Raw genomic sequence first — 57,671 nt, forward strand, 5'->3', positions numbered from 1 at the left:
CTCCGGGTCGGCATCCGGCTGGTGGAGGGCGGCGCGTTCTCCGTCCACGCCGTCAAGGAGCTGTCCGCCGGGGACACGGTCGACGTGATGCCCCCGACGGGCCGCTTCACCCTGCGTCCCCGCCCCGGCCGCTTCGCGGCTGTCGTCGGCGGCAGCGGTATCACGCCGGTGCTGTCCATCGCCGCCACGCTGCTGGCCGAGGAGCCGGACGCCCGGTTCTGCCTGATCCGCACCGACCGCACCGCGGCGTCGGCGATGTTCCTGGACGAGGTCGCCGAGCTGAAGGACCGCCACCCGGACCGCTTCCATCTGGTGCACACGCTCTCCCGCGAGGAGCGCCAGGCGGGCCTGCCCACCGGGCGGCTCGACGCCGAGCGCCTCGCCGACCTGCTGCCCGCCCTGCTGCCGGTGCCCGACGTGGACGGCTGGTTCCTGTGCGGGCCACACGGGCTGGTACGGGAGTCCGAGCGCGCGCTGACCGCGCTCGGGGTGCCCGCCGCCGCGGTCCACCAGGAGATCTTCCATGTGGACGACGCCTCCCCGGCCGCGGAGCAGCGGACTGCCGCCCGTACCGCGCCGGGCGGTTCCAAGCTCACCGCCACGCTCGACGGCCGGATGGGCGTCTGGCCCGCCGCCGAGGGCGAGACGCTGCTGGAGACGGTGCTGCGCAACCGCTCCGACGCGCCCTACGCCTGCAAGGGCGGGGTGTGCGGCACCTGCCGTGTGCGGCTGGTGTCCGGCGAGGTGAGCATGGACCGCAACTTCGCCCTGGAGCCGGAGGAGGTCTCGGCGGGGTATGTGCTGGCCTGCCAGTCACGGCCGGTCACCGAGGCCGTCGAGGTGGACTTCGACGCCTGAGGAGCCCCCTGTTCCCCGGTGCCCCTCAGAGCGCCTCAGGGCGTCTCAGAGCACCTCAGGGCCCCTCAGAGCACCTCAGGGCTTCTCAGGCGGTACGGCCCACGGCCCTTCCGTACGGCCGGCTTTCGCACAGCCGGCGGGCCCGGCGCACTCCGACCCCGCGCCGGGCCCCTCTCGCTCACACCTCACGCCACGTGGGCGGGCCCCTGCCCGTCGTTCACCAGCGGCTTCCCGGCCGCCTCCCAGGCCAGCATGCCGCCGTCGACGTTCACCGCGTCGATGCCCTGCCCCAGCAGGTACCGCGTGACCTGCGCCGACCGGCCGCCGACCCGGCAGACCACGTACACCCGCCGATCCGCGGCCTTCTCGGTCACCTCGCCGAACCGCTCCACGAACTCGCTCATCGGCACGTGCAGGGCCGCCTCGGCGTGCCCGGCCGCCCACTCGTCGTCCTCCCGGACGTCCAGCAGCAGGCCCTCCGACGGCACCGCCGTGGCCTCCACCGAAGGAATCCGGCCGTACTGCATCAGGTCACGCCCCTCTCACCCGGCCCCGGTCCTCCGGCGCCGTCTCGCACACTCGCACACTCGCACGCTCCGGCCGGACGCCCCGCCCGGCCACCGGCCGGGAACCTAACCCGTCGGCCCCGGCCGCTCCGCCTGGTGGCCGGTCCACCCCGCCTGCCCCATCCGGCCGTTCAGCTCGGCCAGACGCGCCTCCTTCTCGGCGATCCGCTCGCGCAGCCGCCCGGCGATCTCCTCCAGCAGGCCGTCCGGATCGTCGGGCGCGAGCCTGAGCATGGAGCCGATCGCGCCCTCCTCCAGTTCCGCCACGGCCGCGGCCAGCGTCTCCTTGCGCCGCGCCAGCCACTCCAGGCGCGCGTACAGCTCCTCGCCGCGGGCGGCCGCCCGCTCCGCTACGGTCGGCGGCCCCGCGGTCCACTCCTCGGCCAGCGCGGCGAGCGTCTCCTCGTCACCGTCGGAGTACGCCTTGTTCACCCGGGTCATGAACTCCTCGCGCCGCCCGCGCTCCGCCTCGTCCTGCACCAGGTCCGGATGCGCGGAGCGCACCAGCTCCCGGTACAGACGCCTGGCCCGCTCGCTGGGCCGCACCCGCTCCGGAGGCCGCACCCGCTGCCCGGTGAGCATCGCGACGGCCTCCGGCGGCAGCCCGGCGGAGTCCATCCAGCCCTGGTACAGCTCCTCCACGGCCGGCATCGGCAGGAAGGACGCACGGGCCTCGCGCGCCCTGCGCACGTCCTCGGGGTCGCCGGTGCACGCGGCCAGCGCCTCGGCGATCAGGACGTCCAGTTCCTCGATCCGGCCGTACAGCGGGCCGAGCCGCTGCTCGTGCAGCCGGGAGAAGTTCTCCACCTCGACCCGGAAGGTCTCCACGGCGATCTCGTACTCGATCAGCGCCGTCTCGGCCGCGCGCACGGCCCGCTCCAGACGCTCGACGGCCTCCCCGTCGGCGCTCGGGGCGGCCTCCGGCGCGTCCTGCGGTTCGTGCGGCTCGTGCGGTTCGTGCCCGGCCTGCCGGGCTTCCTGCTGGGCTTCCGGATCCACGGGCTTCCTCGCGACGGCGTTCCACTGCGCCCCGGCCCTGACCGTGACCCTGACCGGGATTCGCGCCGCGGCCACCGGGAAGGTCCCCGGCCGGACGGCGGCACCACCCGGCCAGCCTACGGCTCCCCCTGCCCGGGCCCCACATCCCGCCCTCACAACCCGCCTGCACTCCCGCCTCCGCGCAGGCTCCCGCAGGCCCCCGCGGGCCCCCGCGGCCCCTCAAGCGCGGCCCCGCGTCCCGTCCTCACACCTCCCGCTCGGCCGGCAGCCGCCCGGCGCGCACCGCGGCCGCCAGCTCCGCGTGGTCCCTCTCGGTACGGTCGGCGTAGGCGACCGCGAAGGCGGCCACCGCCTCGTCCAGTTCCTCCGACTTGCCGCAGTACCCCGCCAGCAGCAGCGGATCGGCGCTGTGGGAGTGCGCACGGGCCAGCAGGGCCCCGGTCATCCGCGCGTAGTCGTCGATCTCGTCGGCGCCCAGCGCCGCGGGGTCCACGCTGCCCTTGCGGTTGCGGAACTGCCTCACCTGGTACGGCCGCCCCTCCACCGTCGTCCACCCCAGCAGCGTGTCGGAGACCACCTGCATGCGCTGCTGCCCCAGCACCACCCGGCGCCCCTCGTGTCCCTCGTGCCCCGCACCCGACTCCGGCCCCGGCTCCGCCTCCGGCCCGGTGATGCCCGTCAGGGCCGTGTACGGCCGCAGCACCGACGGCCGCGCCTCCTTCACCTGGAGCACCAGCGGCTTGCCCCGGTGGTCCAGGAGCAGCACCACGTACGAGCGCGTGCCCACGCTGCCGGTGCCCACGACCCGGAACGCCACGTCGTGGATCGCGTACCGCGCCAGCAGCGGCAGCCGGTCCTCGGGCAGCGTTCCCAGGTACTCCTCCAGCGAGGCGGCCACGGCCGCCGCCTCCTCGTCCGACGCCCTGCGCAGCACCGGCGGGGCGTCCACGAAGACCCGGCCGCCGTCGCCGGTCTCCCGGGTGGACTTGGCGGCGAAGCGCGCACTGGTGTTGCGCCGGGCCTTCTCCGAGACCCGCCGGAGGGTGCCCAGCAGGTCGTGGGCGTCGGCGTGCGAGACGAGTTCCTCGTCGGCGACGGCGTTCCAGGCGTCGGCCGCCGGCATCCTCGCCAGCAGCCGCAGGGTGTGCCGGTAGGCGCCGGCCGCGTCGCAGGCCGCCGTCCGGCACACGTCCTCGTCCGCACCCGCCTCCCGCCCGGCCAGCACCAGGGAGGCGGCCAGCCGCTTGAGGTCCCACTCCCAGGGGCCGCGCACGGTCTCGTCGAAGTCGTTCAGGTCGATGGTCAGTCCGCCGCGGGCGTCGCCGTAGAGGCCGAAGTTCGCGGCGTGCGCGTCACCGCAGATCTGCGCGCCGACACCGGTGGCGGGTGTGCCGTGCGCCAGGTCGTACGCCATCAGCCCGGCGGAGCCGCGCAGGAACGCGAAGGGGGAGGCGACCATCCGGCCGACCCGGATCGGCACCAGTTCCCCGATCCGGCCCCGGTTGGACTCCTCCACGGCCGTCACCGCGTCCGGCCGCCCCGGAGCCTCGAAGAACCCGGCGTGCGCCCGCCTGGGCACCGCCTCCCGCAGCGCCCTGCCCTCCCGCTTCGGTGCCCGCGGGCTCCTCCGGTCCGCGAAGCCCGGCACATACGGCAGCCGCTCGTCCACGGCCCCCACCCCCTGCTCCTTACCAGCGGTCGGCGGCGGGCCAGCGCACCGACCGGGGCGGACCCGCGCCGACCGCGACGATCAGCGGACTCGAAGGTACCCCTCGGCCCGGCGCCGGGCAGCCCCGGACCGCCCCGGAACCGCGACCGGTCCGGAACCGCGACCGCCCGGAAAACGAAGCGAGCCTCTCACGGTGACTTTCGTCACCGTGAGAGGCTCGTCTCTCTGTGCGCGAGGGGGGAGTTGAACCCCCACGCCCTTTCGGGCACTGGAACCTGAATCCAGCGCGTCTGCCTATTCCGCCACCCGCGCATGGGTGTTGCCGCTCTGATTCTCCCACACCCTCCGGACTGCTCTCGTCCGGTCCGGCGGGATCGCCTGGCGACACACAGAACATTAGCACGCTGTCCGGGGTGGTCTCACACCCATATCGACCGCCCACGGTTTGGGACACTGGTCCCGTGCCACCTCTACGATCCGTGTGAGGGTTGACACCCGCGCGCCGGGCCCCGGTGGGGAACCAGCCGTTCACCCCGCGCGTGGATACGATCAGTAAGCAGTATCGGAAGGCAACGCGTCGTGCGCGACCGCGACCGGCGCACTGAAGCCGTGGGCATCGGGGAAGGAGGTGCACCGTGGGAGTTCTGAAGCGCTTCGAGCAGCGTCTCGAGGGTCTCGTCAACGGCACCTTCGCCAAGGTGTTCAAATCCGAGGTGCAGCCCGTCGAGATCGCGGGCGCCCTCCAGCGCGAGTGCGACAACAACGCCACCATCTGGAACCGGGAGCGGACGGTCGTCCCCAACGACTTCGTCGTCCAGCTCAGCGCACCGGACTTCGAGCGCCTCAGCCCCTACTCCGGGCAGCTCGGCGACGAGCTGGCCGGCATGGTGCGCGAGTACGCCAAGCAGCAGCGCTACACGTTCATGGGCTCGGTCAAGGTCGGCCTGGAGCGGGCCGACGACCTCGACACCGGCCTGTACCGGGTGCGCAGCCGCACCCTCGCCTCCAGCACCTCCCAGCACCAGTCCCCGCACGGCGCGCCGCCTCCCGCACACGCCCCCGGAGCCCCCGGAGCCCCCGGCGGCTACGGGTACCCGCCACAGCGCCCGGCCGGTCCGCCTCCCATGCCCGCCGGACCGCCCCCCGGGCACGCCCCCGGCGCTCCGGTGCCGCCCGGCCGGACCCGCCGCTGGATCGAGATCAACGGCACCCGCCACCAGATCTCCCGCCCCACCCTGGTGCTGGGCCGCTCCACCGAGACCGACGTGCGGATCGACGATCCCGGTGTCTCGCGGCGCCACTGCGAGATCAGGGCCGGAAATCCGGCGACGGTCCAGGATCTGGGCTCCACCAACGGCATCGTGGTGGACGGACAGCACACCACGCACGCTACGCTCCGCGACGGCTCACGCATCGTCGTGGGCAGCACCACGATCATTTACCGGCAAGCCGAAGGGTGAAGCGGGGGCAATGTCAGAGCTGACCCTGACGGTCATGCGGTTGGGTTTTCTCGCCGTACTGTGGCTGTTCGTCATCGTGACCGTGCAGGTCATCAGGAGCGACCTCTTCGGCACCCGCGTGACCCAGCGCACGGCCCGCCGCGCCGAGGCCCAGCGCCCTCCCCAGCCGCGCCAGGCCCCGCAGCAGGCGGCCCGCGGCGGGCGGCAGCGCCGCGGCGCCCCGACCAAGCTGGTGGTCACCGAGGGGTCGCTCACCGGCACCACCGTGGCCCTCCAGGGCCAGACCATCACGCTCGGCCGGGCCCACGACTCGACGATCGTGCTGGACGACGACTACGCCTCCAGCCGCCACGCCAGGATCTACCCGGACCGCGACGGCCAGTGGATCGTCGAGGACCTGGGCTCCACCAACGGCACGTACCTGGACCGGACCCGGCTCACCACACCGACACCGATCCCGCCCGGTGCGCCGATCCGCATCGGCAAGACGGTCATCGAGCTGCGGAAGTAGTGAACGCGACCATGACGACCGGAGGGTGGGCACCGTGCGGATGTACCCGGAGCCGACGGGCGAGGTGCGCATGAGTCTGTCACTGCGCTTCGCCGCCGGATCGCACAGAGGCATGATCCGCGAGGGCAACGAGGACTCCGGCTACGCCGGTCCCCGGCTGCTCGCGATCGCCGACGGGATGGGCGGCCAGGCCGCCGGCGAGGTCGCCAGCTCGGAGGTGATCTCGATCCTCGTGCAGCTGGACGACGACGTCCCCGGCTCCGACCTGCTCACCTCGCTGGGAACGGCGGTGCAGCGCGCCAACGAGCAGCTGCGCGTCATGGTCGAGGAGGACCCGCAGCTGGAGGGCATGGGCACCACGCTCACCGCCCTGCTGTGGACGGGCCGGCGGCTCGGCCTGGTGCACGTCGGCGACTCCCGCGCGTATCTGCTGCGCGACGGCCGGCTCACCCAGATCACCCAGGACCACACCTGGGTCCAGCGCCTGGTGGACGAGGGCCGGATCACCGAGGAGGAGGCCACCACCCACCCGCAGCGCTCCCTGCTGATGCGCGCGCTGGGCAGCGGCGACCACGTGGAGCCGGACCTGTCCATCCGCGAGGTGCGGGCCGGGGACCGCTATCTGCTGTGCTCCGACGGCCTGTCCGGCGTCGTCAGCCACCAGACGATGGAGGAGACCCTCGCCGCCCACCAGGAGCCGCACGAGACCGTGCAGGAGCTGATCCAGCTCGCCCTGCGCGGCGGCGGTCCCGACAACATCACCTGCATCGTCGCGGACGTCCTGGACGTCGGCGACGACACCCTCGCCGGCCGGCTCAACGACACCCCGGTCATCGTCGGCGCCGTCGCCGAGAACCAGCAGCAGCTCGGCGACCCCGGCGCCCTCCGGACCCCCGCCGCCCGCGCCGCCGAACTCGGCCGCGGCGGAGTGCCCCAGCAGCAGTCGGCCGAAGGCCCGCAGGGAAGCTTCGGCCCGCCCGGCAGCGGTGGCACCACCCCGCCCGCCGGAGCGTTCGGCGCCTACGCCGAGGGCGACTTCGCCAAGCCGCGCAAGCGGTTCAGGTGGCTGAAGCGGATCTTCCTCGCCCTGCTCGTCCTCGGCCTGCTCGGCGGCGGCCTGTACGGCGCCCACAGATGGACCCAGACCCAGTTCTACGTCGGGGCCGACGGCGACCGCGTCGCGATCTACCGCGGCATCAGCCAGAAGCTGGCCTGGATCCAGCTCAGCGAGGTCGAGCGGAGTTCGCCGGTCGAACTCAAGTACCTTCCGACCTACCAGCGCAACGAGGTCGAGGCCGGAATCTCCATGGACAGCCTCACCCAGGCGGAGAACCGGCTGGAGAAGCTGGCGGAGCAGGCCGAGGTCTGCGAGATCGTCGCCGCCCAGCGCAGGGCGAAGGAGCGCGCGGAGGCGGAGGCCGGGAAGGCCGACGAGAGCGGCTCCGCCCGCGAGGGCGCCGGGGCCGGCGAGCGCTCCGAGCCGTCCGCCTCCCCCGACCCGGCCGCGTCCTCTCCCGACTCCCTCAACTCCGCCGCCACCGCCAGCGTCAAGAGCCCGACCGCTCCCACTCCCGGCCCCACCCTCCCGGAGGAGCAGCAGAGGCTCGCCAAGCAGTGCACCACGTGATAGGGGGCCGCACGCCATGAGCACCAGTCAAGCCACCGGGACCACCGGCAGCAACACGACGATCTCCCCCGGAGGCCTGCCCAGCCGCCGCAACACCGAGCTGGCGATGCTCGTCTTCGCCGTGCTGATCCCGGTTTTCGCCTACGCCAACGTGGGCCTGGCCATCAACGGCGAGATGCCCGCGGGCATGCTCGGCTACGGCCTCGGCCTCGGTCTGATGGCCGGCGTGGCCCACCTCGTGGTGCGCAGATTCGCTCCGTACGCCGACCCGCTGATGCTGCCGATCGCCACGCTCCTCAACGGGCTGGGGCTGGTGCTGATCTGGCGGCTCGACCAGTCGGAGAGACTCGCCCTGCGCGGGGACGGGATCGCCGCGCCCAACCAGCTGATGTGGTCCGCGCTGGGGATAGCGCTCTTCCTCGGGGTGCTGGTCTTCCTCAAGGACCACCGCATTCTGCAGCGCTACACCTACATCTCCATGGTCGTCGCGCTGATCCTGCTGATCCTGCCGATGTTCTTCCCGGCGGTCTACGGCGCGAAGATCTGGATCACCATCGGCGGAATGTCCATCCAGCCCGGTGAGTTCGCCAAGATCATCATCGCGGTCTTCTTCGCCGGCTACCTGATGGTCAAGCGGGACGCCCTGGCACTGGCCAGCCGCCGTTTCCTGGGCCTGTACCTGCCGCGCGGCCGCGACCTGGGCCCGATTCTGGCGATCTGGGCCCTGAGCGTGCTCATCCTGGTCTTCGAGACCGACCTGGGCACCTCGCTGCTCTTCTTCGGCCTCTTCGTGGTGATGCTCTACGTGGCCACCGAGCGCACCAGCTGGATCCTCTTCGGCCTCACCCTGGCCGTCGTCGGCGCGGTGGCCGTGGCCAGCTTCGAGCCCCATGTGCAGGGCCGTGTCCAGGACTGGCTCGACCCGTTCCACACCGTCCGCGAGACCGGCCAGGTCAACCAGCCCGCGGCCGCCATGTGGGCCTTCGGCTCCGGAGGGATGCTCGGTGCCGGTCTGGGGCAGGGCCACTCGGACCTGATCGGCTTCGCCGCCAAGAGCGACTACATCTTCGCCACCGTCGGCGAGGAGCTGGGGCTGACCGGCGTCATGGCGATACTGCTGCTGTACGGCCTGCTGGTCGAGCGCGGCATCCGCACCGCCCTGGCCGCCCGCGACCCGTTCGGCAAGCTGCTGGCCGTCGGGCTGTCCTCGGCCTTCGCCATCCAGGTCTTCGTGGTGGCCGGCGGTGTGATGGCCCTGATCCCGCTGACCGGTATGACCATGCCCTTCCTCGCGCAGGGCGGTTCGTCCGTCATCTCCAACTGGGCACTGGTCGCGATCCTGCTGAAGATCAGCGACACCGCACGGCGACCCGCCCCCGCCCCCGCGCCCTCACCCGATGCCGAGATGACCCAGGTGGTCCGATCGTGAACAAGCCCCTGCGCCGTGTCGCCATCTTCTGCGGTCTGCTCATGGTCGCCCTGATGGTCCGCAGCAACTGGATCCAGTTCGCCCAGGGCGACGAGCTGAGGAACGACCCGAAGAACCGCCGTGTCGCCATCGAGCGGTACGCCCAGCCGCGCGGCAACATCATCGTCGACGGCAAGGCCGTCACCGGCTCGAAGGCGACCGAGGGCACCGACTTCAAGTACAAGCGGACGTACAAGAACGGCGAGATCTGGGCCCCGGTGACCGGCTACGCCTCCCAGGCCTTCGGTGCCACCCAGCTCGAGGCCATCTACGACGGCATCCTCACCGGCGACGACGACCGGCTGTTCTTCAACCAGACCATCGACATGTTCACCGGCGAGGACCAGAAGGGCGGCAACGTCGTCACGACGCTGGACGCCGACGTCCAGAAGGCCGGCTTCGAGACGATGGGCGACAAGAAGGGCGCGGCCGTCGCGATCAACCCCGAGACGGGCGCGATCCTGGGTCTGGTCAGCACCCCCTCCTACGACCCGTCCTCCTTCGCGGGGAACTCCTCCAAGGACGCGGAGAAGTGGAACTCCCTGCTGAAGGACGAGGACGAGCCGATGCTCAACCGGGCGCTGCGGCAGACCTATCCGCCCGGCTCGACGTTCAAGGTCGTCACGGCCGCCGCGGCGCTGGAGAGCGGCATGTACGACATCGACGAGAAGACCGACACCCCGGACCCGTACCGGCTGCCGCAGAGCACCACCGACCTGGGCAACGACGGCAACCACCCCTGTGAGGACGCCTCGCTGCGGGTGGCCATGCAGTGGTCGTGCAACACCGTCTTCGCCAAGATCAGCGACGAGCTCGGCAACGAGAAGATGATCGAGTACTCCGAGCGGTTCGGCTTCAACCAGGAGCACTTCGTCCCGGTCCGCGCCGCCGAGTCCGTCTACCCCGAGGACAACCGGCCGCAGAACGCCATGGCCGGCATCGGCCAGGCGTCCAACCGCGCCACCCCGCTCCAGATGGCCATGGTGGCCGCCGCCGTCGCCAACGACGGCAAGATGATGGAGCCGTACATGATGGACCAGCTCATCGCCCCGGGCCTCAACGTCGTCGAGGAGCACAAGCCCAGGGAGATGGGCGAGGTCGCCTCGGCGGAGAACGCCCAGAAGCTCCAGCAGATGATGGAGACGGTCGTCGAGAAGGGCACGGGAGTCCCCGCGCAGATCGACGGCGTCACGGTGGGCGGCAAGACCGGTACCGCGCAGCACGGTGAGAACAACGAGAAGAACCCGTACGCGTGGTTCATCTCGTACGCCAAGACCTCCGACGGCTCGACCCCGATCGCCGTCGCGGTCGTCGTCGAGAGCGCCGATGTCCTCCGCGACGACATCGCGGGCAGCAAGCTGGCCGCCCCGGTGGCCAAGGCCATGATGGAGGCGGCTCTCGACGGCAGGAGGTGACCGGGAGGCCCGGTCACCTCGGCGGTCACGCCGACGGTCACATCAGCGGTCACATCAGCGGTCGTATCCCGGCCCATCACACGGTCCGGGTACCGTATGCCGAGCAGCACCGCCGGACCGCGCAGGGAGACGGTCAGGACGCACGGAGAGGGCTGGAGACTATGGAAGAGCCGCGTCGCCTCGGCGGCCGGTACGAGCTGGGCTCGGTGCTCGGCCGGGGTGGTATGGCCGAGGTCTACCTCGCCCACGACACCCGCCTGGGCCGCACCGTCGCGGTGAAGACCCTCCGGGTGGACCTCGCGCGCGACCCCACGTTCCAGGCTCGTTTCCGCCGTGAGGCCCAGTCCGCCGCCTCGCTCAACCACCCGGCGATCGTCGCCGTCTACGACACCGGCGAGGACTACGTCGACGGGATCTCCATCCCGTACATCGTCATGGAGTACGTGGACGGCTCGACCCTGCGGGAGCTGCTGCACTCCGGGCGCAAGCTGCTGCCCGAGCGGTCCCTGGAGATGTGCGTCGGCATCCTCCAGGCGCTGGAGTACTCGCACCGCAACGGCATCGTCCACCGCGACATCAAGCCCGCGAACGTCATGCTGACGCGCACCGGGCAGGTCAAGGTGATGGACTTCGGCATCGCCCGTGCCATGGGCGACTCCGGCATGACCATGACCCAGACCGCCGCCGTCATCGGCACCGCCCAGTACCTCTCCCCGGAGCAGGCCAAGGGCGAGACGGTCGACGCCCGCTCCGACCTGTACTCCACCGGCTGCCTGCTGTACGAGCTGCTGACGGTGCGGCCCCCGTTCGTCGGGGACTCCCCCGTCGCGGTGGCGTACCAGCATGTGCGGGAGGAGCCGCAGCCGCCCAGCTCCTTCGACCCCGAGATCACGCCCGAGATGGACGCCATCGTCCTCAAGGCGCTGGTGAAGGACCCGGACTACCGCTACCAGTCCGCCGACGAGATGCGCGCCGACATCGAGGCGGCCCTCGACGGCCAGCCGGTCGGCGCCGCGGCGGCCATGGGTGCGGCCGGCTACGGCGCGGGCGGCGGCTACCACCCCGACGACCAGCCCACCACCGCCCTGCGCGCCACGGCCCCGGTGTCCGCCCAGACCTCGATGCTGCCGCCGATGCGCGAGGACGACGGCGGCTACGGCTACGACGAGCGGCCCGACCGGCGGCGCGGCGGCGGGGGCCGTAACCAGCTCTCCACGATCCTGCTGGTCCTCGGCGGCATCCTGGTGCTGATCGGCGCGGTGTTCATCGGCAAGGTGATCTTCAGCCCCACCGACAACAACGCGAAGGTGCCGAACATGATCGGGAACACCTTCGAGGAGGCCGAGCAGAAGGCCGTCAACTCCAGACTCGAGGTCGCCAAGGGCACCAGCGAGTTCTGCGAGGAGAAGGAAGGCACCGTCTGCAGGACCGACCCGGCGGCCGGGACCGAGGTCGAGGAGGGTGAGACGATCACCCTGATCATGTCCAAGGGTCCCAGCGAGGTCGAGATCCCGGACGTCGTCGGCGAGACGGCGGACGACGCCGAGCAGGAACTGAAGGACGCGGGCTTCGAGGTCGAGCGCGAGACCGAGGTCTCGGAGCAGCCGGCCGGCACCGTCACCGAGCAGGACCCGGGCAGCGGGGAGAAGGCGAAGCCGGGCACCACCGTCACCATCACGGTGGCCAGGGAGGACCCGCGGCCGACCATGCCTCCCGTCGTCGGGCAGGACTTCGAGGCGGCCAAGAAGCAGCTGCAGGACGCGGGCTTCACCAACATCTCGCGTGCCGAGCAGGAGAACGCGGAGCAGCCCCCGAACACTGTCCTCAAGCAGGACCCCCCGGGGAACCAGAAGGTCGAGGCGGACACCCCCATCACCCTGATCGTGGCCAAGGCGCCCGCCGAGGAGCAGGTGGCCGTCCCGGCCATCGCGGCGGGCACACCGCTCAAGGACGCCCGCAAGGCGCTCCAGGACGCCGGCTTCAACGTCGCCGTGTCGGGTCCGGGCGACGACAAGGCCGTCGTCCTCACCACCGACCCGCCCGCCGGCACCCAGCTGAAGAAGGGCGAGACGGTCACCGTGCGCACCTTCGGCGGCGGGGACGGCGGGCCGGGCGGTGGCGGCGGCTTCATCGAGGGGATGACCGGCGGGGGCGGCTGATCCCGCCGGGCGCCCGCCGCCCGTGAGGTCCGTGAGGTCCGTGAGGCCTGTACGCACGCGGCACACAGCCGAGGGCCCCGACCGGTCGCTTCCGGTCGGGGCCCTCGGGCGTTCCGTCCCCGTCCCCGGACGGGGCGGTGGCGCGGGCGGTACGTGCTGAGCGGCGGCCGGATCCCACCGCTCAGCGCTTACCGGTCAGCGCGTACAGGTCAGCGCAGTTCCTTCGGCGGGGTACGCCGCTCGTCCACCTTCTCGGTGCGCACCAGCTCGCCCCAGACGATGTAGCGGTAGTCGGAGGTGAGGATGGGGGTACAGGTCGTCAGGGTGATGTACCGGCCGGGCTTCTTCTTCCCCGACTCCTCGGGGATGTCCGCCAGTACGCCGACGTTGTACTTGGATGTCCTGGGGAGCGTCTCGTAGACCTTGTAGACGTACCAGGTGTCCTCGGTCTCCACCACGATCGGGTCACCCTCGTCGATCTTGTGGATGTCGTGGAACTTGGCGCCGTGGCCGTCGCGGTGCGCGGCCAGTGAGAAGTTCCCCTCGCCCTCCCACGGCGGCGCGGCCTCCACGGGGTCGGTGTAGTAGCCGGCGACGCCCTTGTTCAGCTCCTCGGTGTCGGTGCCCTTCTTGATCAGCACCTCGCCGCCCATCGACGGCACATGGAGGAAGCCGACGCCGTCCCCGCCCTCGTACTCCTTCTTCTCCTCGCCGCCCGGCCCGTCCTCCGCCCAGCTCTCGCGCACCTCGTTGCCGTCGCGCTCGGCCTCGCGGTTGGCGATCACGTTCGTCCACCACAGCGAGTAGGCGACGAAGAGGCCCAGCACCACACCGGCGGTGATCAGCAGCTCGCCCAGCAGGCTGACGACGGCCGGAAGCCACGGGCGCCGACGGCGGGGCGGGGGCGGCGGATCCGTCCGCGAACCGTTGTCCTGGTCGATCACTGCCACCCGACGCACCGCCCGTTCCCCTCCACAGTTCCTGCGCGCAGGCTATCGGACGAGGGCGTCCGGCTTCCCCTCGCTGCGCGGGCGCTCCTCGGCCAGCTTCCCCCAGACGATCATCCGGTACTTCGAGGTGAACTCGGGCGTGCAGGTGGTCAGGGTGATGTACCGCCCCGGCCCGGTGAACCCCGATCCCTCGGGGACGGGGTCGATGACGCTGACGTTCGAGGGCAGGGTGGAGTCGAGGCGGTTGGCCATCTCGTAGACGTAGTAGGTGTCCTTGGTCTCCACCACGATCGGGTCGCCCGGGTCGAGTTTGTTGATGTAGCGGAACGGCTCGCCGTGGGTGTTGCGGTGCCCGGCCACCGCGAAGTTGCCCTTGTCGTCCCAGGGCATCGCCGTCTTCAGGGGGTCCTCGCCGTAGTGGCCGACCATGCCCCGGTCGAGGACGCCGTCCTCGTCCACGCCCTCGGCGACGGGCACCTTCACGTCCAGCTTGGGGATGTGCATGATCGCGAAGCCCTCGCCGGCGGAGAAGACCCCGGGGTCACGGCTGTCCTCGTCCCCCTTCTCGCCCCACCGCTGCTCCAGCTTCTCCGTCTCGTCGCCCGCCTGGTGGTTGGCGATCACGTTCGTCCACCACAGCTGGTAGGAGACGAACAGCAGCATCACCACGCCGAGGGTGATGAACAGCTCTCCGAGGACCCGGCTGGCGACCACCATCGGGCTCTCCCGGCTCGCCCGTGCCGCCCGCCGCCGCGCGGCACGGCCGCCGGGACGGGGCGCGCCGGAGGCCGGCGCCGATTCGGCCGCGGCCCCGGAGACGGACCCAGGGGCGGGCTCGGCGGCGGGTGACCCCTCGTGCGGTGCCGGGGGCGGGGCCTCCACCCGGCGCAGCGCCATCGTCTCGTCCGCCGGGAGGTGCGCCTGCCGCAGCGTCATCGTCTCGTCGTCGAGGGCGGGCGCGGACACCGGCGCGGGCCGGGGCTCGGGGACGGGAGCGGGGACGGGAGCGGGCTCGGGTGTGGTCGGTCGGTACGTCTCCGCGTAGGGCTCCGCGTACGGACCGGCGCCGGGCGCGTACGGATCGGCGTAGGGCGCGTACGGCCTCGGCCGCTCCTCCCCCCGTACCGGCTCCTGCCCCGGCAGCGGGTCGTTCAGCGGATCGGCGAGCCGTCCCACCGCGGCCTCGAAGGCCTGCTGCTCGGCCTGCTCGGCATAGGCGTCGGCGTAGGCGTCGATGTCGGCGTCGATGTCGGCGTCGGCGGGCGGGCCGGCCCGGTGGCGCCCGGCGAGCGGGTCAGCCCCGTGGGTGCCCTCCGGACGCAGGGCCGTCACGCCCCGACCACGGGGGCCAACCCCCGCGAGCGCTCCACGGCGCCGGTGTCACCGCACTCCGCGAGCCAGTTGGCGAGCATCAGATGGCCCCACTCGGTGAGCACCGACTCGGGGTGGAACTGCACGCCCTCCACGGGCAGTTCGCGGTGGCGCAGCCCCATGACCACGCCCGTCTCCGTCCACGCGGTGACCTCCAGCTCCGCCGGGACGGTGGCGGGCTCGACGGCGAGCGAGTGGTAGCGGGTTGCGGTGAAGGGGGAGGGCAGCCCGGCGAAGACACCGCCGTCGCCATGGCTGACCAGCGACGTCTTGCCGTGCAGCAGCTCCGGCGCCCGGTCCACCACACCGCCGTACGCCACGGCCATGGACTGCATGCCCAGGCAGACGCCGAAGACCGGCACACCACTGGCGGCGCAGTGCCGGACCATCTCGACGCAGACCCCGGCCTCCTCGGGCGTGCCCGGCCCGGGGGAGAGCAGCACTCCGTCGAAGGAGTCCCGCGCGTGCTCGGGGCGGACCTCGTCGTTGCGGAGCACCTCGCACTCGGCGCCGAGCTGGTAGAGGTACTGGACGAGGTTGAAGACGAAGCTGTCGTAGTTGTCGACGACCAGGATGCGCGCGCTCATCGTCCCTGCCCCGATCCGGCCCGGCCCTCGTCGACCGTCACGTCGCCGAACGGGAGCAGTGGCTCCGCCCAGGGGAAGACGTACTGGAAGAGCACGTAGACAACCGCCAGGACCAGCACGAACGAGAGCAGCGCCCGTACGGGCGTGTTGCCCGGCAGATGCCGCCAGATCCAGCCGTACATGCCGTGTAGCCGTCCCTTCTGTTACTCGCGCAACCAGAGTACGGGTACGCGGGCCCGGCGGGAGGCACAAGTCCCGCAATGCGTCACAGACCACCGGCGGCCCGGCCGCGGGCTGTCCGGCCCGGCCGCGGGCCGCCTAGTCCACCGGTGTGCTCCGGGTCAGGTCGATCGCGCCCGAGTAGCCGGGGAGGGTCACCTCGTCGTGCTCGTCGACCGACCAGCCCAGGCCGTAGGCGTCGACGTACTCCCGGTAGTTGCGGACGGCGGGGGCGGCGTCCAGCGCCTCGCGCATCCGGTCGGGGTCGCCGACGGCGGTGACGGTGTACGGCGGGGAGTACAGGCGGCCCTGGAGGATCAGTGTGTTGCCCACGCAGCGCACCGCGCTGGTGGAGATCAGCCGCTGGTCCATGACCTTCATGCCCTCGGCCCCGCCCGCCCACAGCGCGTTGACCACGGCCTGGAGGTCCTGCTGGTGGACGACGAGGTCGTTGGGCTGGGGTTCGGGGAGGCCGGGCATACGGGCGGTGGCGTCGGGCGGGGCGTCGTCGAGGGTGACGGTGAGGCCGGAGCCGGAGAGCTTCCTCGTCCCCGCGGTCCGCTCCAGCTCCTCGAAGACGCGCTTCTCGCTCTCCGTGCCGCCGCTGTCGCGCCGGGCGAGGGCGTCGACCTCACGGCGCAGGGCGCCCACGGACTCGTCCAGCGCCTCGATGTCGTCGCTGCGGTCCTCGATGAGGTCGGACAGGCGCAGCATCGAGTCGTCGGTGCGCAGGTCGGTGCCCTGGGCGGTGTTGAAGCTGATCCAGAAGAGGAAGCCGGCGAGGGCGAAGACACCCGCCGTGGCGAGCCGGACGGGCCGGAAGCGGGAATTGGTCACCTTACCCTTGTCTCCCTCCAGCACGCGGAAGTACTACGCTAGCGGAATCAGGAATCGTCCCCTCCCCGGCCTCCTCCCCCGGTCCCCGGACCGGACTCCGGCCGCCGGGGAAGGGCCATCACGGACAGGCCCGCGCGGTCACGCAGCGCATCGACAGGAGAGTCCCTCGTGCCGAAGTCACGGATCCGCAAGAAGGACGAGTTCACGCCGCCGCCGGCGAAGAAGGCCGCGAACATCAGCCTCACCTCGGGGCGGAGCTGGGTCGCGCCGCTGATGCTGGCGCTGTTCCTGATCGGACTCGCATGGATCGTCGTCTTCTATGTGACGACGGGCGACCTGCCGGTCCAGTCGCTCGGCAACTGGAACATCGTGGTGGGCTTCGGCTTCATCGCGGCGGGGTTCGTCGTCTCCACCCAGTGGAAGTAGTCGCCGCCACACCCCGCCACACCCCGCCGCACCCGCCACGACCGGACCGGTTCCGCCCCCGCGGCAGCGTTATCCACAAGTCTTCCACAGCCCTGGGAAAACTTCAGAAGATCTGTGGATAACTTCTTCAGCCTGTCTGTCGTTATGACTGGTGACCCTCGGTAGACGAGTGGGCCCGACCCCCGTCACCCTGGGGAAACACGCATGCGCGCGGCCGCCGGGAACCCCGTACCGGCGGCCGCCCACACCATGCACAAGACCGGTCACCTGCTGTGGATAACCTCTGGCCACAGCTTCGTGCGCGGTGGCCGGCAGCCGTCGGCCACCGGTCGACAGCCGGCGGCCGCCGGTCAGCGGCCGAGCAGTTCCACCGTGCGGACCACGCAGACGACCGCGATCACCAGCAGCACCGCGGCCATCGTCCCGTACTGCACCAGCGCGCGCCGGGCACGCGGGGCGTACACCATCGCGTAGGCGATGACCGCCCCCACCACCAGGCCGCCGATGTGCGCCTCCCAGGCGATGTTCGGGATCCTGAAGGTGATGAGCAGGTTGATCGCCAGCAGCACCAGAATGGGACGCATGTCGTACCGCATCCGCCGCACCAGCACGGCGGTGGCGCCGAACAGCCCGTAGATCGCGCCCGAGGCGCCCAGCGACTCCTGGTTCTGCGCGGCGAGCAGATACGTCAGCGCGCTGCCGCCCAGCGCGGACAGCAGATACAGCGCCAGGAACCGCCAGCGGCCCAGCGCCGCCTCCAGCTGCGGCCCGAGCCACCACAGCGCCAGCATGTTGAAGCCGATGTGCCAGATCTCCTGGTGCAGGAAGGCCGAGGTCAGCATGCGGTACCACTCGCCGTCCGCGACCCCGACCCAGTCGGCCGCCGCCGGATCGTAGGCGTAGCCCAGCATCGTCAGCGCGCCGAGCAGCGAGCGGTCGTCGGCGGCGAGCACCGCGAAGAACACCGCCGCGTTGATCCCCAGCAGCACCTTGGTGACCAGGCGCTGGTCGGCGGCGACGGCGCCGCCCGCCAGGGTGCGCGGCCGGGCGTCGCCCGCGGCGCGGCCCGTACCAAAGCCGCCGCGCACGCACTCGGGGCACTGGTAGCCGACCGAGGCCGGGATCATGCACTCGGGGCAGATCGGCCGGTCGCAGCGGGCGCAGGAGATGCCGGTCTCCCGGTCGGGATGCCGGTAGCAGCGCGGCATCCCCGGCCGCGCACCGTCCTGCTGATCCTCCATGGCCACCTCAACGCCCCCTCACGACGGACACGGCACGCCCCCCGCCCACGGTCGTGGCATACCCACGGGGACGGAGAACACCGCCCCCTCCGTCCTACGGACGGAGAAGGCGGTGGGTTCCCGGCGAGCGGCCCGGCCGCGCGGCGCGCGCGAGGCCGGGCCGCCCGCCGATCGGCTCCGGTCGGCCGGTCGGCGCTTCTCAGCGCTTCTCGACGACCACCGACTCGATCACGACGTCCTGCAGCGGACGGTCGGTGCGCTGGTTGGTCGGGGCGGCCGCGATGGCGTCCACGACCCGCTGCCCCGCCTCGTCGGCGACCTCACCGAAGATGGTGTGCTTGCCGGTCAGCCAGGCCGTCGGGGAGACGGTGATGAAGAACTGCGACCCGTTGGTGCCCGGACCGGCGTTGGCCATCGCCAGCAGGTACGGCTTGTTGAAGGCCAGGTCCGGGTGGAACTCGTCACCGAACTCGTAGCCCGGGCCGCCGGTGCCGTTGCCCAGCGGGTCGCCGCCCTGGATCATGAAGCCGCTGATCACCCGGTGGAAGACCGTGCCGTCGTACAGCCGGTCCGTGGACTTCTTCCCGGTGGCCGGGTGGGTCCACTCGCGCTTGCCCTCGGCGAGTTCGACGAAGTTCCTGACCGTCTTCGGCGCATGGTCCGGGAAGAGCCGGATGGTGATGTCGCCCTGGTTGGTCTTCAGGGTGGCGTAGAGCTGCTCGGCCACGGTCTACCTTCCGTCTGCACTTTCGGAACCCCCCGATCCTCGCACAGCCAAACCCGCGGCGCCGTTCGGCGGGGGTCCCGCCGGGCGGGCCGCGGCGGCCCCGTGGCCTACGCGGACCGCGCAAACCGCGCGAGCGCGTGGACGGCGGCAAGGACGGAGGGAACGGAGAGGACGGAGAGGGCGGGAACCGCAGAAGCCCCGCCAACGGGACAAGCGGCGGAAGTACGGCATAGCCCGTATGCCCGTTGGGACATGCCTCGACACTGTTGTGAAGGCATGATCTCCATCATGGGTGGAAGGCGGAAGACACACGCCACCGACGAGGAGGAGATCCCGTGACCCGCATGGACAGCGTGCGCAGCGCGACCGACAACGCGAGGGAGACCGTGCGGCACGCCGCGGAAGCGGTGGCGCCGAAGGTGGCCCTCGCGGCCGGACAGGCCCGGTCCACGGTGCGCGGACAGTACGCCGCCCGTGTCGCGCCGCGGCTGGAGCAAGCCCGCGAGACCCTGCCCCCCGCGGTCGACCTGGCCGCCTCCCGGGCCGCCCACCGCACCCGCGAGGCGGCGCGCACGGCGAGCGAGTACGCGGCTCCCCGCGTCGAGGCCGCCCGCGCCGCGGCCGGCCCGGTACGGGAGGCGGCGGTGGCCCGCTCCACCGCGGCCGTCGCCGCGCTGCGCGGTGAGCTGACCGCCCAGGACATCCGCAAGCTCGCACGGCGCAACGCCCGCCGGGCGCGCAGGGGCCGGGCGTTCAAGCGGCTGATGGTGGTCGGTGTCGTCGCCGGCGGCGTGGTGGCCGCCTGGAAGTGGTGGGAGAAGCAGTCCAGCCCCGACTGGCTGGTCGAGCCCCCGGCCGCCACCGAGGTCGGCGACGACGCGGCCGTCATGGAGGAGACCGGGTCCGCCGAGCCGAAGGCCGGGGCGACGGCTGCCCAGACCGACACCCAGGGCACCTCCTCCGGGGCCGCCCCGTCGGACGAGGAGCGCTGACTGCGCCGGCGTCCGCCCTCCCCTCCGGTGGGCGGGGCGGACCGTCGCCGTCCGTCGAGCTTCGGGAGGGCCGCGCGAAGCGGCACGGCACGCGGCAGGCCCGGTGCCGCGGAATCCGTGGATTCCGCGGCACCGGGCCTGTGTGGTGTGGAGCTTAGGGGAGTCGAACCCCTGACATCTGCCATGCAAAGACAGCGCTCTACCAACTGAGCTAAAGCCCCGCCACGGAACAGAGTACCCAATGCCCCGGGTTGGTTCCGACCGGGTATCGCTCCGCGTGCGCCGCCTCCGTAGGATGCTCCGGAAGTTCGCTCCAGCGAAGCGGACCCGGGGAGACAGGGGAGAGAGCGATGGACGCAGCACAGCAGGAGGCGACCGCCCGGGCGAGGGAACTGCAGAGCCAGTGGTACGGCGAACCGCTGGGCACCCTCTTCCGCCGGCTCATCGACGACCTCGGCCTCAACCAGGCACGGCTGGCCACGGTGCTCGGCCTCTCGGCTCCCATGCTCTCCCAGCTCATGAGCGGCCAGCGGGCGAAGATCGGCAACCCCGCCGTCGTCCAGCGGGTCCAGGCCCTGCAGGAACTGGCCGCCGAGGTCAGCAAGGGCACCGTCACCGCGGCCGAGGCCACCCAGCGCATGGACGAGATCCGTCGCACCGCCGGCGGCAACGTGCTGACCTCCTCCACCCATGTCACCCCCTCCGGCGGGCAGGCCACCACCGTCAAGCGCGTCGTACGCGAGATCCAGGCGCTGCTGCGCTCGGTCGCGGACGCCGCCGACATCATCGAGGCCTCCGACTCCCTCGCCGGAAGCCACCCGGAGCTGGCAGAGTTCCTGAGGGTGTACGGCGCGGGCAAGACCGCCGACGCGGTCCGGCACTACGAGGCGCATCAGGCCTGAGAACGGCGGCGGCGGCCGGCGGGACGGGCAACCGACGGGTACAGGGACGAGGCGGGCACAGCGCGATGGGCGAGGTCTTCGCGGGTCGGTACGAACTGGTCGACCCGATCGGACGCGGCGGCGTGGGCGCGGTCTGGCGCACCTGGGACCACCGGCGCGGTCGCTACGTGGCCGCCAAGGTCCTCCAGCAGAGCGACGCGCACACCCTGCTGCGGTTCGTCCGCGAGCAGGCGCTGCGCATCGACCACCCCCATGTCCTGGCCCCGACGAGCTGGGCCGCCGACGACGACAAGGTCCTGTTCACCATGGACCTGGTCCGCGGCGGGTCGCTCGCCCACCTCATCGGCGACTACGGCCCCCTGCCGCCGGCGTATGTGTGCACACTGCTCGACCAGCTGCTCTCGGGGCTCTCCGCGGTGCACGCCGAGGACGTGGTGCACCGCGACATCAAACCCGCCAACATCCTGCTGGAGGCCACCGGCACCGGCCGGCCCCATCTGCGGCTGTCCGACTTCGGCATCTCGATGCGCAAGGGCGAACCGCGGCTGACCGAGGCCGACTACGTGGTCGGCACCCCCGGCTACTTCGCCCCCGAGCAGCTGATGGGCGCCGAGCCGGACTTCCCCGCCGACCTGTACGCGGTCGGGCTGGTGGCGCTGTACCTGCTGACCGGCCGCAAGCCCGACTCCCAGGCGCTGGTGGAGGCGTACGTCCACGGGGTGCCGCCCGCGCCGCAGGACATCCCCGAGCCGCTGTGGCAGGTGCTGGGCACCCTGCTGCACCCCGATCCGGAAGCCCGCTTCCGTACGGCGACGGGCGTACGCAGGGCGCTGGCCTCCGCCGCGGAGCTGCTGTCGGCGGACGCGACGGTGGAGCAGGAGGCCGTGGAGGTCTTCGACCAGATCGGTCCGCTGCCGCCGGGGTTCGGGCCGGACGGGCCGGAGGACCGGGAGGGCCCGCGGGACACCGGGGACGCCGGGGACGCCGGGGACACCGGGCAGGGGCCGGAGAGCGGGAGCGGGGAAGACCTGAAGGCCCCGGGGTTCCCGGCCTCCGACACCGGGAGCTTCCACCTCCCCCCGCCCGTGCAGGCGTACACCCGGGAACCGCCGCAGGCCCCGCCGTTCCCGGCGCCGGTTCCGCCCGCGGCCCAGGCCCACGCACCGGTGACGGCACAGGAGACCACGCAGACGTCTGCCGGGGCACCCGCCGCCCAGCCGTATCCGTATCCGCAGCCGTACTCACAGCCGCCCCTCGCCGGCATGCCGACGCAGCCGACGCAGCCGACGCAGCCCTATACGACCGCCCGCCCGGCGGACGCGGGGCACCGCGCTCCCGCGGCGCGCAGGCCGGGGCCGCCCGCGAAGGTGGCGGCCCCGCTCCTGGTGCTGGCCCTGGTCCTCATCGCCGTCGGCGTCTGGGCCCTGACCCGGACGCCCTGACAGCCGGGCGCCCCGCCCCGCACCCCGTCCCGGCCCTCAGGCGCGGGCCGCGCTCCGCCGGGCGAGGATCGTCCACAGGCCGAGCCCCAGGATCAGCGCGGTGCCGGCGCCGATCCCGGCCCAGCCCAGCAGCCGCAGGGTCTCCCCGCTCTCCGCGGCCGACCGGTTCAGGCCCTCGGCCGCGGCCTCGCGGTCGTCCTCGGTGACCCCGAAGCCGGCCTCCTCGGCGTTCCCGTCGTACTCGGGACCGGCCTCCGGCTCGCCCGCGACCGTGGTGCGCAGCACCACGGGCACCGTGCCGTCGACGGACTCGGCCAGCTTCCCGTTGGCGTGCACCGCGATGTAGTACCAGCCGGCGAAGCGCGTCTCGCCGAGCTCCGTGCTGCCGTCGAAACGGTTGGCGAAGGCGACGCGCTGTCCGTCCAGCCGGTACGCGGCGGGCTTGTCTGGCCGGTAGCCCACGCCGTCGGTGCCGATCCGCCCGCGGGCGGTGTTGTAGAAGTCCACCCGGAAGGCGCCGCTGACGTACGGGGCGCTGTCGCCCCTGGCCTTGGCCGTGCCGAACTCCACCTGGGTGTGGAGCCGCTGGCCCCAGTCGAGCGGCACCTTGTAGAAGCGGGTCTCGCCGGGCCGCAGCCGGTCGCTCCAGTTGCCCTCGCCCATGCCGGGCGCGTCGTTGAAGCCGGTACCGCCCTCGATGGGCCGGGTCTCCCCCTTCGGCGCCCCCGACGGGCTCGGCGTCGCGGCGTCGGGCGCGGCCTCGGACGGGCCGCCGGAGGCCGGATCGCGCAGTCCCGGCTCCCGCATGAAGGAGATCTCCAGCGGCCAGCGGCCGGCGTCGGCGGTCTCGTCGCTGTCCCGCTCCACGGAGAAGTGGTAGACGCCGGGCTCCTGGCAGTAGCCGTCCTTCTTGATCATGCGCCCGGCGAGGTCGGCGATCGGCCTGGCCGTGTCGTCGGAGCCGAAGCTCACGTCCCCGTCACCGCAGTTCGTGCCGTCCGCCGACTCCAGGGCGACCTCGATGCCGTCCATGCTCTTGACCCGGCTGCCGGGCTCGGGCAGGGCGGTCGCGGAGATCCAGACGTTGGACTCGCCGTCCAGCGTGACGCTGTAGTACCTGCGTTCGCCCGGCCCGATGTCGTCGGTGTAGAAGCCCGGTTCGATGGCCGGCCCGTGGGCGCTGCTCTCCTCGCCCTCGACGCGCTGGGCGCCCGGAGCCGTCTCGTACGCGGGCGGGTCCTCCTGTCCGGCCGACTGCGCGGCCGCGGCCGCGCCCGGCAGCGCCGCGACCGCGCACAGCGCCGCCGCGGCGGCCAGTGAGCTCCTCATCGTGCGTCCCGCCCGCCCCTTCACCATGCGCCACCCTCCGTCTTGCCGCTCTGCGTGCCGTTCGCCGTGCCGTTCGCCGTGCCGTCGGCCGTTCCGCCGGCGCCGCCGTCCTTCGCCGCCGCCGTACGTGCAGCCGCACGCCCGCGCGAGCGCGTGTACCGCGTGTATACGGCCGCCAGAGCGATCGCCAGCGCCGTCACCGCTCCGGCCGCCCCGGCGACGGCCGGACCGGACCATCCTGCACCGCCGGGGCCCGAGCCGTCCCGGGCGGCCTCCGTTTCCTTCCGCGCCTGTCCGCCGTCCCGCTCCCCGTCCCGCTCGTGTACGGCGGGCGCGCCGTGCTCCGGTCCGGTCTTCTCCTCGCCGATCACCGCCACCCGCAGCACGAAGCCGACGGCCACGTTCTCGGCGAGCTCGGCGGCGTCCGGGTCGAGGCCGACGCCGATGTAGTACTCGCCCGCGCGCCGCACCGGCACCGCACGGGTCGCGCTCTCCCAGCGGTTGGTCCACGCCACCGGCACCGTGCCGCCCGACACCGCCGCCGGCTCGCCGCGGTAGAGGGCCCCGGTGTCGAACTCGCCGCCGGGGTGGACGGGCACCCGGGTGGGGCCGTAGACCTCGGTGCTCACGCGCGTCAGCGTCCCGGCCGGGCCGTCGACGGTCGGCTCGTTGCCGAACTCCACGTCGTAGCGCAGTTGCTGGCCCCAGCCGACCCGCACCCGGTACCAGCGGGTCTGCGCGGGGATCAGCTCGTCGCGCCACACGCCGGGGCCGAGGCGGCGGGCGTCGTTGAAGCCGGTGCCGCCCTCGACGTCGCGCGGCGGGTCGGTGGGCAGGGGCGCGTCCTTGCCGCCCGCGCCGTAGTGGGGCTCGGAGTGCGCCGGCACGGTGCCCTCGGTGAGCGGCTTCTCGGTGGCGAGGAGCAGTTCGAAGGGCCAGCGGCCCCGGTCGGAGTCCGCGTGGGAGCGCCGTTCGACCGTCAGCAGGTAGCGGCCGGCCCCGTCGCAGGCGCGGCCCCCGTCGGCCGACGGGATCCGGCTGACGGCGGCGGTGATCGGCATGGCTCCGGCGTTCCGGCCGAAGTACCGCCAGGCGCTGCCGCACCGCGGCCGGTACTTCTCGTCCCGGACCAGGGTGAGCCGGAGGCCGTCCATGGAGGCGACCGGCACCCCGGGCTGGGGCACGGCCGTCACGGCGAGGTCGTCGGCGGCCGATTCGGCGGGGCCGCCCAGCTCCGCGGCGTACCAGCGCTTCTCACCGGGGCCGATGGTGTCCGTGTACTGGCCGGGGGCGATCTCGGGGGCGTCGTCCGCCGTCCGCCCGCCGGTGATCCGCTCTCCCTCCATGCGGTAGCCGTCGGCGGAAAGCCGCGAGGCACGCTGGAGTTGGCGGGCCAGGGCGTCGGCGTCGGGCGCGTCGTAGTAGGAGCCGTGGCCGGCCCGGGCGATGCACTCGAGCTGCTCGCGGGCCTTCCCGTCCACCTGGAAGCCGATGGCGTCGATCCGCAGGGTCCCCGAGGGCTCCGGGGACTTCTGGGGCTTCTGGGACTCCGGGGACTTCTGGGACTCCGGGGATGGCCCCTGCCCGCCGAGTTCGGCGGCGACCTCGCACGGGTCGGGGGTGCCGCAGGTGTCCTCCCCGTCGGAGACCAGCAGGATCGTACGGCGGTCCAGGGAACCTCCGGAAGCTTCGGGCAGGTCCTCGGCCGCTCTGCGCAGTGCCAGGCCGATGGGGGTGTCCCCCCTGGGCTCCACCTCGGCGACGGCGCGTTTGAGCGCGGCGCGGTCCAGTGGCTCGACCGGCCGCACCAGGCGGGTGTCGGTGCATCCCTCCTCCCGGTCGGCGCCGTAGACCCGCAGACCGGTGGGATGGCCGTCGGGGAGCGCGTCGACGACCGTGCCCACGGCGCGGCGGGCGGACTCGATACGGGTGCTGCCCGAGCCGTCGTCCTCGGCCATCGAGCCGGAGGAGTCCAGCACCATCACCAGTGAGGCGTTGCCTTCCGCAACCGTTCGCGACGATGCGGGGGCCTCCCGGGGGGACGCCGCGGCAAGCGGTGCCGCGATCAGGGCCAGGAGTGTCCCGCCGCTCAGCGCCACGGCCATACGGCGATGGAGTCGTGCCATGTGCCTTGCCCCCCTCGGGCGTGCCTCTCCGGTGACTTTGCGGAAGCATCGTATGTATTTGCTAACGCGCATATCAAGGCGGCCGCGTCACGGTCCCGCAACATGCGCGCCCGTACCGGCCCGGCCCGGATGCGCGAAGACGGCGAAGCCCCGGCCGGAGACCGGCCGGGGCTTCGCGCGAAGTACTGGTTGCTCTCAGACGCCCGAACCTGCGGGCACGGAGTCGGTCGCCTCCGTCCACAGATCCTGCTCGGCGCGGTCCGCCTGGATCTGGCGGTACACGAGGAGCCCGCCGACGGCGGCCAGTGCGATCAGGAGAAGCTTCTTCACCGCGCTACCTCGTCCTCTTCTAGACGTTGGGACCTACTGGCGCCCGATGATACCCAAGCGGGCATCCCGGCAGAGTGACCGACCCGGGCGGGCGGCACCCGCCCTCCCGTGCGTCGGAGGGCCTTCAACGCCGAACGCCCGGCCCCTCCGGAGAGGGTCCGGGCGTTCGGTCCGCCGTGTGGGGCTAACAGGACTTGAACCTGTGGCCTCTTCCTTATCAGGGAAGCGCTCTAACCGTCTGAGCTATAGCCCCGCGCTGCACCGAAAGATTAGCGCACTTCAGCCGCGTGCCAAAATCGCGTCGGTCCGCGGCCGCTCCGGTGCGGCGCCCGGGAGGCTCCCGGGGTCACTCGTCCTCCGCGAGGGTCACCTCGACACCGCCGACGAGGCCGGCCGACATGTTGTAGATGAACGCCCCCAGCGTGGCCAGGGCCGTCATCAGCACCACGTCGATCACCGCCACCACCGAGGTGAAGGTCAGCACCCGGGGCAGGGAGAGGAAGCCCTGGAGGTCGAAGCCCCCGCCGCTGTCCGAGGAGGTCGCCTCGCTGACGGTCCCGCCGACCGCGGCGAACACCCCCATGGCGTCCATCACCATCCACAGCACGGCCACCGCGATGACGGTGCAGATGCCCAGGGCTATCGACAGCAGGAAGCCGACCTTCATCACCGACCACGGGTCGACCTTGGCCACCCGCAGCCGCGCCTTGCGCGTCCTGGGGACCGTACGGGCGCCGGTGCGCGGGCGGCGCATGACGTCCTGCCGGAGGTCGCCCCGCTCGCCCTGGGCGGCGGCCCGCGGCGGCGGGGTGGCGCCCGGCGGAGGCGGATAGGCCTGCGGCGGCTGGTGCGGCTGCGGCGCGCCCGCGTGCTGCTGGGCATGCGGCTGCGGTTGCGGGTGGGCACTGGTCACGGTTGTTCCCCCACGGTGGGATTCGCCCTGTCGTCGAGCGTCGTCAGCGGCCGGTCCACGGGCGCCGCCGTCATCGTCGCCGCCCCTGGCGGCGCCCGCGGTTCCACTCACGTTCTGTCTACTCCTCGTTGTCCGGAGCCGCCTCGGCGGCCGTCTCCGGGGAAGACGTCTGCGCGGGCTCCTCGGTGCCGTCCCCGGCACCGGTTTCCGCGTCGACCTCCTCGGCCTCGCGGCCGGCCTCGGCATTGCGTGCGATACCGACCACGGCGTCGCGCTTGCCGAGGTTGATCAACTGGACGCCCATCGTGTCACGCCCGGTTTCCCTGACCTCGGCGACCCGCGTACGGATCACGCCGCCGCCGAGGGTGATGGCGAGGATCTCGTCCGTCTCCTCGACCACCAGGGCCCCCACCAGCGAACCGCGGTCCTCCACGATCTTGGCCGCCTTGATGCCCAGACCGCCACGGCCCTGCACGCGGTACTCGTCCACGGCCGTGCGCTTCGCGTACCCGCCATCGGTGGCGGTGAAAACGAACGTACCGGCTCGCACCACGTTCATCGAGAGCAGTTCGTCCCCTTCACGGAAACTCATGCCCTTCACACCGGACGTGGCACGCCCCATCGGGCGCAGCGCGTCGTCGGTGGCGGTGAACCGGATCGACTGCGCCTTCCTGCTGATCAGCAGCAGGTCGTCCTCGGGCGAGACCAGCTCCGCGCCGATCAGCTCGTCCTCGCCGCCGCCCTCCAGCTCCCGGAGGTTGATGGCGATGACACCACCGGAGCGGGGGGAGTCGTAGTCCTTCAGCGGGGTCTTCTTCACCAGGCCCGACTTGGTGGCCAGCACCAGGTACGGCGCGGCCTCGTAGTCCCGGACCGCCAGGATCCGGGCGATCGTCTCGTCCGGCTGGAACGCCAGCAGGTTCGCCACGTGCTGGCCGCGCGCGTCCCGCCCGGCGTCCGGCAGCTCGTACGCCTTCGCCCGGTAGACGCGGCCCTTGTTGGTGAAGAACAGCAGCCAGTTGTGGGTGGTGGTGACGAAGAAGTGGTCGACGATGTCGTCTTCCTTGAGCTTCGTACCGCGCACACCCTTGCCGCCGCGCTTCTGCGAGCGGTAGTCGTCGGTCTTCGTGCGCTTGACGTAGCCGCCGCGCGTGATGGTGACGACGATGTCCTCCTCGGCGATCAGGTCCTCGATGGACATGTCGCCCTCGAAGGGCACCAGCTTGCTGCGCCGGTCGTCGCCGTACTTGTCGACGATCGCGGCCAGCTCCTCGCCGATGATCCGCCGCTGCCGCTCGGGCGAGGCCAGGATCGCGTTGTACTCGTCGATCTTCGCCTGGAGCTCGTCGTGCTCGGCGGTGATCTTCTGCCGCTCCAGGGCGGCCAGCCGGCGCAGCTGCATCTCCAGGATCGCGTTCGCCTGGATCTCGTCGATGGCCAGCAGCTCCATCAGGCCCCCGCGCGCCACCTCCACGGTGTTGCTGCGCCGGATCAGGGCGATGACCTCGTCGATCGCGTCCAGCGCCTTGAGCAGACCGCGCAGGATGTGGGCGCGCTCCTCGGCCTTGCGCAGCCGGTAGCGGGTGCGGCGGACGATGACGTCGACCTGGTGGGTGACCCAGTTGCGGATGAACGCGTCCAGCGACAGCGTGCGCGGCACCCCGTCGACCAGGGCCAGCATGTTGGCGCCGAAGTTGGTCTGCAGATCGGTGTGCTTGTACAGGTTGTTCAGCACGACCTTGGCGACCGCGTCCCGCTTGAGGACGATCACCAGCCGCTGGCCGGTGCGCGAGGACGTCTCGTCGCGGACGTCCGCGATGCCGGCGACCCGGCCGTCCTTGACCAGCTCGGCGATCTTCAGCGCCAGGTTGTCCGGATTCACCTGGTACGGCAGCTCGGTGACGACCAGGCACTGCCGGCCCTGGATCTCCTCCACCGCCACCACCGCGCGCATGGTGATGGAGCCGCGGCCGGTGCGGTACGCCTCCTCGATGCCCTTGCGGCCCACCACCAGCGCGCCGGAGGGGAAGTCGGGGCCCTTGATCCGCTCCAGCAGCGCGTCCAGCAGCTCCTCGTTGGACGCCTCGGGGTGCTCCAGGTACCACTGGGCGCCGGCGGCCACCTCGCGCAGGTTGTGCGGCGGGATGTTGGTGGCCATGCCGACCGCGATGCCCGCCGAGCCGTTGACCAGCAGGTTGGGGATGCGCGCCGGCAGGACGGTCGGCTCCTGGTTGCGGCCGTCGTAGTTGTCCTGGAAGTCGACGGTCTCCTCGTCGATGTCCCGGAGCATCTCCATCGCCAGCGGCGCCATCTTGCACTCGGTGTAGCGCATGGCCGCGGCCGGGTCGTTGCCCGGCGAGCCGAAGTTGCCGTTGGAGTCCACCAGCGGCATCCGCATCGACCACGGCTGGGCCAGCCGGACCAGGGCGTCGTAGATGGAGGTGTCACCGTGCGGGTGGTAGGTGCCCATCACGTCGCCGACGACGCGGGCGCACTTGTAGAAGCCCTTCTCGGGCCGGTAGCCGCCGTCGTACATGGCGTACAGCACACGGCGGTGCACCGGCTTGAGCCCGTCACGCACGTCGGGCAGCGCACGCGAGACGATCACGCTCATCGCGTAGTCGAGGTACGAGCGCTGCATCTCGGTCTCGAGGCTGACCGGCTCCACCCGGAATCCGGCGCTCTCGTCGACCACGGGGGTGCCCGGAGGCGGCGGCAGGGGGCCGGGGGCGGCGTCGCCCTCGATCGGGGCAGGGGTGGTCTCGTCGGCCATTACTGGTCAATCCCTTCGTTGAGCGGCGTACGGCCGACTCAGATGTCGAGGAAGCGGACGTCCTTGGCGTTGCGCTGGATGAACGAGCGCCGCGCCTCCACGTCCTCGCCCATCAGGATCGAGAACAGGTCGTCGGCGGCGGCCGCGTCGTCCAGCGTCACCTGGCGCAGCACCCGGTGGGCCTGGTCCATGGTGGTGATGCGCAGCTCCTCGGCGTTCATCTCGCCCAGACCCTTGAACCGCTGGACCGAGTCGTCCCTGATGCGCTTGCCCTGCTCGCGGCCCAGGCGGATCAGGCTGTCGCGCTCGCGGTCGGAGTACGCGTACTCGAACTCGTCGCGCGACCACTTGATCTTGTAGAGCGGCGGCTGGGACAGGTAGACGTGGCCGGCCTCGACCAGCGGCCGCATGAAGCGGAACAGCAGCGTCAGCAGCAGGGTGTTGATGTGCTGGCCGTCGACGTCGGCGTCGGCCATCAGGATGATCTTGTGGTAGCGGAGCCTGTCGATGTCGAAGTCCTCGTGGATCCCGGTGCCGAAGGCCGAGATCAGCGCCTGGACCTCCTGGTTCTGCAGGACCTTGTCGATCCGCGCCTTCTCCACGTTCAGGATCTTGCCGCGGATCGGCAGGATGGCCTGGTACTGCGGATTGCGGCCGGACTTGGCCGAGCCGCCCGCGGAGTCTCCCTCGACGATGAAGATCTCGCACTTGGCCGGGTCGTTGGACTGGCAGTCGCTCAGCTTGCCCGGCAGCGAGGCCGTCTCCAGCAGGCCCTTGCGGCGGGTGAGGTCCCTCGCCTTGCGGGCCGCCACGCGCGCGGTGGCCGCCTGGATGCCCTTGCGGATGATGTCGGCGGCCTCGTTGGGGTTGCGGTCCAGCCAGTCGCCGAAGTGCTCGTGGACGATCTTCTGGACGAAGGTCTTGGCCTCGGTGTTGCCCAGCTTCGTCTTCGTCTGGCCCTCGAACTGCGGCTCGCCCAGCTTCACCGAGATGATCGCCGTCAGCCCCTCGCGGATGTCCTCGCCCGTGAGGTTGTCGTCCTTCTCGCGCAGCAGCTTCTTGTCGCGGGCGTAGCGGTTGACCAGACCGGTCAGCGCGGCCCGGAAGCCCTCCTCGTGAGTACCGCCCTCGTGGGTGTGGATGACGTTCGCGAAGCTGTAGACACCCTCGGTGTACTGGGTGTTCCACTGCATCGCGATCTCCGCCGAGATCCTCCGCTCCTTGTCGTCCGCCTCGAAGTGGACCACCGAGGGGTGGACCGGCTCACCCTTGCGGGAGTTGAGGTGACGGACGAAGTCGACGATGCCGCCCTCGTAGTGGTAGCGCACGTGGCGCGGCTTGTCGTCCTCGGCGGTGTCCGTGGTGTCCGCACCCGCCGTCTGCTTGGCGGCCGCCCGCTCGTCGGTCAGCGTGATCGTCAGGCCGCGGTTGAGGAACGCCATCTCCTGGAAGCGGCGTGAGAGCGTCTCGAAGGAGTAGTCGGTCGTCTCGAAGATGTCGCCGTCGGCCCAGAAGGTGACCGACGTTCCGGTCTCCTCGGTGGCCTCGTGCTTGGCGAGGGGTGCGGTGGGGACGCCCAGCTTGTACTCCTGCGTCCAGCGGTGGCCGTCGGTCCTGACCTCGACGGCGACCCGCGTCGACAGCGCGTTGACCACGGAGACGCCCACACCGTGCAGACCGCCGGAGACGGCGTAGCCGCCGCCGCCGAACTTGCCGCCCGCGTGCAGCACCGTCAGCACGACCTCGACGGCCGGCTTGCCCTCGGAGGGCACGATGCCCACCGGGATGCCGCGGCCGTTGTCCACGACCCGGACGCCGCCGTCGGCGAGCAGCGTCACCTCGATGGTGTCGGCGTGCCCCGCCATCGCCTCGTCGACGGAGTTGTCCACCACTTCCTGCACGAGGTGGTGGAGGCCGCGCTCACCGGTGGACCCGATGTACATGCCGGGTCGCTTGCGGACCGCGTCCAGGCCCTCCAGGACCGTGATCGCACTGGCGTCGTACGACGGCTCGCCGCCACCGGCTCCGGAGACGGACGGGGTCGCGGACGGGACAGGGGTCTCCTCGCCGGAAGCGGGGATGGTTTCGTTGGAGTTGCCGGAATCGGCCACGAAGCGCCCTTTCTGGCACAGCACAAGCCTTCCCCTGCGACCGGAGGGAAGAGTTCCGGAAAGCCTTCCGGAGACCCTGTCCGCACGGCAGGAGCGGCTGCGTCGTTCGACATGTTCCGCAGTAAGGCGGGTGTGTCTCCAGTCTACCGGTACCACTGACATCGATGGGGGTTTGCCGGTACCTGGGGCCGCATGTGCCGCCCTGAACCGGCATCCGCCGACTCCCCATATGCGGGCCGGGCCCCCAGGACGCTCACGACGGCCCTCAGCGCCTTGGCATGTCAATGGACCGTCACTGTGAGCGCACTCACGGAACGAGGGCTTCCGACTCCCTCCGAGCACCGGGGATCCGCGCAGGTCACAGGCCTGACCGCGACAGCGGAGCGGCCTCTTCGGGGGCCCGGGAGAACTTCGGGAGGCCTCCGGGAGGACTCCGGGAGGCACGGGAGGCACGCCGGGCCGCGGCCGCACCCCGGCGAGCCTCCCGTCAGCCGTAGGTGTCCCCGGGCCCCCGGCTGCCCGGAGCCCGCAGCCGGCCGTGCCGGGTGTCCGGCGCATCCGGCCCCCGCACCCTGATCGACTTCACCGACCCCTGCCCGAGATCGGCGTTCAGCCGCGCCACCAGCTGCGGAGCCAGCAGCCGCACCTGCGTCGCCCACGCCGTCGAGTCACAGCGCACCGACAGCACCCGTTCCTGCTCGTCGTAGGACTGCGGTACGCAGTGCCGCGCCAGCTCCGGGCCCACCAACTCCGGCCAGCGGCCCATCACACCGCCGACCGCCATCGGCATCTCCCAGCCGCGCTCGGTCTTCAGCCGCTCGATCGCCGCCCCCAGCGGCAGCGGATCACGGCCGTCCCGCCGCGCCCCGGACCGCAGGCCCCCGCCGGTGCGCGCCTGCCGCTTCTGCCGCGCCGCACCGCCGCGCGCCCGCGCCTGCTCCCGGGCCGCCCGCAGCGCCACCCTGGCCAGATCGACTCCCGACGGCTCGGCCGCGGGCCCCGGAATCCGCGCCTCCGCGGAGTCCCCCCGCCTGCCCGGGGAGGGGTCGGGAGGGCTCCCGGGCAGGCCGGAGAGCCCCTCCGGACGATCCTCACGTCTCACAGCCGGGTCACCTCCCCGCCGCCGACCGCGTACCGCGCCCCCGCCAGCAGTTCGGGGACGTCCTCCTCCACGGCCGCCGTCACCAGCACCTGCTCTCCGTGCGCCACCAGCTCCGCCAGCCGCTCCCGCCGCCTGGCGTCCAGCTCGGCGAAGACGTCGTCGAGCACGAGGACCGGCTCGTTGCCCTCGCCGCGCAGCAGGTCGTACGAGGCCAGCCGCAGCGCCAGGGCGTACGACCACGACTCCCCGTGGCTCGCGTACCCCTTGGCCGGCAACTCCCCCAGCCTCAGCACGAGATCGTCACGGTGCGGGCCCACCAGCGTCACACCGCGCTCGATCTCCCGGCGGCGCTCCTCGGACAACGCGGCCAGCAGCCCCTCGTACAGCTCCTCGCGCGTGCCGCCCTCCACCGGCGAGCGGTACTCCAGCACCACCGGGCCGCCGCCCGGGGCCAGCCGCTCGTACGCCTTGTCCGCCAGCGGCCCCAGCGCCGCCACCAGCGACATCCGGTGCGCCAGCAACTCCGCCCCGGCGCGGGCCAGATGCTGGTCCCACACATCCAGGGTGGACAGCGCACCGCCGCCGGACCCGCCACCGTGCCGGCGCGCCATCGCCGCCGTCTTCAGCAGGGTGTTGCGCTGTCTGAGCACCCGGTCGTAGTCCGACCGCACCCCCGCCATCCGCGGCGAGCGCGCCGTCACCAGCTCGTCCAGGAAGCGGCGGCGCTCCCCGGGATCGCCCTTCACCAGCGCCAGGTCCTCCGGGGCGAACAGCACCGTGCGCACGATGCCCAGCACATCCCTCGGCCTGACCTGCGAGGAGCGGTTGATCCGCGCCCGGTTGGCCCGCCCCGGGTTCAGCTCCAGCTCCACCAACTGCTGCCGCTCCCCCTGCCGCACCACCGCCCGCACCACCGCGCGGTCGGCGCCCTGCCGCACCAGCGGCGCGTCGGAGGAGACCCGGTGGCTGCCCAGCGTCGCGAGATAGCCGACCGCCTCGACGAGATTGGTCTTTCCCTGGCCGTTCGGACCGACGAAAGCGGTGACGCCCGGATCGAGCGGAACCTCGATCCGGGCGTAGGACCGGAAGTCGGCCAGCGACAGATGCGTGACGTGCATCGGATCCGCTTCGGGGCCGGTCAGCCGCCGACGGGCGGGGAGACGTCCGCGCCCGGCGCGTCGGCGCCCTTCTCGCCACCGGCCGCGGCGGTCACCGCGTGGCCGCCGAACTGGTTGCGCAGCGCGGCGATCATCTTCATCTGCGGGGAGTCGTCCTGGCGCGAGGAGAAGCGGGCGAACAGCGACGCGGTGATCGCCGGCAGCGGCACGGCGTGGTCGATCGCCGCCTCCACCGTCCACCGGCCCTCGCCGGAGTCGGCCGCGTAGCCGCGCAGCGCTCCCAGGTGCTCGTCGTCGTCCAGCGCGCGGACGGCCAGGTCCAGCAGCCAGGAGCGGATGACGGTGCCCTCCTGCCAGGAACGGAAGACCTCGCGGACGTCGGTGACGGCCTCGGCCGCCTCCAGCAGCTCCCAGCCCTCGGCGAAGGCCTGCATCATCGCGTACTCGATGCCGTTGTGGACCATCTTCGCGAAGTGGCCGGCGCCCACCCTGCCGGCGTGCACGGAGCCGAACTCGCCCTCCGGCTTGAGCGCGTCGAAGACCGGCTGCACCTTCGCGACGTTCTCCGCGTCACCGCCGTACATCAGCGCGTAGCCGTTCTCCAGACCCCACACACCACCGGAGACGCCGCAGTCCACGAAGCCGATGCCCTTGGCCGCCAGCTCCTCGGCGTGCCGCTCGTCCTCCGTCCAGCGGGAGTTCCCGCCGTCCACGACCACGTCGCCGGGGGAGAGCAGCTCCCCCAGCGCGTCGACCGTCGACTGCGTCGGGCCGCCGGCCGGGACCATGACCCACACCACCCGCGGAGCCTCCAGCGAGTCCACGAGCTCCTCGAGGCTGTGGACGTCGGCGAGGTCCGGGTTGCGGTCGAATCCGACGACGGTGTGGCCTGCGCGGCGGATGCGCTCGCGCATGTTGCCGCCCATCTTGCCGAGACCGACGAGACCGAGCTCCATCAGGGGGCCTTTCTTCGGTGTCCTGGTGTTGCGTACCCGGGTACGAGCCTACGACGCAGGGGGCGGCGCACAGCTGCGGGCACACTCCGCTCGTATGGGCGCGGGCCGGGCCGGATAACAGCTCCGGCGGCCCCGGCCTCAGGGCCCCGGCCCGACAGCCGCTGCCCGGCAGCCCGGCAGCCGCACCGGCCTACCGCGCCCGTGCGAGGGACGCCCCTCGCGCACCCGGCCGAGCGCCCCGGCCACCCGCCACCGGCCTCAGCCCGACAGCCGCACCGGCATGATCAGGTACTTGTAGGCCTCGTCCGCCTCCGCGTCCACCGCCGGCCTGCCGCTCAGCAGCGCGGGCTTGGTCGAGGTGGTGAAGGAGAGCTGGGCGACCGGGGCGTCGATGGCGCTCAGGCCCTCCAGGAGGAAGCCCGGGTTGAAGGCGATCGAGATGTCGTCGCCCTCCAGCTGCGCGTCCACACGCTCCACAGCCTGTGCGTCGTCGCTGGACCCCGCCTCCAGGATCAGAACGCCCTGCTCGAAGGTGAGCCGCACCGGGGTGTTCCGCTCGGCCACCAGGGACACACGCTTGACCGCCTCCACGAAGGGGGCCGTCTCGATCACCGCGACCGAGTTGAACTCCGTCGGGAAGAGCGTGCGGTACTTCGGCAGGTCGCCCTCGAGCAGCCGCGTCGTGGTCCGCCGCCCGTTGCCCTCGAAACCGATCAGGCCCTCGCCCGCGCCGGAGCCCGACAGGGCCAGCGTCACGTTGTCGCCGCCGCTGAGGGACTTCGCCGTGTCCAGCAGGGTCTTGGCCGGGACCAGGGCCACCGCGGAGGCGTCCGGCGTCTCCGGCTTCCACAGGAACTCGCGGACCGCGAAGCGGTAGCGGTCGGTGGACGCCAGGGTGACCGTGTCGCCCTCGATCTCGATCCGTACGCCGGTGAGCACCGGCAGGGTGTCGTCGCGTCCGGCCGCGATGGCGACCTGGGCCGCGGCCGCGGCGAAGACCTCGCCGGGGACCGTGCCGGTCGCGCTCGGCATCTGGGGAAGCGCCGGGTACTCCTCCACAGGCAGTGTGTGGAGTGTGAACCGGGAGGATCCGCAGACGACGCTCACCCGTACACCGTCTGTGGAGATCTCCACCGGGCGGTTGGGGAGGGCTCGCGAGATGTCGGCCAGCAGGCGGCCGGAGACGAGGACGGTCCCGTCCTCCTCCACATCGGCCTCCACCGAGACCCGCGCGGAGACCTCGTAGTCGAAACCGGACAGGCTCAGCGAGCCCTCCTCGGCCTTCAGCAGCAGCCCCGCGAGGACCGGCACCGGGGGCCGGGCCGGCAGGCTGCGGGCCGCCCAGGCCACCGCCTCCGCGAGGACGTCGCGCTCCACCCGGATCTTCACTTAAGCCGCCTCCCGCTGTTGCTGGCTGCTCGCCTTGCTGGTCTTCGTCGTCGGCTTGTCGCCGGGGACCAGTCTGACGCACCCGGCTGACAGTCGGGGCGGGTCGGGGTCAAGTCGCGGGGAGGGACGCGGAGCGCGGTCGGGCCGAGTTGTGCACAGGGCCCGTTTCCGATCGAAGTCCGCCCTTTATCTCCGTGGTCGTAGTAGTAGGGCCTGTGGAAACCGGGGATAACTCGATCCGCGCAGGTCAGACCGGAAGTTTTGTCCACCGGCCCTGTGGGTGGGGACGTGGACGAACAGGGGGTCCCTGTGGATGCCGGAAAGTTCTGCACATCCCGTGCACAGCGATCCGGGACTTCTCCCCAGGGCCGCCCACAGTTTTACCCACCTTCTCAACAGCCCAACCCAGCCCCTCGGTGTGACGCCTTTCACACGGAGGGGTGACATCGCGCGCCATGTTGTCGAACAGTGGACAGCCCTGTGGAGAAGCTGGTGAAAGCTGTGCACAACACGGCCGGGGCTGTGGGCGGGCGGTGGACAATCCGATCTGCCGCTTGTGGGCGCAACCTGGATCCACAGCCTGTGGATAACTTCTGACCACAGATCCCCAGGCACCTGACCAGGCCCATTCGATCATTGAGCGGTGTGCCTGTGGACGCTATCTGGACAACCCGATGGTCCCCAGAGTGTGGACGGAAGAAAGTCGGTGAATCTGTGGATCACTCTTCTTCCCGCCTGTGGATTCGAACAGCGAGAAGCCCCCGGGAGGGGTCTCCTCGGGGGCTTCGGCGGACAGAGGGGCCGTGGCAGCCGGTGCGGCGTGGGCGGCCGGCGTGATCCGCGCGGCCGCCCACGGCGGCGGGCGCAGCGGCGTCAGGCGTTCTTGATGCGGTTGGTCAGCTCGGTGACCTGGTTGTAGATGGACCGCCGTTCGGCCATCAGCGCGCGGATCTTGCGGTCGGCGTGCATGACGGTGGTGTGGTCCCGGCCGCCGAACTGGGCGCCGATCTTCGGCAGTGACAGATCGGTCAGCTCACGGCACAGGTACATGGCGATCTGCCGGGCGGTGACCAGGACGCGGCTGCGCGAGGAGCCGCACAGGTCGTCCACCGTCAGCCCGAAGTAGTCGGCCGTCGACGCCATGATGTTGGCCGCGGTGATCTCCGGGGCGGCGTCCTCGCCACCGGGGATGAGGTCCTTCAGCACGATCTCGGTCAGGCCCAGGTCGACCGGCTGCCGGTTGAGGCTGGCGAAGGCCGTGACCCGGATCAGCGCGCCCTCCAGCTCGCGGATGTTGCGCGAGATCCGGGAGGCGATGAACTCCAGTACCTCGGGCGGCGCGTTCAGCTGCTCCTGGACGGCCTTCTTGCGCAGGATCGCGATGCGCGTCTCCAGCTCCGGCGGCTGGACGTCGGTGATCAGTCCCCACTCGAAGCGGTTGCGCAGCCGGTCCTCCAGGGTGACCAGCTGCTTGGGCGGCCGGTCGGAGGAGAGCACGATCTGCTTGTTGGCGTTGTGGAGGGTGTTGAAGGTGTGGAAGAACTCCTCCTGGGTGGACTCCTTGCTCGCCAGGAACTGGATGTCGTCGACCAGCAGGATGTCCATGTCGCGGTAGCGCTTGCGGAACGCGTCCGCCTTGCCGTCGCGGATGGAGTTGATGAACTCGTTGGTGAACTCCTCCGAGCTCACGTACCGCACCCGGGTGCCCGGGTAGAGGCTGCGGGCGTAGTGCCCGATGGCGTGCAGCAGGTGGGTCTTGCCCAGCCCGGACTCGCCGTAGATGAACAGCGGGTTGTACGCCTTGGCCGGCGCCTCGGCCACGGCCACCGCGGCGGCGTGCGCGAAGCGGTTGGAGGCGCCGATGACGAAGGTGTCGAAGAGGTACTTCGGGTTCAGCCGGGCCGTCGGCTCACCGGGACCGGTCGCGGGCGCGGGCTGCGCGGCGAGTGGGCCGGGGGCGCCGCTGGGCGCGGGAAGCTGCTGGGGATCGGGGCGGCCGGTGCCCCGGGAGCCGTCGTAGCGCGGCACCGGCGGCTGGTCGTAGGGGGAGGCGTGGTGCCGGCCGTCGTAGGGTGGCGGCTCGTACGACGGGCTCTGCGACTGATAGGGGTCGCGCGGCGGCTGCCAGGCGTCGGGATCCTGGGGCCGGGGCCAGGCACCGGGCTGGTGCTGCTGGGGGGCGTGCGGATAGTCCGGGTACGCGGGCCGTGCGCTGGGCAGCTCGAGTTCCTGCTGCCGGTCCTCGTGCTGGGGGCCGCCGTGCCGCGGACCTTGCTGTGGGCTGTGCTGCCGGGCGTGGCGGCCGCCGTGCCGGGGGGCGTCGTAGCGCGGCTCGTCGAAGTGCAGCGGCTGCTGGTGCGGCGCCGGCCGGTGGTGCTGGGGCGGTTCCGGGGAGGCCTGCGGAGCGGGGGGCGCCGGGGCCTGGGGCTCGGGGACCGGCCCGGTGACGGTGATCGCCAGGCGGATCGGCTGCTGGCACTCGCGGCTGAGCGCGTCGGTGATCAGCGGGGAGAGCCGTCCCTCCAGTACGCCCTTCGCGTACTCGTTGGGCACGCCGAGCAGCGCGGTGCCGGAGACCAGCACCAGGGGCTGGCAGTCTTTGAGCCACCGCTGGTCCTTGGCCTCGACTCCCTGGCCGTCGGCGAGGAGCTGTTCCAGCACGCGTGGCCACACTGCGGCAAGATCGGCAGGTAGGTCAGCCACAGGGCACGCTCTCTCACTCACTCGCTGGGTGGGGTTGTTCGGGCTTCGACAGTCCCACCCATGTGTGGTGCTTGGGACGGTCGGGAGGAAACGGAAGTTCGGCCACGGTAGTCAGCGCGGCATGCGTGGTTCAAGTCGTTGTCCACAGGCTGTGTACAGAACCCCCCGCCCGGCCCTGGTTTGACCTGATGGCGCGGGCGCGCGTACCGTAACCAGGTCGAGTTGTCGATGGCTGCTGCCGCCTGCCTCCGATGGGCAGATCCTGGTGATCATAGAAGCGGTGCACTCGGGCGTTGCGAGCTACTCGTGGGCGCACGGTGACAGCCAGTCGGCGCCCCACACGTCTCGTGCGAGACACAAGCATTCCTGGAGCCCCGAGTGAGCAAGCGCACCTTCCAGCCGAACAACCGCCGCCGCGCGAAGACCCACGGTTTCCGGCTGCGCATGCGGACCCGCGCCGGCCGCGCGATCCTCGCGTCCCGCCGCGGCAAGGGCCGCGCCCGTCTGTCGGCCTGACCGACTCGGCAAGTCTGACCGCGGATCCGTGACGTGCTGCCCACCGAGAACCGGCTGAGGCGGCGCGAGGATTTCGCGGCCGCGGTACGCCGAGGACGCCGGGCCGGGCGCCCGCTCCTCGTCGTCCATCTGCGCAGGGCGTCGCCCCGGAGCGATTCCGGGGAACGCACGGACCCGCACGCCGCCGGGGGAGACACTCCCCCGGCGCGTGCGGGTTTCGTCGTGAGCAAGGCAGTGGGCAACGCGGTGGTTCGCAACCTTGTGAAGCGGCGGCTGCGTCATCTGGTCCGGGAGAGGCTTGACGTTCTGCCGCCCGGTAGCCTGATGGTCATACGGGCGCTGCCCGGTGCGGGGGAGGCGGACCACGACAGGCTGGCCCGCGATCTGGACACCGCGCTGCAGCGGCTGCTTGGAGGCCCGTCGTGAAATACCCGCTGCTGTGGTTGATCAAGTTGTACCAGTGGACCATCAGCCCGCTGCTCGGTCCGGTGTGCCGGTACTACCCGTCGTGTTCGCACTACGGCTATGAAGCCATCCGACGGCACGGCGCGGTGAAGGGGACGGCGCTGACCGCCTGGCGCATTCTGCGCTGCAATCCATGGTCGCCCGGTGGGGTCGACCACGTTCCCGCCCGGAAGCATCCGGTCTGGCACCAGCGGATGCGTGACCGCTGGCAGCACCGGTCCCAGTCCAACGCCCAAGGAGCCTGACTCGTGGACACGATCGACACGATCCTCGGTCCTCTCTATACCGCTGTTTCCTGGATCATCGTCCAGTTCCACAAGCTGTACAGCCTCGTGTTCGACGAGGACAGCGGTTGGGCCTGGGGTCTGTCCATCGTCTCGCTGGTGATCGTGATCCGCATCGCCCTGATCCCGCTCTTCGTGAAGCAGATCAAGGCGACACGGAACATGCAGGCGATCCAGCCGAAGATGAAGGCGATCCAGGAGCGCTACAAGAACGACCGGCAGCGCCAGTCGGAAGAGATGATGAAGCTGTACAAGGAGACGGGTACCAACCCGCTCTCCAGCTGCCTTCCGATTCTCGCGCAGTCACCGTTCTTCCTGGCGCTCTACCAGGTGCTGAACAAGATCGCGAACAACCAGGAGGTCGGCGTCATGGGCGCCGACCTGGTGGAGAGCGCCCGGAACGCGAGCATCTTCGGGGCCCCGATCGCGACCCGGTTCATGGACAGCGCCGAGAAGGTCGAGGCGCTGGGCGCCTCACTGACCGACGTGCGTGTGGTCACGGTCATCATGATCCTGATGATGTCGGCGTCGCAGTTCTACACGCAGCGCCAGCTGATGACCAAGAACGTCGACCTGACGGCGAAGACGCCGTTCATGCAGCAGCAGAAGATGCTGATGTACGTCTTCCCGATCATCTTCGCCGTCTTCGGCATCAACTTCCCCGTCGGTGTCCTCGTCTACTGGCTGACCACCAACGTGTGGACCCTCGGGCAGCAGATGTACATCATCAAGCGCAACCCGACGCCGGGATCGCTGGCCTACAAGCAGCGCCAGGAGAAGCTGCGGGCCAAGGGCAAGCTCAAGGAGGACCCGGCGGAGGTCGAGACCAGGAAGGCCGTCGAAGCCGCCCGTGCCAGCCGCCAGCAGCCCAAGCGCATGACCAAGGCGCAGCGCCAGGCCGCCGCGGCCCAGGCGGAGGCGGACGCCAAGGCGAAGAAGGCGGCCGGTCAGAAGACCTCGCTGAGCAAGGAGACCTCCGAGGACTCCCCGTCGACGCGGCCCGGGCAGCAGTCGAAGAAGAAGCCCGGACAGCGCAAGGGCTCGCAGCGTTCCAAGCACCCGTCCAAGAAGTAAGAAGGAGTCCACTCGTGACGGACACGACCGCAGAGGGCACCGACACCCTGACCCGCCTTGAGCAGGAGGGTGAGATCGCGGCCGACTATCTCGAGGGGCTCCTCGACATCGCGGACCTCGACGGCGACATCGACATGGACGTCGAGGGCGACCGCGCCGCCGTGTCGATCATCAGCGACGGTGACAGCCGGGACCTGCAGAAGCTCGTCGGCCGGGACGGTGAGGTGCTGGAGGCACTGCAGGAGCTGACGAGGCTCGCGGTACACCGTGAGACCGGTGACCGCAGCCGGCTGATGCTGGACATCGCCGGCTACCGGGCCCGCAAGCGCGAGGAGCTGTCGGCGCTGGGCACCAAGGCGGCCAAGGAAGCACAGCGCACCGGTGAGCCGGTGAAGCTGAAGCCGATGACGCCCTTCGAGCGCAAGGTGGTGCACGACGCGGTGGCCGAGGCGGGGCTGCGCAGCGAGTCCGAGGGCGAGGAACCGCAGCGCTGCGTGGTCGTGCTGCCGTGACCGACGCCGTGTCGTCGCCCCTTCCTCCCGCGCCCGAGGTGGCGCGGGAGGTTTTCGGTGACCGCTTCGACGATGCTGTCCGCTACGCGGAACTGCTGGCGGAGGTCGGGGTCAAGCGCGGGCTGATCGGACCGCGCGAGGTGCCCCGGCTGTGGGAGCGCCATCTGCTGAACTGTGCGGTGCTCTCCGAGGTCGTGCCCGATGGTGTGACGGTCTGCGATGTCGGCTCCGGCGCCGGCCTGCCGGGTATTCCGCTCGCTCTGGTGCGGCAGGATCTGAAGATCACGCTGCTGGAGCCGCTGCTGCGGCGTACGACCTTCCTCCAGGAAGTCGTCGAGCTGCTGGGGCTGGACCATGTGTCGGTGGTGCGGGGCCGGGCCGAGGAGGTTCTGGGGTCGTTGCCTCCGGTGCATGTGGTGACGGCCCGGGCTGTGGCTCCGCTGGACCGGCTCGCCGGCTGGGGTGTACCGCTGCTGCGGCCGTACGGCGAGATGCTGGCCCTCAAGGGGGACACTGCCGAGGAGGAGCTGAAGGCGGCGCGGTCCGCACTTCAGAAGCTCGGCGCGGTGGACTCCTCAGTGCTCCGTATCGGTGAGGGCCTGGTGGAGCCGGCGGCCACCGTGGTCCGCGTCGAGGTCGGTGAGAGCCCGGGTGGGGTGCGCTTCGCGGCCAAGAAAGCGAAGGCAGCCAGGACGGGCCGCTCGCGCAGCGCACGCCGCCGACGCTGATTCCCGGAAGGTCTGCGACGTCTCCTGGAGGGGCTTCCGTTACTCCGTAGAGTCGCCAAAGACGAGCCATGCGGAGTGTCGTCGCGCCCACGGGCGAGCGTGGATGCATCGTGCTTCCCGTGAAACGTCGCTTTCTGCATGGATTCATCCGCCGAGGGCGCGCGGCTGACGCGTCAGACCCATCCGAGCCCCGCTCAGAGGTGGATTCGTCCACAGGTGAGCGGGGCTCGCTGGTTCCCGACCCGGAGAGCATGGCAGGCTCTTCTCATTGCGAGCCTGACGTCGAGGAGAGTGAACCGTTGCGGTCCGACGGCCATATCGCGGGACCGATGACCGATCCGGTCCCGGGTCCCCGTTCTGAAACGGCGGATGTTTCACGTGAAACGATGAGTGAGACACCGCCTCCGATGGACGCCTCCCCCCGGTACGAAGGGGATGTCTCCGCCGCCGTCGGCCGTGCCGCTCAGCAGGCGGTCGAGGCGATGAATCGTGCCGGTGAGGGTCTCCCCAGGCCCGAGGAGACCCGGGTGATGGTGGTCGCCAACCAGAAGGGCGGAGTGGGCAAGACCACGACCACGGTCAATCTCGCTGCCTCTCTGGCCTTGCACGGTGCCCGGGTTCTGGTGATCGACCTGGATCCCCAGGGCAACGCATCCACCGCCCTGGGGATAGACCACCACGCCGAGGTGCCGTCGATCTACGACGTTCTGGTGGACAGCAAGCCGCTCTCCGACGTCGTCCAGCCGGTGCGGGATGTGGAGGGTCTCTTCTGCGCTCCGGCCACGATCGATCTCGCCGGTGCGGAGATCGAGCTGGTGTCGCTGGTGGCGAGGGAGAGTCGTCTGCACAAGGCGATCTCCGCTTACGAGCAGCCGTTGGACTACATCTTCATCGACTGTCCGCCCTCGCTCGGCCTGCTGACCGTCAATGCGCTGGTCGCCGGCGCGGAGGTGGTCATCCCGATCCAGTGCGAGTACTACGCGCTCGAAGGACTGGGGCAGCTTCTGCGGAACGTCGAGCTGGTGAAGGGGCACCTCAATCCCAAGCTCCATGTCTCGACGATTCTGCTGACGATGTACGACGGCCGTACACGGCTGGCCTCCCAGGTGGCGGAGGAGGTGCGAGGGCACTTCGGCACGGAGGTCCTGCGGACCAATATTCCGCGGTCGGTGCGCATCTCGGAGGCACCCAGCTACGGGCAGACGGTTCTCACTTACGATCCGAGTTCCAGTGGTTCGCTCTCCTATCTGGAGGCGGCCCGGGAGATTGCGCTGCGAGGCGCCGGTAAGCAGCAGGAGCAGCACATGGTGGAGGGGACTCAGTGACGGAACGACGTAGAGGGCTGGGTCGAGGGCTCGGCGCGCTGATTCCCGCGGCGCCTGCGGGACCGGATGACAGCGTCACCCCTGTGGTGGGAGAGAACGGAGCGACCTCTCCGACCGCTGTTCCGGTGCTCACTCCGGGCCGTGGTGTGGCGGCGGCCAAGGCGGCCGGTCTGTCCAGTGGTGCTGGGCAGCAGCATGGCAGCGGCGTTTCACGTGAAACCGAAGCCATGGACGGTGATGTGGGCAGTGAGGCGGCAGGGGCTCACTTCGCCGAGGTGCCTGTCGACGCGATCACCCCGAACCCTCGGCAGCCGCGTGAGGTGTTCGACGAGGATGCCCTGGCGGAGCTGGTGACCTCCATCCAGGAGGTGGGTCTCCTGCAGCCGGTGGTCGTTCGGCAGACGAGCTCGGAGCAGTATGAGCTCATCATGGGGGAACGTCGCTGGCGGGCCTGCCGGGAGGCGGGTCTGGAGCGGATTCCTGCGATCATCCGGGCCACGGAGGACGAGAAGCTCCTTCTGGACGCCCTGCTGGAGAATCTGCACCGGGCGCAGCTGAACCCCTTGGAGGAAGCGGCTGCCTACGATCAGCTGTTGAAGGACTTCAACTGCACCCATGACCAGTTGGCGGACCGTATCGGCCGCTCGCGTCCTCAGGTCTCCAACACGCTCCGGTTGCTGCGTCTCTCGCCGTCGGTTCAGCGTCGTGTTGCGGCCGGGGTGCTGTCGGCAGGGCATGCGCGTGCGCTGCTGTCGGTGGAGGACTCCGAGGAGCAGGACCGTCTCGCCCACCGCATCGTGGCCGAAGGACTGTCGGTGCGGGCGGTCGAGGAGATCGTGACCGTGATGGACCCCAAGCCGAAGGGAAAGAGTAAGGCTCGGGGGCCGCGGGCCGGTAAGCGGGTCTCCCCCGCGCTGGATCATCTGGCGAACCGCCTCTCGGACCGCTTCGATACCCGGGTCAAGGTGGACCTCGGGCAGAGGAAGGGCAAGATCGTCGTCGAGTTCGCCTCGATGGAGGATCTGGAGAGGATTCTGAGTCAGTTCGCGCCCGGCGAGAACCAACTTCTGGAGCGCCAGCTCGCTCAAGGAGATGACGACAGCGGCGAGTGAATCGAGTCGCCGAGGACACAGCCGAGGACACAGCCGAGAACACCGCCTTACGACGCCCCATGGATACGATGTCTCCATGGGGCGTCAACTCGTTCCGCTCACTCTGGACAACCTGCCGGATCTCCCGAAGCGCTGCCGCAGATGCGTCTTCTGGGAGCTCGACCCTGTCAGCGGCGATGCCGCGGTGAAGGCGGGCCGGCCCGATCTGGAGAAAGAAGCCTGGATATCGGCGGTGCTGCTGGAGTGGGGCTCCTGTGGACGGCTCGTCTATGTCGATGACGTACCGGTGGGCTTCGTGCTGTACGCGCCGCCCGCGTATGTGCCGCGCTCGACGGCTTTCCCTACCAGTCCTGTCTCGCCGGATGCGGTGCAACTGATCACAGCCTGGCTGATGCCCGGGTATCAGGGGCAGGGGCTGGGCCGGGTGATGGTGCAGACCGTGGCCAAGGATGTGCTGAGGCGGGGATTCAAGGCGATCGAAGCGTTCGGGGACGCCCGGTGGAAGGAGCCCGCCTGTCTGCTCCCCGCCGATCACCTTCTCGCTGTGGGCTTCAAGACGGTCCGGCCGCACTATGCCTACCCCAGGCTGAGGTTGGAGCTGCGTACGACTCTCTCCTGGAAGCAGGATGTGGAGCTGGCGATCGACCGTTTGTTGGGAGCGGTGCAGAAGGAGCCTGCTCTCAGGCCCCTGTGATTTCTGTTGTGGCGGAAAGGCGACAGGCCCGCCCCGAGACGGGGCGGGCCTGTTCCACGTGAAACGTCAGCCGATGAAGTCGGCCAGGTCGCGCTCGATGGCGGCCTTGGGCTTGGCGCCGACGATGGTCTTCACGACCTCGCCGCCCTGGTAGACGTTCATCGTCGGGATGGACATGATCCCGTACTTGGCGGCCGTGGCCGGGTTCTCGTCGATGTTGAGCTTGACGATGGTGAGCTTGTCGGCCTGCTCCTCCGAGATCGCCTCCAGCGACGGGGCGATCTGACGGCACGGACCGCACCAGGCTGCCCAGAAGTCGACCAGGACGGGCTTGTCGCTCTTGAGGACGACTTCCTCGAAGGTGGCGTCGGTGGCGGTCACGGTGGCCATAACGATCTCCTTGTTTCTCGGGGGTGGAGTGGTGGTGGTCTCAGAGGGCGGCGGCGGCCGCGGCCTCGTCGGTCTTCTCCGGCTCGGCGTGGTGCTTCTCCGGGGCGTCGACCAGGGCGGCCAGATAGCGCTCGGCGTCCAGGGCGGCGGAGCAGCCGGTGCCGGCGGCGGTGATGGCCTGGCGGTAGGTGTGGTCGACCACGTCGCCGGCGGCGAAGACGCCGGGGATGTTGGTGCGGGTGCTCGGCGCGTCGACGGTCAGGTAGCCCTCGCCGTCCAGGTTGAGCTGGCCGTGGAACAGCTCGGTGCGCGGGTCGTGGCCGATGGCGATGAACAGCCCGGTCACCGGCAGCTGGGAGGTGGCGCCGGTGGTGGTGTCGCGCAGGGTCAGCCCGGACAGCTTGCCGCCGTCCTCGTGGAGCTCGGCGACCTCGCTGTTCCACACGAACTCGATCTTCTCGTCGGCGAAGGCCCGCTCCTGCATCGCCTTGGAGGCCCGCAGGGTGTCGCGGCGGTGGACGATGGTGACCTTCTCGGCGAAGCGGGACAGGAAGGTGGCCTCCTCCATGGCGGTGTCGCCGCCGCCGACCACCGCGATGTGCTGGTTGCGGAAGAAGAACCCGTCGCAGGTGGCGCACCAGGACACTCCGCGGCCGGACAGCTCCTCCTCCCGGGGCAGGCCGAGCTTGCGGTAGGCCGAGCCGGTGGCGACGATGACGGCGCGGGCCCGGTGGGTGGTGCCGGCCGAGTCGGTCACGGTCTTGATCTCGCCCTCGAGGTCGACGGCGGTGATGTCGTCGGCGATCAGTTCGGCGCCGAACCGCTCGGCCTGGGCGCGCATGTTGTCCATCAGGTCCGGGCCCATGATGCCGTCGCGGAAGCCGGGGAAGTTCTCCACCTCGGTGGTGTTCATCAGCGCGCCGCCGGCGGTCACCGAGCCTTCGAAGACCAGCGGCTTCAGGGCGGCGCGGGCGGTGTAGAGCGCTGCGGTGTATCCCGCCGGCCCGGAGCCGATGATGATCACGTTGCGGACGTCGCTCACGGAGTCTTCCTTGTCTGCCGATGGGTTTACCGATGCCTGTCGGGAGCATCGCCTTGGGGAGGCTTACCCCACCCAACGAATCCTAGGAGCCAGGCATTCCCGGCCGTGGTATTGCGTGGACGGGACGCTCAGCGCGGATAGGTACGGGTGGTCAGCACCGTGCCGGCGGCGGGAGACTCCTTGCCGACGCAGTCGGCGTCGATCACATAGGCATCCACCCGGGAACCGTCGGCCTCATGCGGCAGGACCACGATGTACGCCTGTCGTCCCTCGTAGTCACTCATGCCGACGGCCAGAGGTGTCTCGTCACGGTCGACGCCCTCACGAACGCACAGCGGCATGGTGGTCGTGGACGTGCCCGGGGACTCGGGGCTTGCCTTGAGGCTGAAGTCGGGAGAACCGGGATCCGTCTTTTTCAGGCTCCCTTGACCCTCCTGCTCCCGCTTCCCCGATTCGCTGCCGGCCAGCAGGGACCGTACGCGTGCCTCCAGCGCCTGATCACTCCGGTCGCTTTCCGCACCGGCGTCTGCGGCCACACCCTTGTCCGTGCCTCCGGAGAAGTCTGCTCCCACGCCTGGAAGGAAGACCGTGCCGAGGGTGAGAAGGGCTGCCGCACCCGCGGTGCCGAGCAGGGCGGTGCCCCAGCGGCGCGGCCGCCTGCTGCCGGCCCTGCCCGGGCCTCCGGCGCCTCGCGGTCGCCCTGCCGGGCGATCGGTAGACCGGCCCGTGGGCCGAATGGAGCGGGTCGTTTCACGTGAAACAGCGGTCGGTGTATCCGCAGAAGAGGCCGAGGGGGAAGCACCCCGGGTCTCATCGCCGGAGGGAGCGGAGGCGCTGAGCAGGGCCTCGGCGGCCAGCGCGGCGTCGATACGGCCCGCCACATCGGACGGCATCGGGGCCGGCTCCGGAAGGGTGCCCAGCGTGTCGCGGATCTCATCCAGGGAGGCCCGTACGTCTGCGCACAGCGCGCAGCCCGACAGATGGGCGCGTACATCGGCCGAGCGTTCCGGGGGGAGCAGCCCCTCGGTGAAGTCGGAGATCTCGTCGACCTCGGGATGCCCGTCAGCGCCGAACGACGTGGAAGACATGGACGTCATGCGTGCTCACCTCCGCCCTTCACGGCCCCGGTGCCTGGTTTCCCTCTTGCCGGTGGGACGGGTGCCCCCTGTGTCCGGTTCCTTCTGCCGGCGCCCGCCCGGGTCCCCGCAGCCGGACCCTCCGAGCGTAGATGGCCGACCAATGGCAGCAGTCGGGCTCTGCCGCGGGCGCAGCGGCTCTTGACGGTTCCGACGGCGACATTGAGGATGCGGGCCGCCTCGGCGACCGGATAGCCCTGCATATCGACGAGGACGAGCGCCGCCCGCTGCTCCGGCGGCAATTGGGAGAGCGCGGCGATGAGCTGGCGGTGAAGGTCCTGGCGCTCGGCGGGCACGGCGGCGGACTCGTGCGGCTCCAGGAGTTGTTCCAGGCGCTCGGGCTCGGCGATGGGCGAGGTGCGGCGGCTGGCCGCCTTGCGTGCGCGGTCCAGACAGGCGTTCACGGTGATGCGGTGCAGCCAGGTGGTGACCGCGGACCGCCCCTGGAAGGTGTGGGCGCTTCGGTAAGCGGAGACAAAGGCGTCCTGGACGGCGTCGGCGGCTTCCTCCCGGTCCCTCAGAACGCGCAGGGCCACGGCCCAGAGCCGGTCGCGATGACGGCGCACGATCTCACCGAAGGCCTGTGGATCGCCGGCGACATGGCGGGCGAGGAGCTCCCTGTCGTCGACTCTGTCCGCGTCATCGGAGCCGCTCGTTCTCCCGGCACCGTCGACGGCGCCACCCGTCACCTCGTCGCCCACCAGCCGGTCCCCTCCTCAGTCCGCTGTATCCACGGGCGGCAGGTCAGCTGAGGACCTCGACCTCCGTGATGCGGCCACGGTAGTTGCCTTCCTCCGTCAGGGGGAGTTCGGTGAGCCACACCAGAACGTAGCGCGTCCTGATCGGCTTCTTGGCCTTGAGCTCCACTTTGGTTCCGGAACCGCTGCTGACCTTGCTGAAGCCGTTCAGCGAGCCGGGCATCCGCGCGGTGTCCTCGTCCGTCGCCAGGAAATCGACGGAGGTACCGCCCTTGAAACCGACCTTGACGGTGCTGATCTGCCGGGCCTCGCCCAGGTCGAGGATCAGACCCACGCCGTCCTTGAGATTCCCGAACTTCGCGCTGTTGTAATACATGGTCTGCCAGAAGGTTCCGGCGTCGCCGTCGATCGCGTTGCCCACCTGGCCGCTGTTCTCGGTGGGGTCGCCACCGAACGGGTCGAAGTCCTTGGCGAGGGAGATCTCGACCGGCTTGCCCGTGGGAGCGGTCTCCGGCTGCTTCTGCTGCTCGATCTCGCTCTGCCCCGGGTCCGGCGCCGGGGGCTCGCCGCCCTTCAGGAGGGTGTCGGCCAGTTGCCAGCTTCCCAGTCCCAGTGCGGCGATGAGCAGAGCGGATACGCCCCACTTCAGCAGCCTGCCGGCGCGGCCGGGCAGCGCGGGGGGCGCCGGCGCCGTCGTCACGGTGGGCGCGCCTGCGGGCCCCGCGGGAGGACGGGGCACGGGACCGCCGTAGACCCCCTGCCGGTAACCGGGGCCCTGGTACGGCGGCGGAGCGGTGAACTCGGGCTCGGGCGGCCGGATACGCGGCAGCGCGGCGATCGCCTTGGCCAGCTCCTCGGGGGTGGTGCAGGGCTGTTCCTGGCGGGAGGCGGTGGCGCCGTCGTTGACCATCGCGCGCATGGCCAGCTCGGAGAGCCCGCGGTGCACCCCGGCGCGTACCTGGTCCGGGGGGACGAGGGAGTCGCCGGTCAGCTCGGCCATGCCGCCGAGGCCGTAGGCGTCCTCGCCGTACGGCCAGCGGTGGGTGAGAGAGGCGTAGAGCAGAGCGCCGATCGCCTCGGTGTCGGTGCGCTGGGGATGGTCGGAGGTGATGCCGCGCAGGGCGGCGTTCACGGCGAGGCCGCGGATGCGGTACTGGCCGGCGGCGGTGCGCAGGACGCAGCCGGGGGTCAGTCGCAGATGAGCCAGGCCCTCGCGGTGGGCGGCGGCCATCGCCTGGGTGATCTGGCTGACGAGCTGATAGGCCTCGTGGGTGGGCAGCGGGCCGGAGGCGAGAAGGGCTGTGAGGGGGGTGGCGTCCGGGAGCCACTCGTGGACGACGTAGACGAGGTCGTTCTCCTCGACCGCGTCCAGTACCTGCACGAAGCGGGGATCGCCGAGGAGGGCCGCGGAGCGGGCGGCGGCCAGGACCGGTCGGGCGCGGGGGTGGTCGGCCGCGAGGAGATGGACGCCGACGGCGCGGCGCAGTTTCTCGTCGACGGCTCGCCAACTGCTGAAGCCGTCCAGACGGGTGATGCACTCCTCCAGACGGTAGCGCCGGGCGAGCTTGTGACCGCTGTGCAGCTCGGGCGGCTGCGGGGTCTGGGAGGGCTCGGGGGCCGATGTCACCGCGTCGGTGGTATCAGGGGCGCCGGAGGCTTCCGCCGTTGCGCTGTCATCGCCGTCGTGGTCCGTGGAACCGTCGGCCGTGGCCCGCTCGACAGCGGCGGTCGGCGGCTTGTTCCCGCCGTCCGTCCCGCCGCTTTCGCCGGTCACGTCGACGGCAGCCGTGCTCCGTTCCGCCACCGTCGCTCCCGCCTCCCCATTCGTTACAGCCTGTTTCCCGACACAGCCAGAGACAATTGTGCCCACAGTCCGCCGCTGTGCACGACACACGGGTGGGGCCGAAGGTTGTGCGACCGGCCTCGGAGGGCCGTCAGCGGCCGAGCTTCGCGCGGACCATGCCCATCATGGCGGTCAGTTCCTCCACCCGCATACGCCGGGCCGCCAGAACGAAGACCGCGCCCAGCACCAGGCCGCCCGCGGCCAGGGCCGCGGCACCGCTGACGAAGCCGGGGCCGAGGGCCCGGACGATGAAGTAGGCGACCGTGCCGCCGGCCAGGGCGGCCGGGACGCCGGCGCCGCAGAGCCTGGCGTAGGCGCGCACGATGCGGGGGCCGTCCAGATCGCCGCCCAGCTTCCTGCTCAGCCGCTTCCAGGCGACGCCGACGCCCACGGCGTAGGCGAGACCGTAGGCGGCGGCCATACCGGCGACCGCCCAGTGGCTGGGCAGCAGAAGGAAGGCCAGAACGGAGCCCGCGGCGTTGCAGGCGGCCACGATCACCGTGTTGTAGAAGGGGGTGCGGGTGTCCTCGTATGCGTAGAAGCCGCGCAGGACCACGTACTGCACGGAGTAGGGGATCAGTCCGAGGCCGAAGGCCATCAGGATGTAACCCATCGAGGTGGCCGCGTCGACGGTCGCGGAGGAGTACATCAGCAGGCACATCGGCACGCCGAGGGCCACGAAGGCGAAGGACACGGGCACGATGGCGACGGCCGAGGTACGCAGTCCGTGCGAGATGTCGTCGCGGACGGCGGCCGGATCACCGTCGTGGGCGGCGCGGGAGATCCTCGGCAGCAGGGCGGCCATCACCGAGACGGTGATGATGGCCTGCGGCATCTGCCAGATCAGCTGGGCGTTGCTGTAGCCGAGGATGCCGGTGCCCGGGTGGCCGTCGGCGTCGGCGGCCTTGCCGGCCCAGGTGGCGAGCTGAGTGACGACCAGGACGCCCGCCTGGTTGGCCAGGACGAACAGGAAGGTCCACTTGGCGAGGCGGGCGGCCTTGCCCAGGCCGTGGCCGCGCCAGTCGAAGCGCGGGCGGACACGGAAACCGGTGGCGCGCAGGTAGGGGATCATCGCCAGGGACTGGACGACCAGCCCCAGCAGGGTGCCGACGCCGAGCAGCCGGACGCCCTCCGGCGGGATCGTCTCCACACTCATCCCGGAAGTGCGGGCCGTGCCGTACACCCAGATGAAGAGACCGAACGTGGTGATGATGACGATGTTGTTCAGGACGGGGGTCCACATCATCGCGCCGAAGCGGCCCCGGGCGTTGAGGATCTGGCCCATGACGACGTGGACGCCCATGAAGAAGATCGTGGGCAGGCAGTAGCGGGCGAAGGTGACCGCCACGTTGTTGGCGGCCGGGTCGTCGGCGATCTGCACGGACAGTGCCCGCACCAGCAGCGGCGCACCCAGCACCGTGAGGGCGACCAGGCCGCCGAGGACGACCATGACCAGGGTGAGGAGACGGTTGGCGTATGCCTCACCGCCGTCCTCGTCGTTCTTCATGGCGCGTACGAGCTGCGGCACGAAGACGGAGTTCAGACCGCCGCCGATGGACAGGATGTAGATCATCGTCGGCAGTGTGTACGCCACGGTGTAGGCGTCGCCGAGGAGTGCGGCGCCGAGCGCTGCGGTGATCACCAGGGTGCGGACGAAGCCCGTGAGCCGGGAGACCATCGTGCCCGCGGCCATGATGGCGCTGGACTTCAGTATGCCGCCGCCCCGGCGGGCGGACTTGCCCGCCGCCTCGGGAAGCGGTTCCGCGGCGGTGTCTTCCGGTGCCGGTGCCGGTGCCGCCTGCGGTGGCGGTGGCGGCGGTGGGGACTGTGGTCCGGAGACGGCGGGGGACGGAGGCTGCTGCGGGCCGGGCTGCGGGGGCTGCCCGTAGGACTCCTGCGGTCCGTAGGGGCTCTGGGCTCCGGGAGCCGCCTGCGGCGCGTACGGATCCTGTGGTGCGTACGGCCCCGAGGGCTGCCCCTGCTCGTACGGCCGCCCCTGCTCGTACGGCTCTCCCTGCGGCCCGGCCGGCGGGTACTGCCGGTGCTCCTGGGACGGGGACGCCTGCTGGTCGTGGAAGAGGTGTGCGAAGGCGTCGTCGCGGGCGTGCCCCCCGCTCTCCCGCGCCCCTGCGTCCAGCAGGTCGTCCACGCCCGTGAAGCGCACGGTCGCCGAGTCGCCGCCCCGCCCCGGCTGCCCGTGGGCGCCGTGAGGGGCGGGCCGGGAGGTGTTCCGGCCGTACGGGTACTGCCGGTACGGGTACCGCTCCTGCGCGTCCTGGCCGCCCGGAACGGCCGGCTCCCCACCGCCGGGCGCATCACCGCGGTCACGGTCGTACGGCGCGTTCATCGCTGCAACCCCACCTCATCGTCCGCGGCCGTCTTCCCCGGCCCCGACAGCTCGCTCAACGCTCCACCTTCTCACCCGCACCGGAGGGGTCGCGACGTCCGGCTCCGGTGTTCCCGGCGGGGTCACCCGCCTGCCCGCCCCCGGCCTCCGCGGCGGGCCTTCCGCCGGCCTCCGCGGCTCCCGCGGACTCCTCCGGCTCCCCCCGCTCCTCCGGTCCGTCCGCATGCCGCACCAGGGGGGCGTCCGGGTCCGGCTGTTCGCCGATGCGCTTGCGCTGGGTGTACATCCGCACCCCGGCCAGCACCACGAGAAGGACTCCGCCGGAGATCACCAGCATCACCGCGGAGGTGATCTCGGTGACCTCCACCTGGAACCTCATCGCCTCGCCCCAGGGATCGCCGTCCTCGGTGTAGAGCCGGGCCTCGACCCAGGTGCGGCCGTTGGCCTTGGCGGTGGTGGGGACCTTCACCGACTGGCTGTGCCCGCCCTCCACCGTGACCGGCTGTGCCTCGCCGACGTCCAGGCCGATCCGGCGTCCGGAGACCAGCCGCAGCTCCAGGTTCTCCACGTCCTGGAGGAGCTTGTTCTGCACGGTCACCGGAATGGTGGCGCTGCGGCCGGACAGCTTCATGTCCGACTTCTCGATCAGCCGGACACCGCCCGTCAGCTCCTCCAGGTAGTCGCCCACCGAGTCCCGGTACTCCGCCGCCGCCTCGCGGTCACCGCGCCAGGAGACGGACATCGAGCGGTGGAGTGCGCTGTTGAAGGGCGTCTCCACCCGGGCCGGCTCGGACAGGATGCTCTTGAAGTCGCCCAGGGTGTTCCGGATGGCACGGATCTCCTCGAAGGACTCGGTCCGCAGCTCCCGTTTGCGCAGCGAGTCCGGGTAGGAGCCCTGCCCCGGCACCTTCCGGCCGGCCCGCGGATCCGGATCGGCTTCCGCGGCCTCGGCCAGGCTCACGAACTCAGCCCAGCGCCCGTCGAGTTGGAGTGTGTCGAGTGCGTCGGCCATCGCCTGGGCCTGGCTGACGGTGGGCATCCGCTGGGGGGTCACCACGATGCTGCGTTGCCGGCCCGGCTGCTGCGCGGTGATCGACTGGGTGTGGGCCAGGAATCGCTGTACGGCCCGCGTGGAGCCGTCGGCCCGGGTCATGTCCCCCCGGAACAGTTTCGACAGCCGGGCGTCCGCCACGATCGCGGTGGTGCCGCCGCCGATCGGCCGGGCGGCGGTGGGGGTGTGGTTCAGGGAGGCGGGTTCGCGCATGCTGTCGCTGCGGGCGATGACGTTGTGGGCGCCCGCAGAGGTGGCCACGGAGACGATGGAGGGGTCTACGGCGCCCTCCACCGGCCAGGCGAAGTCGGTGCTGGGCTCGGTGAGCAGGGTGGTCTCCACCGTCATCCGGCCCAGTTCGGTGGCCGGCCCCAGGTGGCTGAGCGCGCCGGAGACCTTCTTGCCCCGGTGGGCGAGGGAGGCGAGATCCGGGTCGCCGAAGGGCAGGGCCACGACCTCCCCGTCCTCCACCGCCTGCCGCAGCTCGTGCAGCCACCGCCGGGCGTCGGCCTGGCCCTTTCCGGCGACCTCCCGGCCGTCCTCGGTCAGCACCTTGTAGTTGTTGGTCATCGCCTCCACGGATGCGAGCAGATCCGGGTCGACCACCCAGGTGACCGGCAGCTTGCTGCCCAGGGCGACCATCTGCTGGAGCCGCCCGCCGGGCGCGATCTCGGCTTCGAGGTCGTCGTCCTCGAACACCGGAATCCGCCGCCGGTCCCCGGACTCGGTGCGGGCCGTGACGTGGGTGGAGGAGATCAGCGGCCACAGGAAGGTCAGCTGTGTGGCCTGCTCGGGCGCGGAAGGCTGCCACGGCAGGATGGCCCGCTCGATGCCCAGGACGCGTCCGTACGCCTCGTCGGCCATCCGGCCCGACAGCGACACACCGAGCTGGTACACCCCGGGCTCGTCGAACGGCAGCTTGTCGGCCGGCACGCTCAGGGTGAAGGAGAAGCCGGCTCCCGGGGGGAGGTCACCGATCTTCACGGTGCCCTTGCCGCCGATCTCCTCTCCGTCGACCCCGGGCACGTAGGCGGTGCGCGAGTCGGCGCGGTCGATCGCGCTGCGTGTGGTCAGCCGGGTGCCGGGGCGCAGCGCTACCTTGGCCTCGGTGATGTCGGACGAGGTTCTGTTGCTGACGCGGCCGGAGACGGTGACCGTGTCACCCTTGCCCGGAACCGAGGGGGTGAGCCCGGTGATGGAGACCGAGGCCGTACGGGACTCGTCGGCGGTGGGGGTCGCCGGCGCCGCCTGGGCGGAAGGGACTGAGAACGCGGAGGGGGCCGAGGGCGCGGCGGCGGCCTCGGCAGGGGACTGGGCGGCCACTCCCGCCAGCAGCGGCAGGGAGGCGGCCAGCACGGCCGTGCAGCGCACCGCCCATCGGCGACGGGCAGGAGCGAAGGGGGTCCCTGGGGTCTGTGCCGCCTCGGCCACGTGCCTCGTCCATCCTGTCCGCCGGTCGTCCGTACCGGTGCGCTGCCGATCTGCCAATGGTCTGCCGCTGGCCTGCTACTGGTCTGCCGCTGCTGTGACGCACTCAGATGCTAACGATCCCCGCCGACCGTGAGTGCCGCGGAGCCGACCATGGGGCCGACTGCGGAACCGACCACGGAACCGACCACGGGCCGGGAGTGGCCGACGGGCCGGGAGAGTAACGGGGAGGACCGACGGGAGGCAGGCCACGTACCCTGTTCTGCTGTGCCGAACGCCAACACTGACAGCCATCCCCAGCAGCAGGCCCACGGGCCCACCCGAGGGGCTCCTCCGGCGGTGCTGGGGGAAGCCCAGCGCAGAGCCGTGAGCGAACTGCTGCGGGTGTCCCCCGTCGCCGACGACCTGGCCCGCCGCTTCAAGGATGCCGGATTCACCCTGGCCCTGGTCGGCGGTTCCGTGCGCGACGCGCTGCTGGGCAGGCTCGGCAACGACCTGGACTTCACCACCGATGCCCGGCCGCAGGACATCCTGGCCCTGGTCCGGCCGTGGGCGGACGCGGTGTGGGAGGTGGGTATCGCCTTCGGCACGGTGGGCTGCCGCAAGGACGACTACCAGATCGAGGTCACCACGTACCGGTCGGAGTCGTACGACCGGACCTCGCGCAAGCCCGAGGTCTCCTACGGCGACTCGATCGAGGAGGACCTGGTCCGCCGGGACTTCACCGTCAACGCGATGGCGGTCGTGCTGCCCGAGAAGACCTTCGTCGACCCGCACCGGGGTCTGGAGGACCTGGCGCGCCGGGTGCTGAGTACGCCCGGCACCCCCGAGGACTCCTTCTCCGACGACCCGCTGCGGATGATGCGGGCCGCCCGCTTCGCCGCCCAGCTCGGTTTCGAGGTGGAGGAGGGGGTCGTCGCCGCGATGACGGCGATGTCCGAGCGGATCGGGATCGTCTCGGCCGAGAGGGTGCGGGACGAGCTGAACAAACTGATCCTCGCCGATCAGCCCCGTCGCGGCCTGGAGCTGCTGGTGACGACGGGGCTGGCCGACCGGGTCCTGCCCGAGCTGCCCGCGCTGCGCCTGGAGCGGGATGAGCACCACCGGCACAAGGATGTCTACGAGCACACCCTGACCGTGCTGGAGCAGGCCATCGACCTGGAGGAGGACGGTCCGGACCTCACCCTGCGGCTGGCGGCTCTGCTGCATGACATCGGCAAGCCGAAGACACGCCGGTTCGAGAAGGACGGGCGTGTCTCCTTCCACCACCACGAGGTGGTGGGGGCGAAGATGACCAAGTCCCGGATGACCAAGCTCAAGTACCCGGGCGAGATGGTGAAGGACGTCTCGCGCCTGGTCGAGCTGCACCTTCGCTTCCACGGCTATGGCACCGGGGAGTGGACCGACTCGGCGGTGCGGCGCTATGTCCGCGACGCCGGCCCGCTGCTGGAGCGACTGCACAAGCTGACACGGTCGGACTGCACCACGCGCAACAAGCGCAAGGCCAACGCCCTGTCGCGTGCGTACGACGGCCTGGAGGAGCGCATCGCGCGACTGAAGGAGCAGGAGGAACTGGACTCCATCCGCCCGGATCTCAACGGCAACGAGATCATGGAGATCATCGGGCTGCGCCCCGGCCCCGAGGTGGGCGAGGCCTACCGGCACCTGCTGGAGCTGCGGTTGGAGCACGGCCCGATGGGGCGTGAGGCCGCGACCGAGGCCCTCAGGCAGTGGTGGGCCGGTCGGGACT

Annotated in this window: 50 protein-coding genes and 3 tRNA genes (3 of these 53 only partly in view); 21 read left to right on the plus strand and 32 right to left on the minus strand. The window is 71.2% G+C overall.

From position 1 onward, the window contains the following. Nucleotides 1-858: the 3' portion of a 2Fe-2S iron-sulfur cluster-binding protein gene (locus CUT83_RS00925; protein ID WP_101253962.1), read on the plus strand. 210 nt of this gene lie to the left of the window's left edge; only the last 858 of its 1,068 coding nucleotides appear in the window; its start codon lies off the left edge, out of view; it ends in the stop codon at nt 856-858. 185 nt (nt 859-1,043) lie between these two features. On the opposite strand, the gene CUT83_RS00930 is transcribed toward CUT83_RS00925, so the two are convergent. The 4 genes from CUT83_RS00930 to CUT83_RS00945 all read right to left on the minus strand — a co-directional run bounded on the left by CUT83_RS00930 (nt 1,044) and on the right by CUT83_RS00945 (nt 4,404). Next, the gene (locus CUT83_RS00930) at nt 1,044-1,385 is read right to left on the minus strand and encodes a rhodanese-like domain-containing protein (protein WP_101253963.1); all 342 of its coding nucleotides are present in this window, start codon (nt 1,383-1,385) and stop codon (nt 1,044-1,046) included. A gap of 105 nt (nt 1,386-1,490) precedes the next feature. Beyond that, a complete protein-coding gene (locus tag CUT83_RS00935) occupies nt 1,491-2,423 on the minus strand; it encodes a J domain-containing protein (protein ID WP_420882451.1) in 933 nt (310 codons plus the stop codon). A gap of 244 nt (nt 2,424-2,667) precedes the next feature. Next, complete coding sequence (locus CUT83_RS00940) at nt 2,668-4,101, minus strand: DUF2252 domain-containing protein (RefSeq protein WP_101253964.1); 1,434 nt, start codon at nt 4,099-4,101, stop codon at nt 2,668-2,670. A 219-nt stretch (nt 4,102-4,320) separates the two neighbouring features. Next, nucleotides 4,321-4,404 (minus strand) — tRNA-Leu (locus CUT83_RS00945). Nucleotides 4,405-4,727: 323 nt separating this feature from the next. Between CUT83_RS00945 and CUT83_RS00950 the strand changes: the two genes are divergently transcribed. From CUT83_RS00950 to pknB, 6 genes are all read left to right on the plus strand, one after another. Continuing rightward, nucleotides 4,728-5,552 carry an FHA domain-containing protein gene (locus tag CUT83_RS00950; RefSeq protein ID WP_101253965.1) on the plus strand — a complete coding sequence of 275 codons (825 nt, stop codon included), beginning with the start codon at nt 4,728-4,730 and terminating at the stop codon, nt 5,550-5,552. 10 nt (nt 5,553-5,562) lie between these two features. Further along, nucleotides 5,563-6,063 carry an FHA domain-containing protein FhaB/FipA gene (locus CUT83_RS00955; RefSeq protein ID WP_093851012.1) on the plus strand — a complete coding sequence of 167 codons (501 nt, stop codon included), beginning with the start codon at nt 5,563-5,565 and terminating at the stop codon, nt 6,061-6,063. A 25-nt stretch (nt 6,064-6,088) separates the two neighbouring features. Then, nucleotides 6,089-7,690 (plus strand): Stp1/IreP family PP2C-type Ser/Thr phosphatase, encoded by a 1,602-nt coding sequence (locus CUT83_RS00960; protein WP_101253966.1) that lies wholly within the window; start codon nt 6,089-6,091, stop codon nt 7,688-7,690. Between the two features lie 16 nt (nt 7,691-7,706). Next, nucleotides 7,707-9,119, plus strand: a complete 1,413-nt coding sequence (locus tag CUT83_RS00965; RefSeq protein WP_101253967.1) for an FtsW/RodA/SpoVE family cell cycle protein — start codon at nt 7,707-7,709, stop codon at nt 9,117-9,119. After that, nucleotides 9,116-10,573, plus strand: coding sequence for a peptidoglycan D,D-transpeptidase FtsI family protein (locus tag CUT83_RS00970; protein WP_101253968.1), 1,458 nt, complete (start codon nt 9,116-9,118; stop codon nt 10,571-10,573). Before CUT83_RS00965 ends, CUT83_RS00970 begins: the two co-directional genes overlap by 4 nt. A gap of 161 nt (nt 10,574-10,734) precedes the next feature. Then, nucleotides 10,735-12,732 (plus strand): Stk1 family PASTA domain-containing Ser/Thr kinase, encoded by a 1,998-nt coding sequence (gene pknB, locus CUT83_RS00975; protein WP_101253969.1) that lies wholly within the window; start codon nt 10,735-10,737, stop codon nt 12,730-12,732. A gap of 209 nt (nt 12,733-12,941) precedes the next feature. Here pknB and CUT83_RS00980 read toward each other — a convergent pair whose 3' ends face one another. From CUT83_RS00980 to CUT83_RS01000, 5 genes are all read right to left on the minus strand, one after another. Next, the gene (locus CUT83_RS00980; RefSeq protein ID WP_173914998.1) at nt 12,942-13,682 is read right to left on the minus strand and encodes a class E sortase; all 741 of its coding nucleotides are present in this window, start codon (nt 13,680-13,682) and stop codon (nt 12,942-12,944) included. Nucleotides 13,683-13,724: 42 nt separating this feature from the next. After that, nucleotides 13,725-14,930, minus strand: a complete 1,206-nt coding sequence (locus tag CUT83_RS00985; RefSeq protein WP_101254064.1) for a class E sortase — start codon at nt 14,928-14,930, stop codon at nt 13,725-13,727. A gap of 80 nt (nt 14,931-15,010) precedes the next feature. Next, nucleotides 15,011-15,640, minus strand: coding sequence for an aminodeoxychorismate/anthranilate synthase component II (locus CUT83_RS00990; RefSeq protein WP_093851018.1), 630 nt, complete (start codon nt 15,638-15,640; stop codon nt 15,011-15,013). Continuing rightward, nucleotides 15,637-15,822, minus strand: coding sequence for a hypothetical protein (locus CUT83_RS00995; protein ID WP_101253971.1), 186 nt, complete (start codon nt 15,820-15,822; stop codon nt 15,637-15,639). Before CUT83_RS00995 ends, CUT83_RS00990 begins: the two co-directional genes overlap by 4 nt. 136 nt (nt 15,823-15,958) lie before the next feature. Continuing rightward, the gene (locus CUT83_RS01000; RefSeq protein ID WP_240958098.1) at nt 15,959-16,696 is read right to left on the minus strand and encodes a DUF881 domain-containing protein; all 738 of its coding nucleotides are present in this window, start codon (nt 16,694-16,696) and stop codon (nt 15,959-15,961) included. A gap of 168 nt (nt 16,697-16,864) precedes the next feature. On the opposite strand from CUT83_RS01000, the gene crgA reads away from it, so the two are divergent. Continuing rightward, entirely contained in the window at nt 16,865-17,122 is a 258-nt protein-coding gene (gene crgA, locus CUT83_RS01005) for a cell division protein CrgA (RefSeq protein WP_093851020.1), read from the plus strand. Nucleotides 17,123-17,472: 350 nt separating this feature from the next. Here the strand turns inward: crgA and CUT83_RS01010 are convergent, their stop codons facing one another. Next, nucleotides 17,473-18,363: a rhomboid family intramembrane serine protease gene (locus tag CUT83_RS01010; protein WP_101253972.1), complete on the minus strand. Its 891-nt coding sequence runs from the start codon at nt 18,361-18,363 to the stop codon at nt 17,473-17,475. A gap of 199 nt (nt 18,364-18,562) precedes the next feature. Further along, complete coding sequence (locus tag CUT83_RS01015; protein WP_101253973.1) at nt 18,563-19,090, minus strand: peptidylprolyl isomerase; 528 nt, start codon at nt 19,088-19,090, stop codon at nt 18,563-18,565. 335 nt (nt 19,091-19,425) lie between these two features. On the opposite strand from CUT83_RS01015, the gene CUT83_RS01020 reads away from it, so the two are divergent. Beyond that, nucleotides 19,426-20,082 (plus strand): DUF5324 family protein, encoded by a 657-nt coding sequence (locus CUT83_RS01020; protein WP_101253974.1) that lies wholly within the window; start codon nt 19,426-19,428, stop codon nt 20,080-20,082. A gap of 148 nt (nt 20,083-20,230) precedes the next feature. Here the strand turns inward: CUT83_RS01020 and CUT83_RS01025 are convergent. After that, a tRNA-Ala gene (locus tag CUT83_RS01025) sits at nt 20,231-20,303 on the minus strand. A 129-nt stretch (nt 20,304-20,432) separates the two neighbouring features. Between CUT83_RS01025 and CUT83_RS01030 the strand changes: the two genes are divergently transcribed. Further along, nucleotides 20,433-20,984, plus strand: coding sequence for a helix-turn-helix domain-containing protein (locus CUT83_RS01030; RefSeq protein WP_093851024.1), 552 nt, complete (start codon nt 20,433-20,435; stop codon nt 20,982-20,984). Nucleotides 20,985-21,049: 65 nt separating this feature from the next. Then, entirely contained in the window at nt 21,050-22,426 is a 1,377-nt protein-coding gene (locus CUT83_RS01035; RefSeq protein WP_101253975.1) for a serine/threonine-protein kinase, read from the plus strand. Between the two features lie 36 nt (nt 22,427-22,462). Here CUT83_RS01035 and CUT83_RS01040 read toward each other — a convergent pair whose 3' ends face one another. The 12 genes from CUT83_RS01040 to dnaA form a co-directional block, all read right to left on the minus strand. Further along, entirely contained in the window at nt 22,463-23,755 is a 1,293-nt protein-coding gene (locus CUT83_RS01040) for a hypothetical protein (protein WP_143688454.1), read from the minus strand. Between the two features lie 20 nt (nt 23,756-23,775). After that, nucleotides 23,776-25,881 carry a vWA domain-containing protein gene (locus CUT83_RS01045; protein WP_240958097.1) on the minus strand — a complete coding sequence of 702 codons (2,106 nt, stop codon included), beginning with the start codon at nt 25,879-25,881 and terminating at the stop codon, nt 23,776-23,778. A gap of 195 nt (nt 25,882-26,076) precedes the next feature. Then, nucleotides 26,077-26,211, minus strand: coding sequence for a DLW-39 family protein (locus CUT83_RS30630; protein WP_217655894.1), 135 nt, complete (start codon nt 26,209-26,211; stop codon nt 26,077-26,079). A gap of 179 nt (nt 26,212-26,390) precedes the next feature. Further along, nucleotides 26,391-26,464: transfer RNA gene (locus CUT83_RS01050), tRNA-Ile, on the minus strand. Between the two features lie 93 nt (nt 26,465-26,557). Next, nucleotides 26,558-27,235, minus strand: coding sequence for a DUF3566 domain-containing protein (locus CUT83_RS01055; protein ID WP_101253978.1), 678 nt, complete (start codon nt 27,233-27,235; stop codon nt 26,558-26,560). A gap of 7 nt (nt 27,236-27,242) precedes the next feature. After that, nucleotides 27,243-29,897, minus strand: a complete 2,655-nt coding sequence (gene gyrA / locus CUT83_RS01060; RefSeq protein WP_101253979.1) for a DNA gyrase subunit A — start codon at nt 29,895-29,897, stop codon at nt 27,243-27,245. Nucleotides 29,898-29,935: 38 nt separating this feature from the next. Then, nucleotides 29,936-32,032: a DNA topoisomerase (ATP-hydrolyzing) subunit B gene (gene gyrB / locus CUT83_RS01065; protein WP_101253980.1), complete on the minus strand. Its 2,097-nt coding sequence runs from the start codon at nt 32,030-32,032 to the stop codon at nt 29,936-29,938. A 463-nt stretch (nt 32,033-32,495) separates the two neighbouring features. Then, complete coding sequence (locus CUT83_RS01070; protein WP_240958123.1) at nt 32,496-33,014, minus strand: DciA family protein; 519 nt, start codon at nt 33,012-33,014, stop codon at nt 32,496-32,498. Between the two features lie 92 nt (nt 33,015-33,106). Continuing rightward, a complete protein-coding gene (gene recF, locus CUT83_RS01075; protein ID WP_101253981.1) occupies nt 33,107-34,228 on the minus strand; it encodes a DNA replication/repair protein RecF in 1,122 nt (373 codons plus the stop codon). A 20-nt stretch (nt 34,229-34,248) separates the two neighbouring features. Further along, complete coding sequence (gene gnd / locus CUT83_RS01080; protein WP_101253982.1) at nt 34,249-35,184, minus strand: phosphogluconate dehydrogenase (NAD(+)-dependent, decarboxylating); 936 nt, start codon at nt 35,182-35,184, stop codon at nt 34,249-34,251. Between the two features lie 258 nt (nt 35,185-35,442). Next, nucleotides 35,443-36,573 carry a DNA polymerase III subunit beta gene (gene dnaN / locus CUT83_RS01085; RefSeq protein ID WP_093851032.1) on the minus strand — a complete coding sequence of 377 codons (1,131 nt, stop codon included), beginning with the start codon at nt 36,571-36,573 and terminating at the stop codon, nt 35,443-35,445. 873 nt (nt 36,574-37,446) lie between these two features. After that, nucleotides 37,447-39,276, minus strand: a complete 1,830-nt coding sequence (gene dnaA / locus CUT83_RS01090) for a chromosomal replication initiator protein DnaA (RefSeq protein WP_101253983.1) — start codon at nt 39,274-39,276, stop codon at nt 37,447-37,449. A gap of 378 nt (nt 39,277-39,654) precedes the next feature. Here dnaA and rpmH point away from each other — a divergent pair, with 378 nt between their 5' ends. From rpmH to CUT83_RS01135, 9 genes are all read left to right on the plus strand, one after another. Beyond that, a complete protein-coding gene (rpmH, locus tag CUT83_RS01095; RefSeq protein WP_003949374.1) occupies nt 39,655-39,792 on the plus strand; it encodes a 50S ribosomal protein L34 in 138 nt (45 codons plus the stop codon). Between the two features lie 33 nt (nt 39,793-39,825). After that, nucleotides 39,826-40,218 (plus strand): ribonuclease P protein component, encoded by a 393-nt coding sequence (rnpA, locus tag CUT83_RS01100; protein ID WP_093851034.1) that lies wholly within the window; start codon nt 39,826-39,828, stop codon nt 40,216-40,218. Continuing rightward, a complete protein-coding gene (gene yidD / locus CUT83_RS01105; protein ID WP_093657129.1) occupies nt 40,215-40,502 on the plus strand; it encodes a membrane protein insertion efficiency factor YidD in 288 nt (95 codons plus the stop codon). Before rnpA ends, yidD begins: the two co-directional genes overlap by 4 nt. 12 nt (nt 40,503-40,514) lie before the next feature. Next, nucleotides 40,515-41,615 carry a membrane protein insertase YidC gene (gene yidC, locus CUT83_RS01110; RefSeq protein WP_101254067.1) on the plus strand — a complete coding sequence of 367 codons (1,101 nt, stop codon included), beginning with the start codon at nt 40,515-40,517 and terminating at the stop codon, nt 41,613-41,615. 14 nt (nt 41,616-41,629) lie between these two features. Continuing rightward, nucleotides 41,630-42,127: a Jag family protein gene (locus CUT83_RS01115; RefSeq protein ID WP_093851035.1), complete on the plus strand. Its 498-nt coding sequence runs from the start codon at nt 41,630-41,632 to the stop codon at nt 42,125-42,127. Further along, nucleotides 42,124-42,855, plus strand: coding sequence for a 16S rRNA (guanine(527)-N(7))-methyltransferase RsmG (gene rsmG, locus CUT83_RS01120; RefSeq protein WP_101253984.1), 732 nt, complete (start codon nt 42,124-42,126; stop codon nt 42,853-42,855). Before CUT83_RS01115 ends, rsmG begins: the two co-directional genes overlap by 4 nt. A 251-nt stretch (nt 42,856-43,106) precedes the next feature. After that, nucleotides 43,107-44,180, plus strand: a complete 1,074-nt coding sequence (locus CUT83_RS01125) for an AAA family ATPase (protein WP_101253985.1) — start codon at nt 43,107-43,109, stop codon at nt 44,178-44,180. Continuing rightward, nucleotides 44,177-45,292, plus strand: a complete 1,116-nt coding sequence (locus CUT83_RS01130; RefSeq protein WP_101253986.1) for a ParB/RepB/Spo0J family partition protein — start codon at nt 44,177-44,179, stop codon at nt 45,290-45,292. Before CUT83_RS01125 ends, CUT83_RS01130 begins: the two co-directional genes overlap by 4 nt. A gap of 76 nt (nt 45,293-45,368) precedes the next feature. Continuing rightward, the gene (locus CUT83_RS01135) at nt 45,369-45,986 is read left to right on the plus strand and encodes a GNAT family N-acetyltransferase (RefSeq protein WP_101253987.1); all 618 of its coding nucleotides are present in this window, start codon (nt 45,369-45,371) and stop codon (nt 45,984-45,986) included. A gap of 66 nt (nt 45,987-46,052) precedes the next feature. On the opposite strand, the gene trxA is transcribed toward CUT83_RS01135, so the two are convergent. From trxA to CUT83_RS01170, 7 genes are all read right to left on the minus strand, one after another. Then, nucleotides 46,053-46,382, minus strand: a complete 330-nt coding sequence (gene trxA / locus CUT83_RS01140) for a thioredoxin (RefSeq protein WP_101253988.1) — start codon at nt 46,380-46,382, stop codon at nt 46,053-46,055. 34 nt (nt 46,383-46,416) lie between these two features. Next, the gene (gene trxB / locus CUT83_RS01145) at nt 46,417-47,418 is read right to left on the minus strand and encodes a thioredoxin-disulfide reductase (protein WP_101253989.1); all 1,002 of its coding nucleotides are present in this window, start codon (nt 47,416-47,418) and stop codon (nt 46,417-46,419) included. 128 nt (nt 47,419-47,546) lie between these two features. After that, nucleotides 47,547-48,515: an anti-sigma factor family protein gene (locus CUT83_RS01150; protein WP_101253990.1), complete on the minus strand. Its 969-nt coding sequence runs from the start codon at nt 48,513-48,515 to the stop codon at nt 47,547-47,549. Next, on the minus strand, nt 48,512-49,243 hold the full coding sequence (gene sigM, locus CUT83_RS01155) for an RNA polymerase sigma factor SigM (RefSeq protein WP_101254068.1): 732 nt from the start codon (nt 49,241-49,243) through the stop codon (nt 48,512-48,514). Before sigM ends, CUT83_RS01150 begins: the two co-directional genes overlap by 4 nt. A gap of 55 nt (nt 49,244-49,298) precedes the next feature. Next, nucleotides 49,299-51,056, minus strand: coding sequence for a protein kinase family protein (locus CUT83_RS01160; protein WP_101253991.1), 1,758 nt, complete (start codon nt 51,054-51,056; stop codon nt 49,299-49,301). A gap of 130 nt (nt 51,057-51,186) precedes the next feature. Continuing rightward, nucleotides 51,187-53,442 (minus strand): murein biosynthesis integral membrane protein MurJ, encoded by a 2,256-nt coding sequence (murJ, locus tag CUT83_RS01165; protein WP_101253992.1) that lies wholly within the window; start codon nt 53,440-53,442, stop codon nt 51,187-51,189. Between the two features lie 55 nt (nt 53,443-53,497). Further along, nucleotides 53,498-55,924: a DUF6049 family protein gene (locus tag CUT83_RS01170; protein ID WP_101253993.1), complete on the minus strand. Its 2,427-nt coding sequence runs from the start codon at nt 55,922-55,924 to the stop codon at nt 53,498-53,500. Nucleotides 55,925-56,188: 264 nt separating this feature from the next. Between CUT83_RS01170 and CUT83_RS01175 the strand changes: the two genes are divergently transcribed. Beyond that, nucleotides 56,189-57,671: the 5' portion of a CCA tRNA nucleotidyltransferase gene (locus CUT83_RS01175; RefSeq protein ID WP_420882445.1), read on the plus strand. 2 nt of this gene lie beyond the right edge of the window; only the first 1,483 of its 1,485 coding nucleotides appear in the window; its start codon is at nt 56,189-56,191; the stop codon is cut by the window's right edge — 1 of its three bases falls inside, at nt 57,671. Then, nucleotides 57,645-57,671: the 3' portion of an MFS transporter gene (locus CUT83_RS01180; protein WP_101253995.1), read on the minus strand. It continues 1,323 nt past the right edge of the window; the window shows 27 of its 1,350 coding nt (coding positions 1,324-1,350); its start codon lies beyond the right edge, outside the window; its stop codon occupies nt 57,645-57,647. The two genes, CUT83_RS01175 and CUT83_RS01180, sit on opposite strands and share 29 nt — an antisense overlap.

The sequence above is a fragment of the Streptomyces barkulensis genome (assembly GCF_002843305.1).
GTDB lineage: Bacteria > Actinomycetota > Actinomycetes > Streptomycetales > Streptomycetaceae > Streptomyces > Streptomyces barkulensis.

Excerpts from the sequence above, each read along its gene's own strand:
- CUT83_RS00930 (WP_101253963.1), bottom strand. The coding sequence starts at position 1,385 with ATGCAGTACGGCCGGATTCCTTCGGTGGAGGCCACGGCGGTGCCGTCG.
- CUT83_RS00955 (WP_093851012.1), top strand. The coding sequence starts at position 5,563 with ATGTCAGAGCTGACCCTGACGGTCATGCGGTTGGGTTTTCTCGCCGTA.
- CUT83_RS00965 (WP_101253967.1), top strand. The coding sequence starts at position 7,707 with ATGAGCACCAGTCAAGCCACCGGGACCACCGGCAGCAACACGACGATC.
- pknB (WP_101253969.1), top strand. The coding sequence starts at position 10,735 with ATGGAAGAGCCGCGTCGCCTCGGCGGCCGGTACGAGCTGGGCTCGGTG.
- CUT83_RS00990 (WP_093851018.1), bottom strand. The coding sequence starts at position 15,640 with ATGAGCGCGCGCATCCTGGTCGTCGACAACTACGACAGCTTCGTCTTC.
- CUT83_RS00995 (WP_101253971.1), bottom strand. The coding sequence starts at position 15,822 with ATGTACGGCTGGATCTGGCGGCATCTGCCGGGCAACACGCCCGTACGG.
- CUT83_RS01010 (WP_101253972.1), bottom strand. The coding sequence starts at position 18,363 with ATGGAGGATCAGCAGGACGGTGCGCGGCCGGGGATGCCGCGCTGCTAC.
- CUT83_RS01030 (WP_093851024.1), top strand. The coding sequence starts at position 20,433 with ATGGACGCAGCACAGCAGGAGGCGACCGCCCGGGCGAGGGAACTGCAG.
- CUT83_RS01035 (WP_101253975.1), top strand. The coding sequence starts at position 21,050 with ATGGGCGAGGTCTTCGCGGGTCGGTACGAACTGGTCGACCCGATCGGA.
- CUT83_RS01040 (WP_143688454.1), bottom strand. The coding sequence starts at position 23,755 with ATGAGGAGCTCACTGGCCGCCGCGGCGGCGCTGTGCGCGGTCGCGGCG.
- CUT83_RS01045 (WP_240958097.1), bottom strand. The coding sequence starts at position 25,881 with ATGGCACGACTCCATCGCCGTATGGCCGTGGCGCTGAGCGGCGGGACA.
- gyrA (WP_101253979.1), bottom strand. The coding sequence starts at position 29,897 with ATGGCCGACGAGACCACCCCTGCCCCGATCGAGGGCGACGCCGCCCCC.
- recF (WP_101253981.1), bottom strand. The coding sequence starts at position 34,228 with ATGCACGTCACGCATCTGTCGCTGGCCGACTTCCGGTCCTACGCCCGG.
- gnd (WP_101253982.1), bottom strand. The coding sequence starts at position 35,184 with ATGGAGCTCGGTCTCGTCGGTCTCGGCAAGATGGGCGGCAACATGCGC.
- CUT83_RS01125 (WP_101253985.1), top strand. The coding sequence starts at position 43,107 with ATGGCAGGCTCTTCTCATTGCGAGCCTGACGTCGAGGAGAGTGAACCG.
- CUT83_RS01135 (WP_101253987.1), top strand. The coding sequence starts at position 45,369 with ATGGGGCGTCAACTCGTTCCGCTCACTCTGGACAACCTGCCGGATCTC.
- CUT83_RS01150 (WP_101253990.1), bottom strand. The coding sequence starts at position 48,515 with ATGACGTCCATGTCTTCCACGTCGTTCGGCGCTGACGGGCATCCCGAG.
- murJ (WP_101253992.1), bottom strand. The coding sequence starts at position 53,442 with ATGAACGCGCCGTACGACCGTGACCGCGGTGATGCGCCCGGCGGTGGG.